We start from the raw sequence: 55054 nt of genomic DNA, 5'->3' as shown, positions 1-55054 counted from the left end.
GACAGCACCATCGGCGATCAGTTGCTGAAGGGAACGCTGCTGCTCGCGACAGTCGTTCTCGTCAACATCCTTTGGCTTGCTGCCGGCTCGCTGCTCGCGCGCCCCATGGACAACCCCCGGGCAAGGCGTGTCTTGAACATGTCCTTCGCGGGCTTGCTGATCCTTTCCGTAGCCGTGCCGTGGGTGCTGTCACCACCCGGCAAGCCTTGAATTGAGATTTCCGGCACGCCCGTTTGACGATGGCCGCTCCCGTCACTCCTCTTGATGCTCCGCTGCACGACGAAAGGAGAACGCGAATGCCGCAGGAGATCAGACCACAGCCAGGCGTCTTCCCCGGTTCGCATATGCCGGTCAGCAGCCTCAACGCCCGCCTCGATGCGTGGCAACAGGGGATCACCTTGCCGATTCCAGCGCCACCGCAACCCGCGCGGGACCAACCGCCGGCGGCGCCCGGCACCGCGGCCGACGCTGCGGAAGCGCCGCAGAACCAGGACTAGACGATCGAACGTCGGCTTCTGTTTCGGCACGCGGCTTGTGCCGTTGCTAACCTTGCGCCTCGACCACAGCCACCACTGGACACGGGAACAATTTTGTTCTCTATATGTTCTCAATCGATGATCGCTGCTGGAATCGGAGGCGCCCATGCGGGCCCGAGCCGTCTCTCATTCACCCGCCCCTGCCACCCCGTCGCGCACCGGCCGGGGGCGCGATCTGCTGAAGGAGGTGCCGCAGGTCGGCCCGGCGGATCCGCTCGCCCTTGTCGGCCATCGCATCGACCCGGAGCGGCGGCGCGGACGCGGGGCCGTCGGCAACCCCGTGGCGCGCTACGAGCCGACTCACCGGGAGGATGTCGACGACGGCTGGGAGGGCCTTGCCGAGCTGCCGCCGTTCAAGACGGAGGTGCAGACGGAGAAGGCGCGCACCATCATCACGCGCAACGATTCGCCCGACATCTCCTTCGACCGCTCGGTGAACCCCTATCGCGGCTGCGAGCACGGCTGCGTCTACTGCTTCGCCCGGCCGACCCACGCCTATATGGGCCTGTCGCCGGGGCTCGACTTCGAATCGAAGCTCTTCGCCAAGCCGGATGCGCCGGCGTTGCTCGAGAAGGAACTATCCGCCTCCAGCTACGTGCCACGCACGCTCGCCATCGGCACCAATACCGATCCCTACCAGCCCATCGAGCGCAAGTTCCGCCTCATGCGCGGCATCCTGGAGGTGCTGGGCAGGACCGGCCATCCGGTCGGCATCGTGACCAAATCGGCCCTGGTGACGCGCGACATCGACCTCCTCGCGCCTATGGCGGCGCGGGGCCTCGCCAAGGTGGCGATCTCCGTCACCACGCTCGACGCCAAGCTCGCCCGCACGATGGAGCCGCGGGCGGCGACGCCGCAGCGCCGGCTCGACACCATCCGCCGGCTCAGCGAGGCTGGCATCCCCGTCACCGTGCTCGTTGCTCCCATCGTGCCGGCCGTCAACGATGCGGAGATCGAGAACATCCTCGCCGCGACGCATGCCGCAGGCGCGCGCGAGGCGGGCTACGTCATGCTGCGCCTGCCGCTCGAGGTGCGCGACATCGTGCGCGAGTGGCTGATGAGCGACTATCCCGACAAGGCCCGGCACGTGCTGTCGCTCATCCGCTCGACGCGCGGCGGCAAGGACTACGATTCCAGCTGGGGCCAGCGCATGGTGGGCTCCGGTCCCTATGCCTGGATGATCGGCCGGCGTTTCGAGATGGCCGCCGAGCGCCTCGGCTTCAACAAGCGCCGCACGCGGCTCAGGACGGACCTCTTCTCACCGCCCCGTCGCGGCGCCGAGCAGCTCAGCCTCTTCTGAAAGGATAGCCCGATGACCGCGACCGTTCCTGCGCGCGTCAACCTCATCACGCTCGGCGTCACGGACCGCGCTGCCAGCCAGCGCTTCTACGAGAAGCTCGGCTGGCGGCCGAAGGCGCGGGCCCACGAGGCGTCGATCACCTTTCTCGCCCTCGACAATGTTGCGCTCGCCCTGTGGGACCGGGACAAGCTCGCCGAGGACGCGAAGCTCCCGCTGACGCCACCGGGCTTCGGCGGCTTCACTCTCGCCATCAACCTGCCGGACGAGAAGGCGCTCGACGCCGCGGTCGCCGCCGGCGGGCACCTGCTGAAGCCAGGCACCAAGGCGGACTGGGGCGGCTATTCGGGCTATTTCGCCGATCCCGACGGCCATCCGTGGGAGGTGGCCTTCAATCCCTTCATGCCGCTCGACGCGCGCGGGCTGATGGTGCTGCCGGACTGACGGCGGCTTTCGCAGCCCCCGCAGGCGAGCCTTCTCGAATCGAGCCTTGAGCCTGCGCGCCTGCGCGCCATGATGGCCGCATGAAGCGCATCGACGATACTGATTCGCCGGCAGGTTCCGACCTCGCGTCGGCATCCTTCCTGCGCGAGGGAGACTGCCGCCGGCGCGGCCTCTGGCCCGTTGCCGGCGTGGACGAGGTAGGCCGCGGCCCCCTTGCCGGCCCGGTCGTTGCGGCGGCTGTCGTGCTCGATCCCGACCGCATCCCCGAGGGGCTGACGGATTCGAAGAGGCTCACGCCCGCTCGGCGCGAGGTGCTCTATGCCTTCATCCTCGACAGCGCGGCCGTGTCGGTAGCGAGCGTGCCGGCCCGCATCATCGACAGCATCAACATCCGCCAGGCGACGCTGGCTGCCATGACGCGGGCCCTGCGCGGCCTGCCGGAGCGGCCGGTGCATGCCTTCATCGACGGCAACGACTGCCCGCCCGATGCCCCCTGTACGACGGAGGCGGTCATCAAGGGCGACCTCACCGTCGCCTCGATTGCGGCGGCGTCGATCGTTGCCAAGGTCACGCGCGACCGGCTGATGGCGCGGCTGTGCCGACAGTTCCCGGCCTATGGCTTTTCGTCCCACGCCGGCTACGGCACACCGGGGCATCTCGAGGCCATTGCCGCGCACGGGCCGTCGCCCTTCCACCGCATGAGCTTTGCGCCGATGCGGTTGGAATAAGCCGGGCGCCTCACAAGGAACCGCCCGGCCTCGCGTCAGAGCTGCGCGAGGAGGTGCGCCGCGCCGGAGACGTCCGCCTTGCCCGGCGCGTCCTCGACGTTGAGCTGCGTGACGACGCCGTCCTCGACGACCATCGAATAGCGCTGCGAGCGCGTCCCGAGGCCGAAACCCGAACCGTCGAAGGCGAGCCCGACCGCCTTGGCGAAATCGCCGTTGCCGTCGGCCAGAAACTCGATGACGCCTTCGGCGCCTGACGACTTGCTCCACGCATCCATGACGAAGACGTCATTGGCCGCCGTCACCGCGATGGCGTCGATGCCGCGGGCCTTGATCTCGTCGGCCTTGGCGAGGAAGCCCGGCAGATGGTTCTTGTGGCACGTGGGCGTGAAGGCGCCGGGCACGGCGAAAAGAACGACCTTGCGGCCCTTGAAGATGTCGTCCGTGGTGCGCGCGGCCGGCCCGTCGGGCGTCATGACGCGAAAGGTTACGGACGGCAGACGATCACCAACTGCAATGGCCATGACAACGCTCCTTCCAGGGAAAGTCAGCCGAGAGGCGGCCCCCTGAGTTAGCGTGCCTTGGCCACTGCGTCGAGCCTCGCAGCAACGGATATCGCGCCGGCCTTGCCGACGACCGTGAGCTTCGCGGCCGTTGGGCCCGCGACCGCCTTCGGCCGGTCGGCGACCGGGACGCGGGCAAGAGTGCGGCCGTCGTTCTGGCGCGTCAGCTCGGCCTTGTCGAAGTACCAGCCGCTCTCGCCCTCGACGAAGACGTCCTCCAGCCCGCCGCCCGCGATGCGGGCGACGACGGCGATGTCGTCCCCCTTGCGCTCGATGGCCGCAGTCTCGACCGCAAGGCCGGCGGCCTCCTCGCCCACTGCGACCTCCCGCGGGACGCGGGCGACGAACGGAGCAAGCGCCGCCGCGTCCTCAGCCGATTCGGTGAGTTCCCGCGCCACGTGGCCGCCCGTCGGGATGCAGAGTTTTTCGCACACCGCGTAATCGAGCTTGAGATCGAGCACGACGGGCGCGCCGGCATCCTGCGCCACGACGCGCAGCGGCAGCACGACATCGTCCTTGTAGCCGATCGACCAGCCGACGCCGTCGAAGAAGCGGCGGGGTGCCGGCCATTCCACCTCGACGCGGGCGACATTGCGCGAGCCCGACCAGTCGAAAACCGGCGGCACGCCGGAATCGCCTGGATCGCGCCAGTAGGTCTTGAAGCCCGGTTCGAGGGCGATGCTCAGGCCGGCCCGCCAGGCTCCGTCCGGCATGCGCCCGGCGGAGAGGAGCGCAATGGAGGAACGCTCGCCCTTCGCATTCGCCGAAGGCGCGGGTTCCGCGACGGCAGGGCCCGCCAGGCCTGCCGTGACGAACAACGCGGCGGACAGTGCCAGCGCGCCGCAGATGATCGCGGCCCGGCCGGCCGTCCCGTCCTTGAAGCATCCGATCGACATGGCGCCGGAATACCCTCCTGCCGCGCTCCTGGCGAGCCACGAAGCCGTGAAGCGCAACAAGGAGGCAGCAAAAAGCATTGAAAAGCTATGGGCTCGCCGTAGCATGTTGTTGAGAGAAGGAGAGCTGATGTCGCTCGAGCGAAAGTCGGCCGAGACCGGCAAGGATTATCTGGACGGCCAGTTGCTGCTCGCCATGCCGGGCATGCGGGACGAGCGGTTTGCGCGTTCGGTGATCTATGTGTGCGCCCATTCGGAAGAAGGCGCGATGGGCATCGTCGTCAACAAGCGCGCGACGGAGCTCAATTTTCCCGATCTCCTCGTCCAGCTCGACATCATCAATGCCGAGGAAGCGATCCGCCTGCCGCAGCGCGATCGGGTGCTCGTGCTGCGCGGCGGGCCGGTTGAGACGGGACGCGGCTTCGTGCTGCACTCGCCCGACTTCTTCATCGACAATTCGACCCTGCCCATCGACGACGAGATCTGCCTGACGGCGACGATCGACATCCTGCGTGCCATCGCCCGCGGCCAGGGCCCGCACAGCGCCCTTCTGGCGCTCGGCTACGCTGGCTGGGGCGCCGGGCAGCTCGAAAGCGAGATCCAGGCCAACGGCTGGCTGAACTGCCCGGCCGATCCGGAACTGATCTTCAACGTGCCGCTGGAAGCCAAATACGACCGCGCCCTACGCATGCTCGGCATCGATCCGGGGATGCTCTCCGGCGAGGCCGGGCACGCCTGAGGCGACCGCCCAAACGTCGTCGCCAGCTGAGCCTGGTCGCCCGCTCTCCGGCCGTGGCGAGAGCAACAACGCTGCTCTCCATCGTCTGACTGGAAATTACGCCGCCTCGTGCGCCGCGCCGACAAGCTTGCGCGCCTCGAGCGCGCTCATCGGCTCGCCGAAGGCATAGCCCTGGGCGTATTCGCAGCCGAGCTGCAGCAGCGCCACGGCATCCGATTCGTCCTCCACCCCCTCGGCGACGACGTCCATGCCGAGGTCGTGCGCCAGGGTGACGATGGAGCGCAGGATGACCGGACGCCCGCCGTTCGCCATCTGCCGCACGAAGGACTGGTCGATCTTGATGGTGTCGAAGGGGAAGCGCTGCAGGTAGGACAGCGCGGAATAGCCGGTGCCGAAATCGTCGAGCGACAGACCTGCCCCGAGGTCGCGGATGCGCGCCAGCATCTGCGCCGCATATTCCGGGTTCTCCATCACGAGGCTCTCCGTCAGCTCCAGCTTGAGCGAGCCCGGTTGGACGGCGAAGCGGGCGAGTACGGTCTTGACGTCGTGCAGGAGGTCGTGCCGCAGGAGCTGGCGGCTCGAGATGTTGACGCTGGCGAAGATCGGCGGCTCGACATCGAGCGCCCGCTGCCAGGCGGCGAGCTCGCGCGCCGTGCGCTCCAGCGCGAAGAGGCCGAGGTCGACGATGAGCCCCGTCTCCTCGGCGATGGGGATGAAATCGTGTGGCCCGAGACGACCGTGGCGCGGATGGTCCCAGCGCAAGAGGGCCTCGAAGCCGGCCACCGTCCGATCGTCCAGCCGCACGATGGGCTGGAAGAAGACCTTCATCTCGCCGCGGTCGAGCGCCCGGCGCAGGTCGCTCTCGATGGTGAGCTTGTCGGAACGCTCGGCGCGCATCGTCGGTCGGAACACCTCGATGCGATCCCCGCCCTGCTTCTTGGCGTGGATCATGGCGATCTCGGCATTCTTCAGCATCTCCTCGCCGCGCGCCTCGGCCTGCGGATCGTGCAGGGCGATGCCGATGGAGGCGGTGAGGAAGATCTCGCGCTCGGCGAAGGTCACGGGCGTCGTGACCGCCCGGCGGATCATGCCGGCAAACGAGATGATGCGATCGGGCTCGCGCTCGGAGACGAGGATGATGGCGAGCTCGTCGCCGGAGATGCGGGCGAGCGTGTCCTGCGGGCGCAGAAGGCGCCCGAGTCGCCGCGAGATGGTGAGCAGGATGGAATCGCCGGCCGAGAGGCCGACCGATTCGTTGACCTGCTTGAAGCGGTCGAGGTCGACGACAATCACCGTCGGACGGATGCTGTCGTCGCCCTGGGCATAGACGAGCGCCGCCTCGAGCCGGTCGTAGAACAATTCGCGATTGGGCAGGCCGGTGAGATTGTCGTGCACGGCATCGTGCAGCAGCCGCTCCTCGGCCGTGCGCGCATCCGTCACGTCCGCCAGGGTGCCGACGACGCGGATGACCTCGCCGTCGGAGCCGACGACGGGCCGCGCCTTGAGGTTGAACCAGTGGTACTGGCCGCTCGCCGAGCGCAGGCGGAAATCCTGCACCACCCGGCCGCGCCGCTGCTCCAGCACCGCATCGAGGGTGGCGCGATAACGGTCGCGGTCGAAGGCGTGCATCACGTCGAGCCAGGCGGACGCCGGGCCTTCGAGGGACCCGCGCTTCAGTCCCAGCTGAAGCTCGACCTCCGGGCTGACATAGATCTTGTCGGCCATCACGTCCCAATCGAAGACGATGTCGCCGGCCCCGGCGAGCGCCAGTGCCTTGCGCTCCGTGTCGCTGACGAGGCCCTGCGCGATGGCGCCGCCCGAGAAGGCGTGCTGCATCACCGTGAAGCCGATGAGCATGACGATGAGCACCAGCCCGCCGATGAGCGCCGGCGGCACGAGGTCGCGCGAGATCTGGCCGAGCACGGTGAAGGCCGCCGCCGTCACCCAGACCAGCAGCAGCAGCCAGGTGGGGATGAGCATCACCGCCCGGTCGTAGCGGTGGCTGGCGAGATGGATGACGAGCGCGAAACCGATGGCCGCCACCGCCGCGATGGAAATGCGCGCAACGCCGGCCGCGACCGGCGCATCGAAGACGGCGAGCCCCACGAGCGCGGCGAGGAAGACGAGCCAGCCGGCCGTCACGTGGCTGTAGCGCACGTGCCAGCGGTTGAGGTTGAGATAAGCGAAGAGGAAGACGAGCAGCGTCGCGGCGAGCACGGCCTCCGCCGCCGCGCGATAGATGCGGTCCGCCGAGGAGGTCGCCGGGAAGATCTGCTGCAGGAAGCCGAAATCGATGCAGGCATAGGCGAGCACCGCCCAGGCGAGCGCCGCCGCCGCGGGGAAGATCACCGCCCCCTTCACCACGAAGACGATGGTGAGGAACAGGGCGAGTAGCCCCGCGATGCCGATGATGATGCCCTTGTAGAGGGTGAGGCCGTTGATCTTCTTCTTGTAGGCCTCCGGCTCCCACAGATAGAGCTGCGGCAGGTTCGGTGTGCGCAGCTCGGCGACGAAGGTGACGGTCGTGCCGGGGTCGAGCGTCAGCGTGAAGATGTCGGCGTCGGAGCTCTCCTCGCGCTCGGGACGGATGCCTTGGCTTGCCGTGATGGCGGTGATGCGGGAGGCGCCGAGATCGGGCCAGATGACACCGGAGCCGACGAGGCGGTAGTGAGGTGCGACGAGCAGCCGGTCGATCTGCTCGTCCGTGTCGTTGGTGAGCGCAAAGACCATCCAGTCCGGCCGCGTGCCGCCGTCGCGCGCCTTCACCGCGATGCGGCGGACGATGCCGTCCGGCCCCGGCGCGATGGGGATCTGGATAAGATCGCCTTCCGACTTGTAGAATTCGACCGCGGGCATCAGGTCGATGGCCTGGGCATCGAGCGTGACGCGCACCGACTCCACCGCCCCCGCCGGCACCGCCAGGGCGGCAAGGGCGACGAGGGCCGACAGGAGAAGCGTCAGTCTACGCAGGAAATGCAACGCAGGTATCTCGCGGATGAGCGCATCGGAAGGCCGCCCAGTCGTATCGGGCCGGCCGGACGAGGGCAAGAGGCGCGGCACGAGGCGAGACAGGCCTCGCGGGGCCGCCCCCTGCAAGGCGGCGCCCCGACGCCGCCCGCCCTCCGGCCGGCCTCTGTCGCACTCACGAGACGATATCATCACTCAACAGGGCATAGAGGAGATGGTCCTGCCACGTGCCCGCAATGCACAGGTAGCGGCGGGCGTAGCCTTCACGGCTGAATCCGACCTTTTCGAGGAGACGGATGGAGGCCGTGTTGGACGGCAGGCAGGCCGCCTCCACACGGCGCAGGGCGAGATTGCGGAAGGCGAAGCCGACGGCGGCCCGCACCGCTCGCGTCATGTGCCCCTGGCCGGCATGGCGCTCGCCGATCCAGTAGCCGAGCGTGCAGGTCTGGGCGACGCCGCGCCGCACGAAGCCGAGCGTCAGCCCCCCCAACAGAACGTCGTCGGCCTGTCGGAAGATGAGGAAGGGATAGGCCGTATCGCTGGCAATCTCCTGGGCGTAGCGACGCACCCGGCGGCGGAAGGCGCTGCGCGTCAGGTCGTCGGCCGGCCACAGCGGCTCCCATGGCTCGAGGAAGCGGCGGCTTTCCGCCCTCAGGGTGGCCCACTGGGAAAAATCGGCCATCTGCGGTGCCCTGAGGTACAGCCCGTCGCCACGTACGGCCGGCAGGGCCTCGTTGTGGGGCGTGAAGCGGAACAGCACCATAGCGTTCACTTTCCGGCGAGCATCGCCTGAACGGCGGCAGACGCCGGCAGATCCGCGACCGGCCCGAGCCCCACGACGACGGGATGGCATTCTAGCAGGCTGCGACCGGCGGCACGTATGTCATCAACCGTCAGGGCGTCGAGCCGGGCGACGACTTCCTCGCGCGGGACGATGCGCCTGAAGGCCAGCATCTGCCGTGCCAATTGATCCGCCCGGCCCATGGCCGATTCGCTCGTCGTGAGCAGCGCCACCTTCATCTGCGCCCGCGCGCGGGCAAGTTCCTCCGGCGTTGCGGCGAGCGCTGCATCGCGCAGGCAGGCGAGCGCCACCGGCACGAGCTCGGCGACATCCTCCGGCGCCGTGCCGGCCGCAAGGCCGAAGACACCCGTGTCCAGGAAGGGCCAGTGAAAGGCATCGACCGCATAGGCGAGGCCGCGCTCCTCGCGCACCTCCTGGAAGAGACGCGAGGACATGCCCCCGCCGAGCAGATTGGCGAAGACCTGCAGGGCATAATGTCCGTCGTCGCCAAGCGCCCTGCCCGGCCAGCCGAGCATGAGCTGCACCTGCTCAATGGCGCGCTCGACCCGCAAGTCGCCGGGCGTGAAGCGGGCCGGTTCCGTCACGGAGCCCAGGCCGCCGCTGATGCCGGCAAAATGCCGCTCGACACCCGCGACGAGGCGAGCATGGTCAACGCTCCCCGCCGCGGCGACGACCATGCGGGAGGCGCGATATTCCCGCGCAAGATAGCCGACGAGCCGTTCGCGGGTGAAGCCGCGCACGCTCTCGGCGGTACCAAGGATGGGACGACCGAGCGGCTGGCCGGAGAACGCACAGCTCATGAACAGGTCGTTGACGAGATCCTCCGGCGTGTCCTCGACGGCGCTGATCTCCTGCAGGATCACCGACTTCTCGCGGGCGATCTCTTCGGGCGCAAAGCGAGAGCGGGTCAGGATGTCGGCGAGAATGTCGAGCGCAAGATCAAGGTCCTCCGGCAAGAGGCGGACAGTGTAAGAGGTGTGCTCGATGCCTGTCTCGGCATTGAAATCGCCGCCCGCCGCCTCGACGGCCTCGGCGATGGTGCGGGCCGAGCGTCTCTCGGTGCCCTTGAAGGCCATGTGCTCGATGAAATGCGAGAGGCCATGCTCCTGCGGCCGCTCGTTGCGCGCTCCCACGCCGACCCACACGCCGACCGCTACCGTGGCGACGTGCGGCATGCGCTCGCTCACCACTGTCAGGCCGCTGGCAAGCGTCGAAACCCCCAGTGTGTTCTCCCCGGCCGCTGCGGCGGCTGCCTTCATGCGGCGGCTCCCCGCGCGGCGCGGGCCCGCGCACGCACGAATGTCTCGACGGCGGCGATGTCGTTGGCGACCACGTCGAACCGCTCCGGCCGACTGTAGAGGTCGGCCAGACGGGGCGGCAGCGGCGGGCGCACGCCGCTCGCAGCCTCGACCGCATCCGGGAACTTGGCCGGGTGCGCCGTCGCCAGAACGACCATCGGCGTCCCGGCATCCTCCTTCAACGCCCGCCGGGCCGCCACCATGCCGACGGCGGTATGCGGATCGAGGAGATAGCCGGCCTCGAGCCATGTCGTGCCGATCTCGGCCGCGACCTCGGCCTCGTCCGCCCGCCCGGCAAAGAAATCGCGGCGGATCGCGGCGAGCAGCGGCTCTTCGACGGTAAAGGCACCAGACTGGGCGAGCGCCGTCATCATGCGCCGGACAGCGGCAACATCGCGCCCGCCGGCCTCGAACAGCAGGCGCTCGAAATTCGATGACACCTGGATGTCCATCGACGGAGAGGTGGTGGCCGCCACCTCGGCGGTCTCGTAGCGGCCGGTGGCGAAGGTGCGCACGAGGATGTCGTTGACGTTGGTGGCGACACCGAGCCGACCCACCGGCAGGCCCATCCGCTTCGCCACATAGCCGGCGAGGATATCGCCGAAATTGCCCGTCGGCACGGTGAAGGAGACGGGCCGGTGCGGCGCGCCGAGCGAGACGGCGGCGGTGAAGTAATAGACCACCTGCGCCGCGATGCGGGCCCAGTTGATGGAATTGACGCCGGACAGCGCCAGTTCGTCGCGGAAACGGTGATTGTTGAACAGGCCCTTGAGGATGCCCTGACAGTCGTCGAACGTGCCCTCGAGCGCGATGGCGTGCACGTTGGGCGAGGCGACGGTGGTCATCTGGCGGCGCTGCACTTCCGACACCCGCCCGTGCGGATAGAGGATGAAGACGTCGACCTGGTCGAGCCCGGCGAAGGCCTCGATGGCCGCCGAGCCGGTGTCGCCGGAGGTCGCCCCGACGATGGTCGCCCGGGCGCCACGCTGCTTCAGCACGTGGTCCATGAGCCGCGCGAGCAGCTGCATGGCGACGTCCTTGAAGGCGAGCGTCGGCCCGTGGAACAGCTCGAGCACGAAGAGATTGTCGCCCACCTGGTTCAGCGGGCACACCGCCGGATGGCGGAAGGTGGCATAGGCCTCGGCGATCATCGCCGAAAGGGCATCGGCCGGCACGTCGCCATCGACGAGGGCGCCGACGATCTCGTTCGCCGCGGCGGCATAGGACCTGCCGGCCAAGGCGGCGATCGCCTCGCGCGTCAGCTGCGGCCAGGTCTCGGGCACATAGAGCCCGCCATCCCGGGCAAGGCCCGCCAGAAGCGCTTCGTTGAAGGCAATCGCGGGCGCCTCCCCGCGGGTCGAGACGTGCAGCACCGAACCTATCTCCTCATGGGACGGCGGACAGTAAGCCCCGAAGGATGGCGAGACAAGGACGACGCTTGCGGGGCTGGAACCGGGCAGTCCTTCTCCCCTCCCCCTTGCGGGGAGGGGAATGCCGCGCACTCTCCGCACGTCCCGCCTTAGCTCTACGTCCCCTTCAGCCGCTTTGTGGCGAAAACGGCGAAGACGCCGAGAAGCCCGATGGCCAGACCGAGCCATGTCAGGGCATATTCGAGGTGGTTGTTGGGGAAGCTCACGCGCGTCAGCCCGCCGCGCGGCAGGCCGCCGGGATTGGATGCCCCGTCCGCCTCGACGATGAAGGGAGCGACGCGCGCGAGGCCGAAGGCGGCGGCGATCGCGGCCGGATCGCGCGTGAACCACTCGCCCTTGGCCGGGTCGTCGGCGGGCAGGAACCAGCCCCGCTCCTGCGGCGCGCGCATGACGCCGCTCACCACCACCTCGCCCTCGACCTGGCCGGGGGCGCGGGTCGCCGGATCGCGGTTCTCGAGGGGCACGAAGCCGCGGTTCACCACGACGATCGAGCCGTCCGGGCGGGCGAGCGGGGTGAGCACGTAGTAGCCGGCGAAAACGCGGCCGCGCTCGTCGCGCGGGGTGTTGCCGTGGACGAGCACCTCCCTGTCGTGCAGGAAGCGGCCCTCCACCGTGACGCGGCGGTATTCGTCCTCGTCCGCCCGCCAGGCCGGCCAGTCCGCCTCCGGCGGGACAGGGACCGGCGCCGCATCGATGCGGGCCTCGATGCGGGCGAGCAGCGCCTCCTTCCAGCCCATGCGCGAGAACTGCCACGCGCTCAGCGACAGGAGCACCGCGAGCACGAGGAGCGTCAGGACACCGGGAAGGATGAGGCCGCGCCAGCGTGCCGCCACGATCATTTCTCCAGCCGGCCCTCCTCGGCCTTGTGATGATACTGCAGGGCGATGAGCACGCCCTTGAGCGGGCGCAGCATGCCGAGGCAGACGACGAGCGCCAGTGGCAGCGACACGACGAGATGGACCCAGAACGGCGGCTCGTAGGCGAGTTCCAGCCACAGCGCGAAGCCGCAGACGATGAAGCCGCCGACGAGCATCACGAAGACGGCTGGCCCGTCCGCCGAATCGGCGAAGGAAAAGTCGAGCCCGCAGGCGTTGCACTTCGGCGCGACTGTGAGGAAGCCACTGAACATGCGCCCCTGCCCGCACCGGGGGCAACGACCGGCAAGGCCCGTCGGGACGGGCGACTGCGGCGCGTGGTCTTCGTGGGCCATGTCTCATCCTCCATGATCCGCGCCTTTCGGCGCGCAGACGCCCTTCTAACGTAAAAGGGGCGGCTGCGGCCGCCCCTTGGTGTCGCATCACCGGCTGCGTGCACCGCCGGCGGGTCAGTGGGCCGCAGGCGTACCCGCACCCCAGACGTAGATGGCGGCGAAGAGGAAAAGCCATACCACGTCGACGAAGTGCCAGTACCAGGCGGCGAATTCGAAGCCCAGATGCTGCTTCGGCGTGAAATGGCCGAGGTAGACGCGCAGCAGGCAGACACCAAGGAAGATGGTGCCGACGATGACGTGGAAGCCGTGGAAGCCGGTCGCCATGAAGAAGGTGGCGCCGTAGATGTTGCCCGAGAAGTCGAACGCGGCGTGCGAATACTCGTAGGCCTGCACGATCGAGAAGAGCACGCCGAGGGCCACCGTCAGCCACAGGGCCTGCTTCACGCCGGCGCGGTCGTTGTGCAGCAGTGCATGGTGCGCCCAGGTCACCGTCGTGCCCGAGGTGAGCAGGATCAGTGTGTTGAGCAGCGGCAGGTGCCAGGGATCGAACGTCTCGATGCCCTGCGGCGGCCAGTGCCCGCCGGTGAACTCCGCACGCTGGAACTGGATGGCCTCGCCGGGAAACAGGCTGACGTCGAAATAGGCCCAGAACCAAGCGTAGAAGAACATCACCTCCGAGGCGATGAACAGCAGCATGCCGTAGCGGTGGTGCAGCTGCACGACGCGGGTGTGGTCGCCCCGCTCCGCCTCGCGCACCACGTCGGTCCACCAGCTGAGCATGGTGTAGAGCACGCCGATGAGGCCGGCGCCGAAGACGTAGGGCCCCGCCTTGAGGCCTGCCATCGACAGGTCCTTCATCAGCATGATGGCGCCGCAGGCCATAACGAAGGCGCTGACCGAACCGAGGAGCGGCCAGGGACTCGGATCGACGAGATGGTAGTCGTGATTCTTGGCGTGAGCTTCGGCCATTTGTGTTGTCTCCGGGTCCCTCGGTCCTTGCTCGCGTGGGCAGGTTAAGCGTTCAGAGGCTTGGCTTGTCCACCGCCTGGCTGGCCGCCGTCACCGGCGCGCCACCCTTGGCGGGAAAGACGGTGTAGGAGAGCGTGAGCGTGCGGATGTCCGCGATGTCACGCTCGTTGACGATATCGGGATCGACATAGAAGACGACGGGCGCTTCCACGGTCTCACCCGGCTGAAGCGTCTGCTCGGTGAAGCAGAAGCACTGGATCTTGTTGAAATAGGCCCCGGCCAGTTCCGGCTGGACGTTGAAGGTGGCGATGCCGGTGGTCGGACGGTCGCTCGTGTTGGTGAACTTGTACATCACCGTCTTCGTCTCGCCGAGCTTGACGGTGACCTCGCGCGCCTCGGGCGTGAAGCGCCAGGAGATGCCCGGCGCGACATTCGAATCGAAGCGCACCGTGACCTCCCGCTCGGAACGGCGCGCCGACGGCCCGTCACTGATCTGGGGCGTGCCGCCATAGCCGGTGACGCGGCAGAAGAGATCGTAGAGCGGCACGGACGCATAGGCGAGGCCGACCATGCCGACGACGACGCCGGCGCAGATGACGGCCGTGCGGCGCACGGCCGCCTTCACCTTCGGATCCTGTCCGTTGCTGCTCATGCCCCAGCCCTCACATCGGCCTGTTCATGACGTTCTCGCCGAGTCGCGCGATCGTCATCGCGTAGAACAGGATGACGAGCAGCCCGAGAACGACGGCGATCGCGATGTTGCGTCCGCGGCGGCGCCTCGCCTCGTCGGGCGACATCCTCGGCGGGCCCCCTTCCACGGCGCGCTCCTTGTCGTCGGTGCGGTCCTTGTCCCTCATCAGCGCCCCCACCCGGCGAAAAGGCTGCCGAAACCGAGCGCCTGCTCGGCGAGCAGCGTCGCGAAAAGAAGGAAGAGATAGAGGATGGAAAAGGCGAAGAGCTGCTGCGCCGCCTTGACGGCCGCCTCGCCCTCGCGCCGGCGCAGCACGCGCCAGGCGAGCGCCACCATGCCGAGCCCGGTGACGCCGGCGACCGTCGCATAGATCGCGCCGCCGAAGCCAAGCACCACCGGTGCAAGCCCCACCGGGGCGAGCAGCAGCGTGTAGAGCATGATCTGCCGGCGCGTCGCGTCGGGACCGGCGACGTTCGGCATCATGGGCACGCCGGCGCGGGCATAGTCGCCTGCCTTGACGAGGGCGAGCGCCCAGAAGTGCGGCGGCGTCCACAGGAAGATGATGGCGAACAGCACGAGCCCGTCGAGGCTGACGTGGCCGGTCACCGCCGCCTCGCCGATCATGGGCGGGAAGGCCCCGGCCGCACCGCCGATAACGATGTTCTGCGGCGTCGCCCGCTTCAGCCACATCGTGTAGACGACCGCATAGAAGAAGATGGTGAAGGCGAGGAAGGCCGCCGCGAACCAGTTCGAGGCGAGACCGAGCACCAGCACCGAGCCAACCGACAGCGTCATGCCGAAGGCGAGCGCCTCGCCCGGCGCGATGCGGCCCGCCGGGATGGGGCGCCTGGCGGTGCGCGTCATCACCGCATCGATGTCGGCGTCCCACCACATGTTGAGGCAGCCGGAGGCGCCGGCGCCGATGGCGATGGCGAGCAGCGAGGCGAAGCCGAGCACCGGGTTGACGTGACCGGGCGCGATCACCATGCCGACGAGGGCAGTGAAGACGACGAGCGACATAACCCGCGGCTTGAGGAGCGCGATGTAGTCGCCGACGCTGCCTCCGGAGACCGACACCTGCGCCGCACCGGCCGCCTCGCGGCGGCCCGTCTCGGCCAGTCGGTCGCTGATCATCGCCATAACGCCCTACCCGTTCGGTTCGTCACTCAACGGCACCGTCGGTGCCTTCGCTTCTCGGCGAGGGGCCGCCCTGTACGGCCTCCGGCGGAGAAGCGGCGGCCGGGACCTGCCCGGCCGCACGCCTGTTTCATGCCGGACAATCAGTGGCCGGTGCTCGTGATCTTCGGCAGAGTCTCGTACTGATGGAATGGAGGCGGCGAGGACAGCGTCCATTCCAGCGTCGTCGCGCCCGCGCCCCACGGGTTGTCGCCGGCCTGCTGCTTGCGGACGAAGGCGAGCGCCACGCCGTAGAAGAAGATCAGGAGGCCGACGGCGAAGATGTAGGAGCCGATCGAGGAGATCAGGTTCCAGTGGGCATAGGCGTCCGGATAGTCCGCATAGCGGCGCGGCATGCCGGCGAGGCCCGAGAAGTGCATGGGGAAGAACAGGAGGTTCGCGCCGATGAACGACACCCAGAAGTGGAGCTTGCCGATCCAGTCCGGGATCACGTAGCCCGACATCTTCGGGAACCAGTAGTACCAGCCCGCGAAGAGGGCGAAGACCGCGCCGAGCGACAGCACATAGTGGAAATGGGCCACCACATAGTAGGTGTCATGCAGCGCGCGGTCGACGCCGGCGTTGGCAAGAACGACACCCGTCACGCCGCCGACCGTGAACAGGAAGATGAAGCCGATCGCCCAGATCATCGGCGAGGTGAAGCGAATGGAGCCCCCCCACATCGTCGCGATCCAGGAGAAGATCTTCACGCCCGTCGGCACCGCGATGACCATCGTCGCGAAGACGAAGTAGCGCTGCGTGTCGAGCGACAGGCCAGCCGTGTACATGTGGTGCGCCCACACGATGAAGCCGACGACGCCGATCGCCACCATCGCATAGGCCATGCCGAGATATCCGAAGATCGGCTTCTTGGCGAAGGTCGACACGATATGGCTGATGATGCCGAAGGCCGGCAGGATCATGATGTACACTTCGGGGTGGCCGAAGAACCAGAACAGATGCTGGTACAGAATCGGGTCACCGCCGCCGGCCGGATCGAAGAAGGTCGTGCCGAAGTTGCGGTCCGTCAGCAGCATGGTGATGGCGCCCGCCAGCACCGGCAGGGCCAGCAGCAGCAGGAAGGCTGTCACCAGCACGCCCCAGGCGAAGAGCGGCATCTTGTGCAGCGTCATGCCCGGCGCGCGCATGTTGAGGATCGTGGTGATGAAGTTGATGGCGCCGAGAATCGAGGCAGCGCCGGCGAGGTGCAGCGACAGGATGCCGAAATCGAGCGCCGGGCCCGGATGACCCTGCACTGCGAGCGGCGGATAGACCGTCCAGCCGCCGCCGAAGCCCGTCGAGCCGGGCGCCCCCTCCATGAACAGCGATACGATCAGCAGGCAGAAGGCCGCGACCGTGAGCCAGAAGGAGATGTTGTTCATGCGCGGGAAGGCCATGTCCGGCGCGCCGATCATCAGCGGGACGAACCAGTTGCCGAACCCGCCGATGAGCGCCGGCATCACCATGAAGAACACCATGATGAGGCCGTGGCCGGTGACGAAGACGTTGAACGTCTGCGGGTTGGAGAAGAACTGCATGCCCGGCTCCTGGAGCTCGAGCCGCATACCGATGGACAGGGCTCCGCCGACCAGACCCGCAAAGAGCGAGAAGATCAGATAGAGCGTGCCGATGTCCTTGTGGTTTGTTGAATTCATCCAGCGCTGCCAGCCCCGCGGCAGGTCATGGGCATGATCGTGGGCGTGGTCGTGCGCTTGATGGGATGTTGCCGGCGAAGCCATTTGCTCAGCTCCTCGTCAGGCCATTGCTTCTTGTTGTCGGCCGGAATGGGCCGGGACGGTTCGACGGATCACTCGGCCGCGAGAGCGCGGCTCGCCACCGTCACAGGGCGGGCATCGGTTGCGGCGAACCTCTGCCGGGCCTCCACGAGCCAGGCGGCATACTGCTCCTCGCTCACCACGCGGATGGCGATGGGCATGAAGGCGTGGTTCTGCCCGCACAGCTCGGAGCACTGGCCGTAGTACATGCCCTCCTGCTCGGCGCGGAACCAGGTCTCGTTGAGGCGGCCCGGCACGGCGTCGACCTTGATGCCGAAGGACGGCATGGCAAAGGCATGGATGACGTCTGCCGAAGTGACCTGCACCAGCACGTTCTTGTTCACCGGCACGACCACCTCGTTATCGGTGGCGAGCAGCCGCGGCTGGCCCGGCTTCAACTGGTCTTCCGGCACCATGTTGGCGTCGAAGGTGAAGCTCTCGCCCTCGTTGCCGGGATATTCATAGGACCAGTACCAGGCGTGGCCCGTCGCCTTGATGACGACATCGGCCTGCGGCGGCACGAGCTGAAGCTTGAGCAGCCGGAAGGACGGCACGGCGATGACGATGAGGATGAGGACCGGCACCACGGTCCAGACCACCTCGATCAGCGTGTTGTGCGTCGTCTTGGAGGGGGTCGGGTTCGCCTTCTCGTTGAAGCGCACCATCACGTAGATGAGCAGCGCCAGGACGAAGAGCACGACCGCGCCGATGAGCCACAGGAGACCGTTGTGGAACCAGTCGATGTAGCGGGCGACCTCGGTCACCGGCGTCTGGAAGGTCATCTGCCAGGGCGAGGGCTGGCCCGTGCCCGCAAGCGCCGGCTGCGCCAGCGCGGCGGAGGCGAGCGTCAGCGCAAACATGGGCCGAAAACGAAGAAAATCGATCCGCATCGGTCGTCCGGAGCTCCCGTGATCGGCGGGGCGCGGTTCCCGGTCTCTCGCCTCGACGAACCGTCCGCCATCGTTCCGTAGGTACGCAAAACGACAGGCGGCGCTTGGCGCACCCCCTGTCTTTGATCCAGAGCAAAGACCACAACCCGGCGTGCGGCGCAACGGTGTCGTTAAAATCATTCCATGCGGCATAAACGCGCGAGCCACGTTCTCCCCGCATTTTCGCGCCGCTTTCGCCAAAGTGCCCCCGCGCGCCGTCTGTGCAGGTCAGCCGTTCTTGACAGCTGCGGGCAAGGCGTGTTCGGAACATCCTCCAGCGATTATCGCAGGCGCGGCCGCTGGCTGCGCGAATCGTTCGCATGCGGCCGCAATATCCGGCCCGAACCGTTTCGAGAGAAAGCCACGCGAATGTTGCGCCGTTCACCCGCCCCGCGTTTCCTGCCCCGCGCCGCAGCCATGGCCGTCGTGCTCGCGGGCACCCTTCTGGGCGAGCCGGCAGCCCTTGCCCAGGGCGCCGTCAAGGATACGACCGGCCACTGGCAGACGCGCTGCGAGACGCCGCCCGGCGCGCAAAAGGAACAATGTGCCATCGTGCAGAGCGTCGCGGCCGAGGATCGGCCCAACGTGACGCTGGTGGTCATCGTCCTCAAGACAGCCGATGGCCAGAGCCGGCTGCTGCGGGTGGTGGCGCCGCTGGGCGTGCTGCTGCCGGCAGGCCTCGGCCTCAAGATCGACGAGACAGATATCGGCCGGGCCGGGTTCGTGCGCTGCCTCAACACGGGCTGTATCGCCGAGGTGGTGATGGACGACAACCTGCTCGGCCAGTTGCGCGGCGGCAAGACGGCGACCTTCGTCGTCTTCCAGACGCCGGAGGAGGGCATCGGCATCCCGGTGTCGCTCGAAGGCTTCGGCGCCGGCTTCGACAAGCTGCCCTGAACGGGAGCAGCAGCACGGACACATGAATCAAAGACGGGTGGAAGCGATGCGCTCTTCGGTTTTGCTGGTCTCCCTCGCGGGTCTGCTTGCGGCATGCAGTTCAACCTCCGGAGACGGCGGCGCGGCCCAGGGCGGCGGCTCCTCGCTCGGCAATCTCCTGCGCTATGGCAGCACCACCTTGCCAGAGCGGCGCGAAGCCCCGCCGGACGAGGTGATCTGCCCCTATGTCTTCGTGTCGGACGGCGGCGCGGCCGTGCGCGCGGGCGGTGAGAGCAATGCAGGCTTGCGCTACCAGCTCACCATTTCCGAGACCGCGCGCGAGTGCACGGCCTTGCCGGGCGGCGGCATGACCATCAAGGTCGGCGTGCAGGGCCTCGCCCTCCTCGGCCCGGCCGGCGCGCCGGGCACCTTCTCATCCCCCTTCCATGTGACGATTCGCGAAGGCAACCGCGTCTATGCCTCGCGCACGCGCACTGTGTCCGCCACCGTGACGCGCGGCGAGACGCAGGGCGAGTTCCTGTTCGTGGAGGAAGGCTTCACCCTGCCACCCGACGCCACGGGCGACAATGTCATCATCGAGGTCGGCTTCGGCCGCGGCCCGGCCCAGGCGGCCCCGACGCGCGGCGCGCGCCGGCGCTGATCGCCGGAGGCGGAGCACGCCCTGTCGCGGGGCCGCACGGCGCCCGTTGACAGGACGGGCGTCCCGCTTCATGACTGGCAGGTCAACGTCGATGATCCCCGCGGGAGAGTTCGCCGCGTGCTTGGCACGTGCGCGACGCCGAAGGCGCAACCGCCCCGGACACGCTCAGGCCCAAGGACCGCGCGGGAGCTGACACTCTGGAGAGCGGGCCTGCCCAGCGGCAGGCCCCACCGAAGGGGGTAACCCGGCCTTGCCGGGGAAATCTCTCAGGTTCCCGGACAGAGGGGGCGCGAGCGGGCATTTGCCCGATCGCGAACCCTGTCGCGCGAGGAACCGTCGATGGCGTCTTCATCCCCGGGCTCAGGCCCGCTCCGGCATACGCCGCTGCACAGCCGGCACGTGGAACTCGGCGCCCGCATGGTGCCCTTCGCCGGCTATGACATGCCGGTGCAATATGCCAAGGGCATCATCGCCGAGCATCAGCACACGCGCAAAGCTGCCGGGCTGTTCGACGTGTCGCACATGGGCCAGATCGCCCTCGCGGGGCCTGACCATGAAAGCGTCGCGCGCGCCCTCGAGGCCCTCGTGCCGGCCGACATCCTCGGCCTGGCGCCCGGCCAGCAGCGCTACACCCAGCTTCTCAACGACCAGGGCGGCATCATCGACGATCTGATGGTGACGCGGCCGGCCGACGGCGATGGCCGCCTGCTCCTCGTCGTTAACGCCGCCTGCAAGGATGCCGACATCCGCCACATCCGGCACCACCTGCCCGATGGGATACGGCTCGAGGTCTTCGATGACCGTGCCCTGCTCGCCCTGCAGGGCCCGGAGGCCGAGGCCGTGCTTGCCCGCCATGCGCCGGAGGCGGAGAGCCTCGCCTTCATGAGCGCCGCCGCGATGAAGGTGGCGGGCATCGCCTGCCATGTCTCGCGCTCCGGCTATACGGGCGAGGACGGCTACGAGATCTCGGTGCCGGCCGACCGAGCCGGCGCGCTGTGGGACCTGCTCGTCGCCGAGCCCGAGGTCGCGCCCGTCGGGCTCGGCGCGCGCGATTCGCTGCGCCTCGAAGCAGGGCTGTGCCTCTACGGCCATGACATCAACGAGGAGACGTCGCCGGTCGAAGCGGCGCTCGCCTGGTCGATCCAGCGGCGCCGGCGGCAGGAGGGTGGCTTCCCCGGTTCGCACCGCATCATGGAGGAATTGGCGCACGGGCCGCTGCGCAAGCGCGTCGGCCTCCTGCCCGAGGGCCGCATGCCGGCCCGCGAGGGCACCGAGATCAAGGACGCGGCGGGTGAACTCGTCGGCGAGGTGACGTCCGGTGGCTTCGGGCCCACACTCGGCGCCCCCGTCGCCATGGGCTATGTGGCGAGCGACTTCGCGCGCGACGGCACGGCGCTCACCCTCCTCGTCCGCGGCAAGGAGATTCCGGCACGGGTCGTGCCGATGCCCTTCGTGGCGCACCGCTACAAGCGCTGACTTGAGACGTGGCTCGCAGGGGCCGCACCGGCTTTCAGGGAAACGAGACATGACCACCTACTACACGAAGGACCACGAATATATCCGCGTCGAGGGCGACACCGGCACGGTGGGCATTTCCGACTATGCCCAGAGCCAGCTGGGCGATGTGGTCTTCGTCGAGCTGCCCAGTGTCGGCAAGGCGCTGACGAAGGGGGCCGAGGCAGCCGTCGTTGAGAGCGTCAAGGCGGCGAGCGAGGTCTATGCGCCGGTCTCCGGCGAGGTCGTTGCCGTCAACGGTGCCATCGAGGAAACGCCCGCCACCGTCAATGAGGACCCGCTCGGCAACGGCTGGTTCGTCAAGATCAAGCTGAGCGATGCCGGCGAGCTCGACGGGCTGATGACCGAACAGCAGTACGACGACTATCTGAAGTCGATTTCCTGACCCGAAACGGGCGATTGGGACGAAGCCGGATGCGCTATCTACCGCTAACCGACGCCGACCGCCGCGAAATGCTCGCGCGCATCGGCGTCGCCACCGTCGATGAGCTCTTCACCGACATTCCCGAGCGCATGCGCATGGCGGCCCCGGCCGACCTGCCGCGCGCCAAGGGCGAGATGGAGGTGGAGCGCCACCTCGGCGCCATGGCGGCACGCAACGTGTCGGCCTCGTCCGTGCCCTTCTTCATCGGGGCCGGCGCCTACAAGCACCATGTGCCGGCAACGGTGGACCATCTCATCCAGCGCTCGGAATTCCTGACGAGCTACACGCCCTACCAACCGGAGATCGCGCAGGGCACGCTGCAGTATCTCTTCGAGTTCCAGACGCAGGTCGCCATGCTGACCGGCATGGAGGTGGCCAATGCCTCCATGTACGACGGCTCGACCGCCGCGGCAGAAGCCGTGCTGATGGCCCACCGCGTGACGCGGCGGCGCAAGGCCGTGCTCTCCGGCGGCATTCACCCGCATTATGCCGAGGTGATGACGACGCTGTCCGACCTCGCCGGTGACGAGGTGGTGCGCCTCCCGCCGGACGTCACCGCCACCGAGGACCTTCTCGCCGCCATCGACGACAGCGTCTCCTGCGTCGTCGTGCAGACGCCGGACGTCTTCGGCAACCTGCGCGACATCAGGGCCGTCGCCGACAAGGCGCATGCCCACGGCGCGCTCCTCGTCGCCGTCTTCACCGAGGCCGTGTCGCTCGGGCTCGTCGAGGCGCCCGGCGCCATGGGCGCCGACATCGTCGCCGGCGAGGGCCAGTCGATCGGCAACGCCCTGTCCTTCGGCGGGCCCTACGTCGGCCTCTTCGCCACGCGGCAGAAGTTCGTGCGCCAGATGCCGGGCCGCCTCGCCGGCGAGACGGTGGACGCGGACGGGCGGCGCGGCTTCGTGCTGACGCTCTCGACGCGCGAGCAGCACATCCGCCGCGACAAGGCGACGTCGAACATCTGCACCAACTCGGGTCTGTGCTGCCTCGCCTTCACCATCCACATGTCGCTGCTCGGCGAAGCCGGGCTGACGCGCCTGGCCCGCGTCAACCACGCCAATGCGGTGAAGCTCGCCGAGGCGCTCGCCGCCGTGCCGGGCGTGAAGGTGCTCAACGAGACCTTCTTCAACGAGTTCACGCTGCGGCTGCCCAAGCCAGCCGCCGCCGTGGTCGAGGCGATGGCCGACCACCACGTGCTCGCCGGCGTGCCGGTGCCGCGCCTCCTGCCCGGTGCCGGCCTCGACGACCTCCTCCTCGTCGCCTCCACCGAAGTGAACACCGACGCCGACCGGGCCGCCTTCGTCGCCGCCCTTACGGAGGTGCTGTGATGCTGAACCGCCAGGGACGCCCCACCACGCCGGGCGCGGGTGCTGAGAGCGACCACCCGACCTTCACCGGCAACCGCGCCCTCCAGCAGGAGGAGCCGCTGATCTTCGAGTTCGGCCGCACGGACGTGACCGGAGTCGATCTCGAGGAACCGGCGCCCGTGGCCGACCGCCTCGGCGGCCTCGCCCGAAAGGAGGCCATCGGCCTGCCCGGCCTCTCCGAGCCGGAGGCGATGCGCCACTACGTGCGCCTGTCGCAGAAGAACTACGGCATCGACACCGGTCTCTTCCCGCTCGGCTCGTGCACCATGAAGCACAATCCGCGCCTCAACGAGCGGATGGCGCGGCTGCCGGGCTTTGCCGACATCCACCCGCTGCAGCCAGCCTCCACCGTGCAGGGGGCGCTGGCGCTCATGGATGAACTCGCCCACTGGCTCAAGGAACTGACCGGCATGCCGGCCGTGACGCTGTCGCCCAAGGCCGGCGCGCATGGCGAACTCGCCGGCATGGCGGCGATCAAGGCGGCCATCGCGGCCCGGGGCGAGACGGCCACGCGCAAGGTCGTGCTGGTGCCCGATTCGGCCCACGGCACCAATCCCGCCACCGCCGCGCTCATCGGCTTCACGGTGAAGGCGGTGCCGGCGCGAGAGGACGGCACGGTCGATCCGGCCGAGGTGGCGAAGCTCGCGGGGCCCGACACCGCCGCCATCATGCTGACGAACCCGAACACCTGCGGGCTCTTCGAGCGCGACGTCGTCGAGATCGCTCGCGTCATCCACGAGGCGGGCGGCTATTTCTACTGCGACGGGGCGAACTTCAACGCCATCGTCGGCAAGGCGCGGCCCGGCGACCTCGGCGTCGATGCCATGCACATCAACCTGCACAAGACCTTCTCGACGCCGCACGGCGGCGGCGGGCCGGGCGCGGGGCCGGTGGTGCTGTCGGACCGGCTCGCGGCCTTCGCCCCCCTGCCCTATGTGAGGCTCGACGACGGGCGCTTCTCGCTCGTCGAGCACGCGGCGGCGTCGGACCAGTCACCGCTCGGGCGGCTCACGGCCTTCCACGGCCAGATGGGCATGTTCGTGCGCGCGCTCGCCTTCATGCTCTCGCACGGGGCGGACGGGCTGAAGCAGGCCTCGGAAGATGCGGTGCTCAACGCCAACTATGTGCGCGCATGCCTCGCGGACCTGATGTCGCTGCCCTTCGGCAATCGGGCCTGCATGCACGAGGTGCTGTTCGACGACGCCTGGCTCAAGGGCACGGGTGTCACGACGCTCGACTTCGCCAAGGCGATGATCGACGAGGGCTACCACCCGATGACGGTCTATTTCCCGCTCGTCGTGCACGGGGCCATGCTGATCGAGCCGACGGAGAGCGAATCGAAGGCCTCCCTCGACCTCTTCATCGCCACGCTGCGCGACCTCGCCTTCGCCGTGCGCGACGGGGACACGGCACGCTTCACCGGGGCCCCCTATCACGCCCCGCGCCGGCGCCTCGACGAGACCCGTGCGGCGCGCCAGCCGGTGCTGCGCTGGACGGCGCCCGCGCCGGTCGCGGAAGCGGCGGAGTAGGCCGTCGGCGGCCTGTCACCTCGCCCCTGAGCCGGGCGTCTTCTCCCCTCCCCCTTGCGGGGAGGGGCGAGGGGGCAGGGTCGTGACGCAGAACACGGCCTCCTGCATGCTGCGCCCCCACCCCTACCCCTCCCCGCAAGGGGGGAGTGAAATCGCGGGCTCAGTTCCCGTTCACCGTGCCGCTGACATAGCCACGCATGGGGCCGAGACCGGTCGGCACGCGCACGTCGAGCGTGGCGCGCCCGCCGGTCATGGTGCCGCTCGCCCCGTTGCGAGTGACCCCCTCGGCTCGCACCCGCCCGCCGAGGCGCACGCAGGTGCTCGTACCGGCGATCTGCACGAAGCCCGGGCCGTGGACGGCGCAATGGCCGACCGAATCCCCACGTGACGGCGGGGGCAGCTGCATGCGCTCGTCGGCAGTGGCGGCAGCCGAGAGCCCCGCGGCGAAGGTTGTGCCCGTGACGAGCAGTACCGCGATGCGGCGAGCCGTGCGTGCCATGACCGTCTCCCGAGCGATGGAGGGGCCATCAATCCACAGGGCGGCGGCGCGATCAAGGCATGCCCTATCCCGCGTGACGTTTCTTCCCATAGCTGCATCGATCAGAGCATGGCCCCAAAAGGAACGGCCGCCCGAAGGCGGCCGCTCGATCGTTGATCCGTCCCGAGGGCTCAGTTGAGTTTGCCCTTCACCTCACCGAGCCCCTTGGCGAAGATGTCTTCGGCCAGCTTGCCCTTGACCGTATCGCGCAGGATCTGCTCGGCCGCCTTGACGGCAGCGTCGGCCGCAGCGGCACGGACTTCGGCAGCAGCCTGGGCCTCGGCCTGGGCGATCTTGGCCTCCGCGGCGGCGGTGCGGCGGGCGACGAACTCGGCGACCCGCTCATGCGCCTCCTTGGCCACGCGTTCCGCTTCCTCACGGGCGCTCGTCACGATAGCCGCCGCCTCGGCTTCGGCCGCCTGACGCTTGGCCTCGTACTCCTTGAGCAGGGCCTCGGCCTCGCCGCGCAGGCGAGCCGCTTCCTCGAGCTCGGCCTTGATACGGTGGCCCCGCTCGTCGAGCGCCTTGCCGGCGATCTTGTGTGCGCCGGCGCGCAACACGATCGCGAAGAAGATGACGAAGGCGACGGCGACCCAGAAGGTGGTGTTTTGGAGCATCAGACCGCCCTCACTGCGCCATGGCCTTGCCGACGGCCGTTGCCACCGCGTCCCTCGCCGGGGCCTGACCCGTCAGGCGCTCGACGATAGCCGCCGCGGCATCGCTGGCGATGGCCTCGACATTGCCCATGGCCTTCTCCTTGCCCGCAGTGATGCGGGCCTCGGCATCGGCCAGGTTGCGCGCCAGCTCCGCCTCCAGCGCAGCGCGCTTTTCCGCCGTCTCGGCCGCGAGCTTGTCGCGCGTCTCCTGCGCCAAAGCCTGGGCCCGGCCGCGCGCCTCTGCCAACGCCTTCTCGTAGGCCTCGCCGGCCTCCTCGGCTCGAGCCTTCGATTCAGCGGCGATCCTGAGGTCACCGGCGATCCGGCTGCGGCGATCCTCCAGGATGCCGGAGAGCCGCGGCACGATCACCCGCGACATCAGCAGATAGAGGACGGCGAAGGTGATCGCCAGCCAGAGGAGCTGTGAGCCGAAGGTATTGACGTCGAAAGGCGGGAAGTTCGCACCTTCGCCCTCGATGCCTGGCACTTCGGCATGCGCGGTGATCGGTTGAGCCATGGCGGTTCAGTCTCTCAAGCGAAGGGCGCACGAGGCGCCCTTCCAACCCGTTGATCGGCAGGTCGGCTCAGCCGCGTTACGCGACGAAGAGCAGGACCAGCGCGACGACGAGCGCGAAGATGCCGAGACCTTCGGCGAGAGCGGCACCGATGAAGGTGCGGCCGAACTGCGAATCGGCGGCCGACGGGTTGCGCAGGGCGCCCGACAGGTAGTTGCCGAAAATGTTACCCACGCCCATGGCGGCAAGCCCCATGCCAAGGCAGGCGAGGCCAGCGCCGATGTACTTCGCAGCAACGGGATCCATCACAAGGTCTCCTGAGGTTCGTATGAGGCTGGTTTCAAGACTACCGACGCGCCCTGTCAGTGCCCCGGGTGCAACGCGTCGTGAAGGTAGATGCAGGTCAGGATCGTGAAGACATAGGCCTGCAGGAAGGCGACGAGGAACTCGAAAGCCGTGAGCGCCACCGCCATCGCGAGCGGCAGCGCCGCCCCCGCAACGCCGAGAACGCCCGTCATGCCGCCGCTGGCGGCCAGACCACCGAGGGCGACGATGAACCCGGCGAAGACCTTGAGCGCCACGTGGCCGGCGAGCATGTTCGCGAACAGACGCAGCGACAGCGAGATAGGGCGCGACAGGAAGGAGATGAGCTCGATCACCACCATGAATGGCAGCAGCCAAGCAGGCACGCCCGAGGGCACGAAGAGCCCGAGGAAGTGGGTGCCGTGCTTGACGAAACCGTAGACGATCACGGTGCCGATGACGAGGATCGCCAGGGCAAAGGTGACAATGACATGGCTCGTCACCGTGAAGAAGCCCGGGATCATGCCAAGCATGTTGCAGGTCAGCACGAACATGAAGAGCGAGAAAACGAAGGGAAAGAACTTCATCCCCTTCTCGCCCGCCGATTGCCGCAGCGTGTTGGCGACAAACTCGTAGAGCATCTCGGCCGCCGCTTGGGCACGGCCCGGCACCAGCGAGCGGCCCGCCGTCGCGGCCGTGAAGCCGAGCGTAATCAGCGCCACCGCGCCGACCATGAAGAGCGCCGAGTTCGTGAAGGCGATCTCCTGCCCGCCGATATTGCCGAGGGGGATGAGATTCTTGATCTCGAACTGCTCGATCGGGTTCGCAGCCATCGCCGACCTTCTGTCCCTGCGCGGATCGCCCGGCGGCGGACGCCGACGGGCCTTGGAAACGTCACTTCTGTCCGCTCTTCCCGCCCCATCCGGGGAACGCGCCGGAGGCGCGCGCCAGATTGAGCATGCCGGCGCAGAAGCCGAGCAGGAGGCAGACAATCAGACCCCACGGTGCCGTGCCGGCCAGACGATCGATGATCCAACCGAGCAGTCCGCCGGCGATCACGCCCGACACGAACTCGGCGGACAGGCGGAAGGCCTGCCCGAGTGCGCTCTGGTTCGACATCGACCCCGACGCAGGCTCCACATCCTTCGGCTGATGGGCGGCAACGCGCCGGAGCCCTTCATCCAGATGCCTGAGCCTTGCCGAAAGATCGGCCGGTCCACCGTCGGCCGGCTTTCCGGCACCATCCTTCCGCTCGTCGGGTTTCGCCACGCGATCCTCCCGTGCGGTTGAAAGTGCACCGAAAATCCGGCCTGGAAGCCGGGCGCACCATATTGTCGTGCCCCACCCCTGTCAAGAATGCGGCAGAAACAATCAATTATTTGATATTCAAGGAAAATTCCGATCCAGACGGCCATTTGCCACCACTCATGAACAATCGGCGCGCCAATTGCCGGGTCAAACCGCCTCCAGAATTTGCTCGGCGGCCGCAAGATCGACGGACACGAGCTGCGAGACGCCGCGCTCGGCCATGGTCACGCCGAAGAGCCGGTTCATGCGCGCCATGGTGATGGGATTGTGAGTGATGACGAGGAAGCGCGTCTGCGTCTGACGCACCATATCCTGCAGGAGATCGCAGTAGCGCTCGACATTGGCGTCGTCGAGCGGGGCATCGACCTCGTCGAGCACGCAGATGGGCGAGGGATTGGTGAGGAAGACGGCGAAGATGAGCGCCGTCGCGGTGAGGGCCTGCTCGCCGCCCGAAAGCAGCGTCATCACCTGCGGCTTCTTGCCGGGGGGGCGTGCGAAGATCTCGAGCCCGGCCTCCAGCGGATCGTCGGAATCGACAAGTGACAATTCGGCCGAACCGCCGCCGAACAGCGTCGTGAACAGGCGCTGGAAATGGCCGTTGACCACGTCGAAAGCGGCAAGCAGGCGCTCCCGCCCCTCCTTGTTGAGGCTGGCAATGGCCTGGCGCAGGCGGCGGATGGCCTCGGTCAGGTCGTCGCGTTCCTTGACGAGCGCCTCGCGCTTGCCTTCCGCCTCCTCGAGCTCGATGTCGGCACGCAGGTTGACGGCACCGAGCCGCTCCCGGTCGGCCTTGAGCTGGGCGACGCGCCCTTCGACGTCACCGGCCGGCGGCAGGGCGGCATCGGCGACGACGCCCGCTAGCTCGTGCAGCCCCGCGGGAGTCGAATCGAGGGCCTCGCCAATGTGACGCACGACATCGGCCAGGCGCGCCCGCGCCGCCTCGAGCCGCGCTTCCGTTCCGGCCCGCGCCTCGCGCACCGCCGACAGCTGTTCCAGCGCCGCCCGGGCCGCCCTGTCGGCCTCGGCGAGCTTCGTCTCGCCCTCGGCCAGCTGATCGCCCGCCTCGCGCCGGCGCTCCTCCGCCGCCTCGATCTCGGCCACGAGCGCGCGGCGGCGCAACTCGAAATCTTCGGGCGCCTCCGCCAGTGTAGCCTGCTCGATCACCGTCTCCGCGATCCGGTGCTCGATCTCGCCGATGGCGGACAGCGCGCGCGTGCGCCGCTCCTTCCAGGCCCGGACCTCGGCGGCGATGGCCTCGCGCCGGCGGGCACGCAGCTCGGCCTCGCGCTGCAGCGTCTGGGCGGCGGCGCGGGCCTCGGCGGCGGCGCTGCGCCGCTCGGCGACCCGGGTGCGCGCCTCCAGCACGTCCTTCTCGACCGCAGCGACATCGCCGCTACGCGCCAAGGCCTCCCGCGCCTCCGCGATCCGGCGGCGCGCCTCCTCCTCGTCGGCGACGATGCGGCTCAGCGCCTCGTCGAGGGCGGAGCGGCGGGTCGCAACCTGTGCCGCCCGGCGCTCGGCGGCGGCGAGCTGCTCGCGCGCGCCATCGAGAGCGCGCCGTGCACTGCGCGCCGCTTCGAGCGCATCTCCCTCGCGCTGGGCCGCCTCGCGAATCGCCGCCTGGGCGCGGTCGAGCCCGGCGCGGTGCGCCTCCGCCTCCTCGCGCGCCGCAGCGGCGGCGGCGACAAGGTCGTTGAGCCGGTTGCGCTCGGCGAGGCGGCGCGCGGCTGCGGTTGGCGCACCGGCTTCGGCGACGAGGCCGTCCCAGCGCCAGACCGCGCCGTCGGACGAGACGAGCGTCTGGCCCGGCTTCAGCTCCCGGCTGAGGCGCTCGCCATCCGCTTCCGCGACGAGACCAATCTGGGACAGGCGCCGCGCAAGCTCGGGCACGCCCCGCACATACATTGCAAGGGGCCGCGTCCCCGCCGGCAGGGCCGGATCGTCCGGGGCAGCAACAAGGCTCGTCCAGCGGGAGGGTGCGGCCGGATCCGTCGACAGGTCGAGGTCGTCGCCGAGCGCGGCGCCGAGCGCCGCCTCGAACCCCTTGTCGACGGCGAGCGCATCGACAACCGGGGCAAAGGTGCCTTCGGCGGGCGCGGCGAAGAGCTTGGCGAGCGTCGCCGCCTCCGCCTCCAGCCGGTCGGCCTGGCGGCCTGCCTCGCTCGCGGGACCGCGCAGGCGGGCCTCGGCCTCGCGCGCGGCGGCCAGGGTCTCGCGCGCCTCGGCGGCGGCGATTTCCGTCTCCTCCAGCCGCTCCTCGGCGATCGCGAGCTCCTCGGCGAGACGGGCGATCGCCTCCGGCTCGGTGCCCTCGGTGTCGAGCGCGGCGCGCTCGGCCTCGATACGCCGGCGCTCGCCGGCCAGGCGCTCGGCCCGGGCGGCTTCCTCGCGCTCGGCCCGTTCGAGGCCGGCACGATGGGCGTTGAGGTCCGACACCTGCTGCTGCAGGGCAGCGAGCGCCGCCTCGGCCTCGACGAGGTCGCTATCGAGATCGACGAGCGCGGCCTGCGCCTCCTCGACGAGGACGGCACCGTCCTCGCCCTCCGCGGCGAGGGCCGCATCCTCCTCGCCGAGGCGCTCGGCGGAGGCGGCGGCATCGGCGGCGAGCGCCGTCTCGCGCGCAAGGTCACGGTCGAGCTCGGCCTTGCGGCGCACCAGTTCGGCGGCGCGGTCCCTGGCCCGGCGCTCCTCGTTGTCGAGCTCGGTGCGGGCGTTGACGAGACGCTGCAGCGCGGCGCCCGCCGCGGCGGCAGCCTCGCGCAGCTTCGGCATCTCGTGCCCGGCGATGGCCTGGAGCCGCGCCGTCTCGGCCTGCACGCGCGTCGCCTCGGCGACGTCGCGCACCTGAGCCTCCAGCTCCCGCTCGGCGGCGGCCGCCTGGTCACGCGCCTCGCGATAGGCGATCAGCGCCAGCATCGCCTCGAGCTTGCGGATGTCGGCCGAGAGCGCGCGATAGCGCTGCGCCTGCCGGCCCTGGCGGCGCAGGCCGTCGATCTGCCCACCGATCTCGCCAAGCACGTCCTCGAGACGCTGCAGGTTGTCCTCCGCCGCGCGCAAGCGCAACTCGGCCTCGTGGCGCCGGGTGTGCAGGCCGGCGATGCCAGCGGCATCCTCGAGAATGCGGCGGCGCGCCTGGGGCTTGGCCGCGATCAGCTCACCGATCTGGCCCTGGCGCACCATGGCCGGCGAACGGGCGCCGGTTGCCGCATCGGCAAAGAGGAGCTGCACGTCACGGGCACGCACCTCGCGGCCGTTGATGCGATAGGTCGATCCCGACTCGCGCACGATCTTGCGCGACACCTCGAGCGTATCCGCGTCATTGAAGGCGGCCGGCGCGATGCGCTCGCCATTGTCGATGGTAAGCGTGACCTCGGCGCTGTTGCGCGCCGGCCGGTTGCCGGAGCCGGCGAAGATGACGTCATCCATGCCCGAGGCGCGCATGGACTTGTGCGAACTCTCGCCCATCACCCAACGCAGGGCCTCGACGAGGTTCGACTTGCCGCAGCCGTTCGGGCCGACGACGCCCGTCAGCCCCGGCTCGATATGGAAGTCGGCCGGCTCGACGAAGGACTTGAAGCCCACGATCCTGAGGCGCGTGAGCTTCATGGGGGGGAACCTGCGGAAACGTGTAGGCCGGTGGCGCGCAGGCGCGCGGCCGGCGCGGCCCGATCAGCCGCCAACAAGAGGCGTGAGGATCTTGTCGAGTTCCTCAACAGTCAGCGCCCCCGACTGCTTCTGGCCATTGATGAAGAAGGTCGGCGTGGCGTTGACGCCAAAGGTCTCGACCCCGCGGTTCTTCACCGCGTTCACGGCATCATAGACCTTCTGGTCCTTCAAGCAGGCCTCGAAACTTTCCTGTGTGAAACCCGCCTGCTTCATGAGCTGCAGCAGCGCGTCGAGCGGCTTGTCGGAGAAGGCCCACACCTGCTGCTTGTCGAACAGCATGTCGGTGACGGGGTAGTATTTGTCGTTGCCGGCGCAGCGGGCCAGCATGAAGCCGGCGGTGGCCAGCGGATCGAGCGGGAACTCGCGCAGGATGAAGCGCACCTTGCCCGTATCAATGTATTTCGCCTTCAGGGTCGGGAAGGTGTTGGCATGGAAGGTGGCGCAGTGCGAGCAGGTCACCGACGCATATTCGATGATGGTGACCGGCGCGTCCGCCTTGCCGAGGGTGACATCGCCGAGCGGACCGGCGACGTCGAGGTCGCTCGGGCTGAAGGACTGGGCGAGTGCCGGCAGGGCGACCAGCCCGCCGAGGGCGGTGACAACGGCGCCAGCCGCCAGGTTCAGGATCACACGACGCCTGGTCGTCATCTCGTCAGTCTCCCGAATGAACGCGCCGGCGAAGATGCCCGGCCGAAAGGTCGCGACACCATAAGGACGGCGGCGAATGTGGCAAGAGATACGTGGCCGCCCGGCTTTCACGCCTTTGTGTCCCGCCCCTGCGACAGGACGGCGCAGCCGAGCCGCTCCAGCGCCGCGCGCAGCTTGTCGTCCGCGACGTCGCCGATATCGCGGGCGACGCTCGCCCGAGTCGCCTCGTCGACGGCCGGCGCGGGCTGGCGCGGCGCCGGACGCGCGATCGGCCCTTGGCGCAGGGCGAGGCGGCCGACGCAGCGCCAGCCGAAATGAGCGTTGACACGCTCGACCACGACGGGGGCCATGTGCTGCAGGTCGAGCGCGAAGCTCGAGGCGACGCGCACCACCAGCGTCGCCGGCTCGGAGCGCTCGTCGGGCGCCATGTGACGGTGGCGGCGCGGCCATTCGAGCCGCATCGGCTCGGTGAAGCGGGCAAGGCGCTCGCCAACGATCTCCGGCCAGGCGAGGACGATGTCCGAGGAGGCGAAGCCTTGCGCGGCAAGCGCCGGAGCAATGCAGCGCTCGACGAGGTCGGACAGGTGCTTGGGAGCCGCCATGGAATCTGATGCCGATGCTTGCGCCGCGCGGGCGGCCGGTTATGAGTGGGCCATGGTATCCGTCCTCGACGCGCCCTCCAAGACCGACAGCACCGAAAGCGCCGCCGCGCTGCTGGCGTGGTACGACCGCCACCGGCGCGCCCTGCCCTGGCGGGCCCTGCCCGGCGAGACGCCGGACCCTTACCGGGTGTGGCTGTCGGAGATCATGCTGCAGCAGACGACAGTGACGGCCGTGAAGCCCTATTATGAGCGCTTCCTTGCCCGCTTCCCAACCGTCGAGGCGCTGGCGCAGGCGCCGCAGGAGGCGGTGATGCAGGCCTGGGCGGGCCTCGGCTATTATTCGCGCGCCCGCAACCTGCATGCCTGCGCCAAGATGGTCGTCGCCGTGCACGGCGGGCGCTTTCCCGCCGAGGAGAAGGCGCTTCTTTCCCTGCCGGGCATCGGCGCCTATACGGCCGGGGCGATCGCGGCGATCGCCTTCGGCAAGGTCGCGGTCGCCGTCGACGGCAATGTCGAGCGCGTCATGAGCCGCCTCCACGCCGTCACGGAGCCGCTGCCCAGCGCCAAGCCGCTCATCCGGGAGCTGACGCTGGCGATGGTGCCGCAGCGCCGGCCGGGCGACTTCGCCCAGGCGCTGATGGACCTCGGCGCCACCATCTGCACGCCGAAGAAGCCGGCCTGCGTCCTCTGCCCCCTCGCCTTGCCATGTCGCGCCCGCGCCGCGGCGTTGGCCGAGACCTTCCCGCGCAAGGAGACGAAAACCACCGGGCGGCTGCGCCGCGGCGCGGCCTTCGTCGCGCTGCGTGCGGACGGCCGCGTGCTCCTGCGCACGCGGCCGCCGAAGGGCCTGCTCGGCGGCATGGCTGAAGTGCCGGTGAGCGACTGGCGGCACGATTACGCAATCAGCGAGGCGCTGCGGGACGCGCCGCTGGCGGGCCCCTGGCGCCGGGCACCGGGCACGGTGCGGCACGTCTTCACGCATTTCCCGCTGGAGCTCGCCGTTTTCACGGCGACGTTCGGCATCGATACCGCGCCGCCCGCCGGCGGGCGCTGGGTGCCCCGGCACGATCTTGCCGGCGAGGCGCTGCCCAATGTCATGCGCAAGGTGCTGGAGAAGGCGCTGGGGGGCTGAGCGCCGTCATCGGCGCGGAGTACGTGGCGTGGCGATGGACATAAGGCGAGCCTTCGGCTCGGCTTCGCGCGATGGACCCCGGCTCGCCTTCCGCTTCGCTCCATGCGTTCGGGGAACGAGGTTCCTCTAGGGAACGAGGTTCCTCTCAAAGCACGCCCTTGTTTTCCGGCCCGCATGCGCGAAGCGCAGGCGAGAGCCGGGAACCAGCGCAAGAAGCCGATGCCCGTGAGGGCATCGCCGCGTCTTCCGTCACTCCGCCTGCGGCGCGTAGGTGCCGAAGCTCCACAGATTCCCCTCGAGGTCGCGGGCCGTGTATTCGCGCGAGCCGTAAGGCTGGTCCTTGATGTCGAGGACGATCTCGGCGCCGGCTGCCTTCGCGCGGGCATAATGGGCGTCGGCATCGTCGACGACGACATAGATGCCCTGGTTGACGGCGCCAAGCTCGGCCGGCGTGCGCATGCCGAGGGCGTCGTCCTTCATCTCGCCGAGCATGATGAAGCCGCCGTCGTAGGACAGCTCGGCATGGGCGACCTTGCCGACCTCATCCTCATAGACCGCATGGCGGGCCAAGCCGAAGGCCTCGCACAGCCAGCCGATAGCCTTCTGCGCATCGCGATAGCGCAGGAAGGGGATGATGCGTGCCTTGCCCTGCCGTTCCGTCGTCATGGCCACCTCCGCAAGCTCGTTGAAGTGCTATCGTGGAGCGCCACGATGGCAAAGGCGTGGCTCGTCAGCCGCGCGCCGGCCAGACCTCGCGGTCGATGTCGAGATCCGGGAAGCGGCTCGAATCGAAGACGGGGTTGTCGATGCCCTCGGCAATCTGCCGGTCGTAGTCCCGCATGACGCGCAGGCCGGTGCGGAACAGGAGCGCGACGGCGACGAGGTTGACGACGGCGAGCAGGCCCATGGTGATGTCGGCGAAGGCGAAGACGGTGCTGAGATCCTGCACCGATCCCCAGAAGACGAGCGCCATCACCATGATGCGGAAGACGGTAAAGACGGTGATATCGTTGCCGGAGAAGAAGTCGATGCTCGTCTCGCCGAGGTAGTAGTTATAGATGATCGAGGTGAAGACGAAGAGCATCAGGGCGATGCTGACGTAGATCCGCCCCCATTCGCCGACGAAACCCGCCACCGCCTGCTGGGTGAGCGCAACGCCCGCCGGCTCCCCGCCCGGCGCAAAAGCCGGCGACAGGAGGATGATGAAAGCGGTGCAGCTGCAGATGACGATGGTGTCGATGAAGACGCTGAACGCCTGCACGATGCCCTGTGAGGCAGGGTGCGGCACATGGGCGACGGCCGCAACGTTCGGCGCGCTGCCGAGCCCCGCCTCGTTCGAGAAGAGGCCGCGCTTGACGCCGAGGAGGATGGCCGCCCCCATGCCCCCGCCGATGGCTGGCTCGAGGCCGAAGGCGCTCTTGACGATGAGCGCGAAGACGGCAGGCACTTCGCCGAGATGGGTCACGACCACGAAGAGCGCGAGCAGGATGTAGCCGCCGGCCATCACCGGCACCAGCACGTCGGCTACCTGGGCGATGCGCTTGACGCCGCCGAAGATGATGATGCCGAGCACCACGGTCAGCGCCGCCCCCGTCCAGTGCGGGGCGATGCCGAACGAATCGGCCAGGGAGGTGGCGACCGTGTAGGACTGCACTGCGTTGAAGCCGAAGCCGAAGGTGACGAGCAGCAGCACCGAGAAGACCATGGCGAGCCAGCGCTGCCGGAGGCCGCGGGCGATGTAGAAGGCCGGCCCGCCGCGATAGCTGCCGTCAGGCTCGGGCTGTTTGTAGAGCTGGGCGAGCGTGCACTCGAAATAGCTCGTCGCCATGCCGATGAGCGCGACGATCCACATCCAGAAGATGGCGCCGGGCCCGCCGAGCGTGATGGCCACCGCCACGCCCGCGATATTGCCAGCGCCGACCCGCCCGGCAACGCTCAGCATCAGTGCCTGGAAGGAACTGAGATGCCCCGGCTGCCGGCGCACCGCCTCGCCGAGCACGCCGAACATGCGCCCGAAATAGCGGAACTGCACGAAGCGCGAGCCGACGCTGAAGACAAGGCCGAGGGCAATCAGGCCGACGACGAGAACCTTCCCCCACAGAAGGTCGTCGAGAAAAGCGAGCATTCCCATTCTCCTCCCTGTGATGGCGGCTGCAGCTGCCGCCCTACTGCCAGGCGTCCGGACACCCTGTTGTTGGACCTCTTCTTGGCGGCAGCCGAACGATGAGGCCGGGGAGTGCGCGGCGGGGGGTGGAATGTCAACGGGCAGGATGTGCCGGGCGTCTCGCCGCCCCGGCAACGGGTGCCTCAGGCGGCCTCCGCCATGGCCGCCCTGAGCGCGCTGCGGAAGGTGTCGATGACAACGAGTTCGCCGTTCTGCTCGGCGTGCCAGAAGGTCCAGCCGTTGCAGGACGGCAGCCCCTGCACGAGGGCGCCGATCTTGTGGATGGAGCCGACGGCCGGCGGGACGCTCAGCGTGCCATCGGCGCGCACCGTCGCCCGCCAGCGGCGCCGCGCATCCGTCAGCACGGTGCCGGGCGCAACGAGACCGGCCTCGACGGCTGCGAGGAAAGGCACGCGCGGCTCGGTGCGCTTGGCCGGGGCGGTGGCAAAAGCCGCGGCATCGACGGGCTGCGCCGCGGCGATCCGTGCCTCGGCGGCGGCGGCATAGGCCGGCTCGCGTTCGATGCCGATGAAATGGCGACCGAGCTTCTTGGCCACGGCCCCGGTCGTGCCGGAGCCGAAGAAGGGGTCGAGCACCACGTCGCCCGGGTTGGTAGCGGCGAGCAGCACGCGCGCGAGCAGGGCCTCGGGCTTCTGCGTCGGGTGCAACTTGCGTCCGTCGGCGTCCTTCAGGCGCTCCTCGCCGGTGCACAGCGGGATGAACCAGTCCGAGCGCATCTGCGTGTCTTCGTTGCCCGCCTTCAGAGCCTCGTAGTGGAAGGTGTAGTTCTTTGCCTCGGGCCCGCGCGCCGCCCAGATCAGAGTCTCGTGCGCATTGGTAAAGCGGCGGCCGCGGAAGTTCGGCATCGGGTTGGCCTTGCGCCACACGACGTCGTTGAGGATCCAGAAGCCGATGTCCTGCAGCGCCGTGCCGACGCGGAAGATGTTGTGGTAGGAGCCGATGACGAAAAGCGTCGCGTTTTTCTTCATCACGCGCCGGCACTGAGCGAGCCAGGCACGTGTGAAGGCGTCGTATTCGGCGAAGCTCCCGAACTTGTCCCAGTCGTCGTCAACGGCATCGACGAGGCTGTTGTCGGGACGCGTCAGCGCCCCCTCGAGCTGGAGGTTGTAGGGCGGATCCGCGAAGACGAGGTCGACGCTCTCGTCCGGCAGGCTGTACAGCCCGGCGAGACAATCGTCGAGGATGATCCGGTCGAGGGGCACGCCTGCCCTGTTCACCCGACCCGACGGCGCGGGCGCCCCGGTACGCGAGACCTTGATCCGGGGCGCGGCGCCGACGGCACCGGTACGCGAAATACCCATGTCGTCTTTACCGGTTACGCTACTGACGAACCGGATCATGCAGACGATCGGTAAAGGCGAGGTTGAACGTGGTTAATGGTGCAATGTGTCGTTTTGGGGCTGCAATTTTTGCCCAATCGGAAAGACAGTCGGCTGCCGCTGGTGGGCAGCCGGCAGGGGGCATGAACGCGTGATCCACCGGCGCGCCGCGTGGATGCGGGCCCAGGGACCCACCGATAAGCCAGTGCCTACTGCCGGACCGGCTCCAGCCCCTTGAACGGTGCCATGCCGGCGCGCGCGAGGGCATCGACGCGCTCGTTCTCCGGGTGGCCGGCGTGGCCCCGCACCCAGTGCCAGGTGACGTCGTGGCGCTGGCGGGCCGTGTCGAGACGGCGCCAGAGATCCTCGTTCTTCACCGGCTTCCTGTCGGCCGTCTTCCAGCCGCGGGCCTTCCAGCCGTGCATCCACTGGGTGATGCCGTGGCGCACATATTGCGAATCGGTGAAGAGGTCGACCGCGCAGGGGCGCTTGAGGGCCTCGAGCGCCATGATGGCCGCCATCAGCTCCATGCGGTTGTTGGTCGTTTCGGGCTCGCCGCCCGACAATTCCTTCTCTTTGCCCTGATAGACGAGGAGCGCGCCCCAGCCGCCGGGGCCAGGGTTGCCCGAGCAGGCACCGTCCGTATAGATCGCCACCCTGTCCCTGGTCATCGGGCGAGGCCGTATTCGGCCGCGCTCGCGACACGGCGGTGGAACGAGAGCTTGCGGTCGTATTCGAGCGGGTCCTTCGGCTTCACCAGCGCCCCGGGGGGGACGTCGAGCCAGTCGACGAGCCGCGTCAGCATGAAGCGCAGGGCGGCGCCCCGGCACAAGACGGGAAGCGCCGCGACCTCGACGTCATCGAGCCGGCGCACGCGCTCATAGGCCGTGAGCATCGCCTGGCCCTTCGTCAGGTTGAACGAGCCGTCCGCCTCGAAGCACCAGGCGTTGAGGCAGATGGCGAGGTCGTAGGCGAAGGCGTCCGTGCAGGCGAAGTAGAAGTCGATGAGGCCGGACAGCCGGCCGGCGATGAAGAACACGTTGTCCGGAAACAGATCGGCATGGATGACGCCGCCCGGCAGGCCTACCGGCCAGGTGCGTTCCAGATCGTCGAGGGCTGCAAGCGTGCGCGCGGCAAGGCCGGGCGAGACCGTGTCGGCTCGCCCGTCCGCCTGCATGAATAGCGGCCGCCAGGCGGGCAGCGACAGCGCATTCTCGCGCCGCATCGCGAAATCGGCGCCGGCCAGATGCAGGCGCGCCAGCGCCTCGCCGACACCGTCGCAATGGCCGGCCGTCGGGCGCTTCACCCACATGCCGTCGAGGAAGGTGACGATGGCCGCGGGCCGCCCGGCGAGGCGGCCGAGCGCCTCCCTCTCCCGGTTCAGAACCGGCTGGGGGCAGGTGATGCCGCGCTGGGCGAGATGGCGCATGAGACCGATGAAGAACGGCAGGTCCTCCTCCTTCACCCGCTTCTCGTAGAGGGTGAGGATGTAGAAGCCGCGCTCGGTGTGCAGCAGGAAGTTGGAGTTCTCGACCCCCTCGGCGATGCCCTTGACGGCGAGCACCGCGCCGATGTCGTAGCGGGCGACGAAGGCGGCGAGTTCCTCGTCGGCAACCTCGGTATAGACTGCCACGCGCCTACTCCGCCGCTTCCCCGCGCAATTCGCGCGGCAGGGGGAAGAAGACGCTCTCGTCCGCCGTCGAGACGGTCTCGACGCTGACCGCATAGCGTTCGGCGAAGGCGTCGATGATCTCCTCCACCAGCACCTCCGGCGCAGAGGCGCCCGCAGTCAGCCCGAGGCGGCGGATGTTGCCGAAGATCGACCAGTCGATGTCGTCGGCGCGCAGCACGAGGCGTGCGGCCGGACAGCCAGCCCGCTCCGCCACCTCGCGCAGGCGTTGCGAGTTCGACGAGTTGGGCGAGCCCACCACGATCATCGCGTCCACCTGCGGGGCGACGCGCTTGACCGCCTCCTGGCGGTTGGTCGTCGCATAGCAGATGTCCTCCTTGTGTGGACCGACGATGGCGGGAAAGCGCGCCTTCAGCGTCTCGACGATCTCGCGCGTGTCGTCGACCGACAGCGTCGTCTGCGTCACATAAGCGAGCCCGCCGTCATCGGGGGCCGTGAAGGCTGCCACATCGGCCACCGTCTCGACGAGGGAAATCGCACCTTCGGGCAACTGACCCATGGTGCCGACGACCTCCGGATGGCCGGCATGGCCGACGAGCACCACATGGCGGCCGCGGCGAAAGTGCACCTCCGCCTCGCGGTGCACCTTGGTGACCAGGGGGCAGGTGGCGTCGATGGCGAAGAAATTGCGCCGCCCGGCATCCTCGGGCACCGCCTTGGGCACGCCGTGTGCCGAGAAGATGACGGGCGCGCTCGTCGGCGGGATCTCGTCGAGCTCGTCGACGAAGACGGCGCCCTTCCGGCGCAGGCTCTCCACGACGTATTTATTGTGGACGATCTCGTGGCGCACGTAGACCGGCGGTCCGTAGAGCGCAAGCGCCTTCTCGACGGCATCGATGGCGCGCACGACGCCCGCGCAGAAGCCGCGCGGGGCACAGATCAACACGCTCAGGGGTGGCTTTTCGGCAACGCTCATCGAAACACCGGTCACGATCGTGCGGGGGATGTGGCGGCAGGCGGGTACTCATGTCAAGAACGGCATCGCCGCTGCGACGACGCGCGACGGAAGCTGCAGCCCCCGACGATCCGACCGAGCCATGCCGTCCCCCATCCGCCTCGCCATCTTCGACATGGACGACGTGCTGTGCCACTACGACCGCGACCGGCGCCTCGCCGAGCTGTCGCGCCTGTCGGGGCGGAGCATCAACGAGATCCTGACGGATATCTGGGCGAGCGGCTTCGAGGACCGGGCCGACGCCGGGGCGATGGATGCCGAGACCTATCTTTCCGGTTTCGGCGAGCGCCTGGGCTATGCCATCACGCGCGACGAATGGGTGGAGGCGCGCCGCCTCGGCATGGTGCCGTTCCCCGACAGCCTGGCGCTGCTCGCCCGCGTGAAGGAGAAGGCGACCGTCGCGGTGCTTACCAACAACGGCTTCCTCACCGGCGAGGAGATCGACCGCCTGTTCCCGGGGCTGCGCCACCTCGTCGACGACCGGGTGTTCGTGTCGGCCCGCTTCGGCACGAAGAAGCCCGATCCTGAGATCTACCGGCGCCTGTGCGCCGAGTTCGGCGTCGCCCCTGAGGAGGCCTTCTTCACCGACGACAAGCCGTGGAACGTCGCGGGGGCGGTGAAGGCCGGCCTCGAGGGTCACGTCTTCGACGGTGCCGAGGGCCTGCGGCGCGCACTCAACCGCTTCGCTCTGGTGTGAGGCCATGCCGCCGGGCCTTGTGCCGGATACGCCTATGGCGTGACCAAATGGCCCGGCGAGGCTACTCACCTCTCCGACACGTCGCGGAGGGCGAGAGTAGAGCGGTTGGCTTCCGCGACCTGCGCTCGACCCGCGTCTGTTCGCCTCTCTCGGCTTGTATCCTCCGCCGACATTCCGCTTGCGCTCGGCATGTTCTAGTTGTTCATGAAGTGCGCTCCGGCGATGGTGCCTTGCGGATATTTGGCCAGACGCTGGCCGACCATTGCTCCAGGGCGTTTTGCCCGCATCGCCACGGCCGCGGGCCAGCCAAGAGTTTCCCATGGCCGACGCCGCCGAACATGCGAGTTTCCTGCCGCCGATCCTGACCTTCTGCGCCGCGGCCGTGATCGCCGTGCCGCTCTTTCGCAAGCTCGGGCTCGGCGCCGTGCTCGGCTATCTCATCGCCGGCATCGTCATCGGCCCATCGGTGATGGGCCTCGTCGGCGAGGCGGAGAACGTGCGCGGCGTCGCCGAGCTCGGCGTCGTGCTGCTGCTCTTCATCATCGGCCTCGAACTGAAGATATCGAACCTCTTCGCCATGCGACGCGACATCTTCGGCCTCGGGCTGGCGCAGATCGTCCTGACCTGTGCGCTGATCGCGACGGTTGCCGCCCTGCTCGGCCACAGCGCGCGCGGCATGATCGTCACAGGGCTTGCGCTGTCTCTGTCCGCAACGGCCATCGCGCTACAGGTGCTCGAGGAGCGGCGCGACCTCGCCACCCGCTATGGCCAGCGCACCTTCTCCATCCTGCTGTTCCAGGACCTGTCCATCGTCCCCATCCTCGCGCTCGTGCCGCTGCTCGCCAACACCGAGGCGCTCGGCAGCGGCCAGGCGCTGGCGGGCGCGGCCGGCGCCTGCGCGCGGGCCTTTGCCGCCGTCGCGCTGGTCGTGATCGTCGGCCGCTATCTGCTCAATCCGCTGTTCCGGCTGCTCGCCGCAAGCGGCGCCCGCGAGGTCATGACCGCCGCCGCGCTCCTCGTCGTGCTCGGCGCCGCCATGCTGATGGAACAGGTCGGCCTGTCCATGGCCATGGGCGCGTTCCTCGCCGGGGTGCTCCTTGCCGAGTCGAATTTCCGCCACCAGCTCGAGGCCGACATCGAGCCTTTCCGCGGCCTGCTGCTCGGCCTCTTCTTCATGAGCGTCGGCATGTCGCTCGATGCGAACTACGTGCGGCAGAACGCGCTGCTGCTCCTCGTCCTTGCGCCCGCGCTCGTCATCGGCAAGAGCCTCATCGCCGCCGCTCTCGCCCGCGGCTTCGGCTCCTCCTGGCCGGATGCGCTGCGCATCGGCGCCCTGCTCGCCCCGGCGGGCGAGTTCTCCTTCGTCCTTGTGCCGCTGGGCGGCGAGGTGGGGCTGCTGACGGGCGAGCGCGTGCAGGTCATCACGGCGCTCGCCGCCCTCACCATGCTGCTCGGGCCGCTGCTCGCCAAGTTCATCGAGAGCCAGCTCGCCCAGAGGCCGACGGGCGAGGAGCCGGCGCCGGACGACCTGCCCGCCGGCGAGGCCGGAGGCAGCGTCATCGTCATCGGCTTCGGCCGCTTCGGCCAAGTGGTCAACCAGGTGCTGCTCGCGAACGGGGCCGACGTGACGGTGATCGACCGCAACATCGACAGCATCCGCAGCGCAGCCCGCTTCGGCTTCAAGGTTTACTACGGCGACGGCACGCGCCTCGACGTGCTGCGTGCGGCGGGGGCAGGCTCGGCAGATGTCGTCTGCGTCTGCGTCGACGACGCGGCCGCCGCCCTGAAGATTGCGGAGATCGTCCATGCGGAGTTCCCGCGCGCCCGCACCTTCGTGCGCGCGATCGACCGGCCGCATGCTATCGCGCTCATGAACCGCGAGGTCGACTTCCAGCTTCGCGAGACCTTCGAATCGGCATTGCAATTCGGCCGCGCCACGCTCGAGGAGCTCGGGGTCGACGCGGAAGCGGCCCGGCTCGTGACCGAGGACGTGCGCCGGCGCGACATCGCCCGGCTCGTGCTGCAGCGGAGCGACGGCCTCCTCGGCGGGCAGGATCTGCTGCACGGCGTGAAGGTGAAGCCCGAGCCGCTGACGCCGCCGAAGCGCAAGGCGGCCGGCCTCAGCGCCGAGACGCGCGACCTCGTCGCCGACGCCGAGGCGCGTCCGTGAGCATCGATGGTGCGAAGACGGGCGACGCCGCACAGCGCGAGCGTGCCAGTCCCGGCCCGGCGTCCGCAGGCAGCGAAGCCGGAAAGTTCACGCAAGGCTCGACGCTGCGCCACGTCCTCGTGATGACGGCCGCCGGGGCTGTCGGGCTCGTCGCGGTCTTCGTCGTCGACTTCCTGTCGCTCCTCTACATCTCCTGGCTTGGGAAGCCTGCGCTCACCGCCGGCGTCGGCTTCGCCACCATCGTCCTCTTCTTCGCCACCTCCATCAACATCGGCCTCATGATCGCGGTCGGCGCCCTCGTGTCGCGCGCCCTCGGCGCGCGCGACCGGGAACGGGCGCGGCGGCTCGCGGCCTCGGCCATGGTGCAGACGGGTTTCGTCGCCGGCCTCGTCGGCCTCGGCGCCCTGCCCTTCCTCGAGCCCCTGCTCGCCCTGCTCGGCGCCGATGGCGAGGCACGGGAGGCGGCCATCCGCTTCCTCATGATCGCGCTGCCCGCCAATGTCTTCATGGGCCTCGGCATGGCACTCTCGGGCGTGCTGCGCGCCGTCGGCGACGCGCGCCGCTCGATGTATGTGACGTTGTCGGGCGGGCTCGTGACGGCGGTGGCCGACCCCGTCCTCATCCTCGGCCTCGGCTGGGGCGTTGAGGGCGCAGCGACTGCCACGGCGCTGTCGCGCCTCGTCTTCCTGGCGGCGGGGCTCCACGGGGCAGGTCATATCCACGGCCTCCTCGCGCGGCCGCGGCTCGCCCATGTCGTCGCCGACATCAGGCCGATGCTCGCCATCGCGCTGCCGGCCATCCTCGCCAATGTGGCGACGCCGGTGTCGAACGCCTTCGTCGCGAGCGTCATGGCGCGCTTCGGCGACGAGGCCATGGCGGCGGTGGCCATCGTCGACCGGCTGGTGCCGCTGTGCTTCGGCGTCGTCTTCGCCCTGTCCGGCGCCGTCGGGCCCATCCTCGGGCAGAACTGGGGCGCGCGGCGCTTCGACCGCATGCGCCGCATCCTGCGCGACGCCCTGTCCCTCGTCGTCGTCTATGTCGGCGCCATGGGGCTGACGCTCGCCCTCATCGGCGATGCCGTGCCCGTGCTCTTCAACGTCGCCGGCACGGAGACGGGGCGGCTCGTCGCCTTCTTCTGCGTCATCAGCGGCTTCCTGTGGCTGTTCAACGGCCTGTTGTTCGTGGCCAACGCCTCGTTCAACAATCTCGGCTTTCCGCTGATGTCGACCGGCTTCAACTGGGCCAAGGCGACCGCCGGCACGGTGCCCTTCGCCCTCGCCGGCGCCCATCTCGGCGGACCGGAAGGCATCCTCGTCGGCATCTCCCTCGGCGCGGTCGTCTTCGGCCTCGCCGGCATCCTCACCGCGTTCTGGACGATTGGGCTTCTTGCCCGGCGATAGCCACGGGCCAATGGCACGGCAGCGGTCGGCATGCAGGCCGGATCTCGGGGACGACGTCCGCGCGGGCGCAACCGGAAACTTTGGCGCAGATCAAACGGTTTGCCGCCACCGAAGGCGTAGTTGAGCGAGGGCCCCGGGGTACAGGCGCCATTTTCGCGAAATTGCCCGATGTTAACTTCGCACCACGAAGCTCGTCCCGCTTGGAAATTGTCTGAGGTGGACCTTTTCAGATGATGCACAGTTGCGAAGATGGTCGGGCAGAGGCCACGAAGCTGAATGTTTTTATCAAGTTCTACGGCCTTTTCTGGCGCAAACATGCCGTCGACTGGAACAGCCGGCAGCTTCTCGGCCAACCGCAGGGCTGGCTCGGCAAGGGAAACAAGAGGAGCAACATCGATCTCGAGACGATCCAGATGAATTTCTATCGGCAGAAGGGTGTCTACATCCTCTACAGCGAGGCCCTGCAGCCGGTCTATGCAGGCCAGGCGGGGCTTGCGCGCCGGAACACGACCGGCGGGCAGACCATCGGCGACCGGCTCGCCGCCCACAGCCGCGGCATCTATCGGAACGGCTGGTCGCTGTTCTCCTGGTTCGGCTTTCTCGATACGGAACGCTCTCCGCTCACACGCATGGCGGACGAGCAGCGGCTCAACCCGATCTGGATGCTGCCGGCCGGCCCGCCCTCCGCCCCCGACGCTGCGCTCAACACATTGCTCGCCTCCTTCGAGGCCATCCTGATCGAGGGCTTCACGCCGCGCTTTAACGCCCGCGGAGGCGACCTGCCGCACGCGGTCGTCGTCCACCAGTATGAGCCGGGCCGTCATAGTGCCGAGCAGGGCCAGCGCCGACGCGAGGCGGCGTCGCCCTTTCTCGAATGACTGCGAGGCGACGAGCCGCCACCTGCCGCCGCACCGCTCCTGCGGTCTATCGGGCGCGGGCGACAGCCTCTAGAGTCGGAGCTTGCAGCCACGCCCACGAGAGGCGACCGGGAGGAGCGCGCCATGTTCAACCTGTTCGAGATCATCCAGTCGGCCCAGGGCGGCACGGCCTTCGACAACATCGCCCGGCAGTTCGGCCTGTCCAACAAGGAGGTCGAGCGGGCCGTCGAGGCGCTCCTGCCGGCCTTCACGGTGGGCCTGCAGCGCACAAGCCAGGACCCGTCCGGCCTCATGGGCATGTTTGGCCTCATGAGCGGCGGGCGCTATCGCGCACCCTTCGAGGACGCGGCGCAGGCCTTCTCGCCCAAAGGCCGCAGCGAGGGCAACGATGTGCTGGCGCAGATCTTCGGCTCGCCGGATATCAGCCGTCAGGTCGCCGCGCAGGCGGCTGCCGTCAGCGGCGTGAGCCAGGAGATCATCAGGAAGATGCTGCCCATCCTCGCCGCCATGCTGATGGGCGGGCTGGCGAAGGGCGCCAGCAATCAGGGATTCGGCGGCATTCTCGAGCAGTTCGGCAGGATGTTCGGAGCGCCTGAGACCTCGGCCGACAGACGGCCGCCCTCCGGCAGCCCCGATCTCTTCGGGCAGTTGAGCGAGATGATCCAGCGCGGCGCGTTGCCCGGCATGCCGGGCTTCCCGCCGGCGGCGCAGCCTCAGCAGCGCGAGGAGCCGAGCGCTCCGCCCGAGCCACGCAACCCGTACGAAGAGCTGTTCCACGCCTTTCTCGGCGGCCTCGCCGGCAGGCCCGCGGGTGCCGCAGACACACGTGCCGAGCGGGCCGCGTCCGAACCGGAGCAGCCCGTCGCGCCGTTCGATCGCGAGACGATCGGCCGGATGTTCGAGGCCGGGCGCGACATCCAGGAGCAGCAGATCGCCACCATGCGCGCCATCCTCGACAGCTTCTCCCGGAACCGCGGGTGATCCCCGCGCCGGCGGGCGCCCCGGAGAGGACCGGAGCGCCCGCGGCCGGAGCCCGTCAGCAGCAGGCGCCGGCCGCCGGCGGCTGGATGGCGGCGGGCTTTATGGCGCTCCGGCGGGTACGGCCCTGCAGGCGCGACCAGGTGATGCGGTGGATCTGCGCCGTTACACGGGGGCCATTGGGGGCATCGCCCGTCATGGCATTGCCGTCTTCGGCGTTTCGCTCCGCCCGCTCGCGCACGAGCTTCACCAGAGCCGTGGTCCGTGCACGCGCACGTCGATGATAGGCCCTCTCGGCGAGAAGGGTTGTCGGATCCCGGTAGAAGGGCTCCGCCAGGGCGCTGTCGATATCCGTCCGCAAGAGGCCGATGTCCTTCAGCGTGCGGTCATCGAGCTCGGCGAGGCGGTAGACCGACCGGCGATGGAGAAGCGCCCGCGCGGCGGCCTTCACCCTGTCCCAGAGGCTCCGATCGGCGCGACGCGCGCCGGCGGTCCCGAGGGTCGGGGCACTCGTCGGGGCGAACGTCCCCTTCGGCGTCATCAGTTCGCTCATCGTCGTCCTCCAGCAGTGAATGCTCACGCTGCCGCTCCGCGGCCCATAAAAGAGACCCGTCGCGGATCCGCCCCTTCGAGGGCGGCCACCGACGCGGAACAGTCTGCGAATGCGTGAACTCGAGGAGACTATGACGCAATCCATCCAATCATTGAAACGAATGTTTATGATTGCAAACATCACAGGGTGTGATTGAATATCGTTCACCCGGATGGAGGAGCGACGCCATGGCCCATATGCTCGACATCGATCAGTTGCGCACCTTCGTCGCCATTGCCGATACTGGCTCCTTCACCAAGGCGGCCGACCTCGTGCACAAGACGCAGTCCGCCGTGTCGATGCAGATGAAGCGCCTGGAGGAACGGCTCGGGCGGGCCATCTTCGAGCGTGACGGGCGCTATTCGCGCCTGACCGAGGACGGGGACCGGCTGCTCGATTATGCCCGCCGCATCGTGCGGCTGAACATGGAGTGTCTCGCGAGCTTCGGCGACGTCGACCTTGCGGGCCGCGTGCGGCTCGGCGTGCCGGACGATTACGCCGACCGCTACCTGCCAGAGATCCTGGCGCGTTTCTCGCGCTCCAACCCGAAGGTGGAGGTGACGGTCGTCTGCGAGCCGACGCCGATGCTGGTCGAACGGGTCAATTCCGGCGACATCGACCTTGCCATCATCACCCACGTCGACGGCAAGAACTATTCGGCCGAGATCATCCGCGTCGAGCAATTGCTATGGGTGACGTCGGCGCGCCACTGCGTGCATGACGAGACGCCCGTCCCGCTCGCCCTCGGGCGACCGAACTGCAACTGGCGGCAGAGCGCGACCGAGGCGCTCGAAAAGGCCGGGCGGCCTTTCCGCGTGCTCTATTCCAGCTGGAACTCGACGGCCGTGGGGGCCGCGGTGCTCGCGGGCCTCGCCGTCTCCGTGCTGCCGGAGAGCGCGGTCAGGCCCGGCATGCGGGTGCTCGGCCCCTCGGACGGGATGCCGGCGCTGCCGGCGTGCAAGATCGGCCTTGTTCGCAACCATCATGACCCGACGGCGCTCGCCAATGCGCTCGGCGAACACATCATCCAGAGCCTCGACAACCTCAACGTCAACCGCCTGCAGGCGGCGGAATAGTGGCCGCTACTGCATCAGGCCGGAATGGGTGTCGGCGAAGATCCGCGACAGGCTGTCGCTGATCAGCGAGGCGTTGACGACGATGCCCAGCATCACGAAGAGCGCGATGAGGCCGTATTCGACCGCCGTCGAACCGCTCTCGTCCTTCAGAAACGCCTTCAGCATGACCGCCTCCATTTGCCCTGCAGCTTGGCGGGGCGGCCTCACCGGGAGGTTAACACCGGCATGGTCGGCGGGGCGGGCGTCACGGCAGGGTGAACCGGGGGTTAATCGTCGGGCGGGCGGACCGGGCGCGTCAGCACGGCAAGATTACCGGCGAGCACGAGCACGAGGCCGGCGAGCGCCGCGAGCGACCAGACATAGTCCTCGAGCAGTGTGGAGACGCCGAGCGCGACAACCGGAAACATCACCGTCGCGTAGCCCGCGCGCGCCGCGCCGATGCGGCCGAGGAGCGTCAGGTAGGCGAAGAAGGCCAGCACCGTGGCCGAGAGGCTGAGAAAGACGAGCGAGCCGAGATAGCGCGCCGTCCATTCCACGGTGAAGGTCGCCCCGGTCATCCCGGCGACAACGGCGGCCCAGGCCGTGCCGTAGAACATGCCCCAGGCCGAGGCGGGCAGGACCGCGATGCGCCGCTTCTGCAAACGGGCCGAGACCATGTTGCCGAGGCAGAAGCACAAGGTCGCCGCGGCGCTGAAGCCGAGGCCGGCGAGCACACCGGACGCGCCCTGCGCGGCGGCAAGGTCGGGCAGGAACATCAGGCCGACGCCGCCCGCCCCCATCAGCGCCGCGAGCGCCACCCGCCCCTCGATGGGCTGGCCGAGGAGGAGCGCGCCGAGGATGAGATTGATGATGGAGGTGAGCGAGAACACCACCGACACGAGACCCGACGTCAGCAGGCCCGCGCCGTAATAGGCGAGGATGAAATTGGTGGAGAACATCAGCACGCCCATCAGCGCGAAGCGGGCGTGGTCGGCGAGCGGATAGCGAAGGCGCATGCCGCGCGCGGCAGCCCAGGCCAGCATCACCGGCGCCGCGATGAGGAAGCGCCAGACGATCGATACTTCCGGCGCGACGACGCCGACCTGCAGTTTCATGGCATACCAGCTCGTGCCCCAGCAGAAGACGAGCAGGGCGTAGAGCGCGAGCGTGCCGCCCGCGAGGCCCTGGCGACCCGCCGGCACACTGGAAATGGTCGTTTCGCTGGAAGGCAAGGCCTGGCTCCATATGCGCCGCCCATGCTAGCGGCCTCCGCATGGCCCGACCAATGCGGAGGGCTGATGCAAGCCATGCGCGGCGCTGATGGTCGGGCCGCGGGAGAGGCCGTGGCGCCCTGCCCGGTCAGTAGGCGTATTCGGAGAAGACGGGATCGACCGAACCCTGCCAAGGCCCGTGGTAACGGACCAGGAGGTCCTCGGCGAGCGTGCGCCCTTCCCCGGCGATCCTGTCGAGCGGGTCGAGGAAATGCGTCTCGTCGCGCCCGTCCGCATTGAGCCGCCCGCGGCGGGCGAGACCGGTGCGGGCGATGGCCAGCACCTCGCGGCCAATTTCAGCGAGGCTGCGCCCGGCAATCGTCGCGGCAAGGCCGAGCCGCGGGGCCGCCTCGCGCAGCGCCTGCCGGTCCGCCGCGCTCCAGCCCTTCACGACGTCCCACGCGGCCGTCAGGCAGTCCTCGTCATAGAGCAGGCCGACCCAGAAGGCCGGCTCGGCGCAGAGCATGCCGGTCGGCCCGCCGTCGGAGCCGCGCATCTCGAGGAAGCGCTTGAGGCGCACCTCGGGAAAGAGCGTCGAGAGGTGGTTCGCCCAGTCCGACATCGTCGCCCGCTCGCCGGGCAGCTGCGGCAGTCGGCCGGCGAGAAGGTCGCGGAAGGAGGCGCCGGCGACGTCGTGGTAGGTATCGCCGCGCTTGACGAAATACATGGGCACGTCGAGCGCCCAGTCGACATAGCGCTCGAAGCCCATGCCATCCTCGAAGGCGAAGGGCAGCATGCCTGTGCGGTCGCGGTCGGTGTCGAGCCAGATATGCGAACGCATGGAGAGAAAGCCGTTGGGCCGACCCGCGGTGAATGGGGAATTGGCGAAGAGCGCGGTGGCAAGCGGCTGCAGCGCCAGCGCCACGCGCAGCTTCTTCACCATGTCCGCCTCGCTCCCGAAATCGAGATTCACCTGCACGGTGGCGGTGCGGAACATCATGTCGAGCCCGAGGCTGCCGACCTCGGGCATGTAGCGGCGCATGATGCCGTAGCGGCTCTTCGGCATCACGGGCGTTTCCTCCCGTGTCCACTTGGGGCTCATGCCGAGGGCGAGGAAGCCGATGCCAAGCGGGCGCGCGATCTCCTTGACCTGGGCGAGGTGGGCGTGCAGTTCGCAGCAGGTCTGGTGCACGGTCTCGAGCGGCGCGCCGGAGAGCTCGAACTGCCCGCCGGGCTCGAGCGAGATGGCACCGCCGCCGGTCACGTCGTAGAGGCCGATGGGGTGGTCGTCCTCCATGATCGGCTCCCAGCCGAGCAGGCCCTGCATGCCTTCCAGCAGCCGCCGCACACCGCGCTCGCCCTCGTAGGGCACCGGCGCCAGATCGGCGGTGTAGAAGGGAATCTTCTCGTGTTCCGTGCCGATCCGCCACGCGTCCTTGGGTTTGCAGCCGGCTTCCAGGTAGGCGACGAGATCGTCGCGCGAGCCGATGGGAGTTGTGTCGGACACGTCGCGAGCCATGCGCTGTCTTTCTCAAGAGACGCCGCGGCGAGGCGGCGCTGGGGTTCGAGGTCGGCTCTAGATAGGCTGCCCGTCCCGCCCCGACAATGCTCCCGCACAACAATCGTGGCGAGATCTGGGCGGAGCCATCTCACGCGGCTGCGACGTTCACTGTTTCGCTCACCAGCCAATCGACCACGCTGACAAGCGCGGCGTGCTTATCAAGCCCGCGGCCGACGCCGTCGAGGTAAAGCGCGAGTTGCCGGTCGGCGCTCGTGCCGCGGCTGACGATGGTGCGCGTGTGGGCGATCTCCGTCTCGCAGCCGAGGGCCGCGGCATCCTCCGCCACGCGCGCGATGACATCCTCCAGCACCTCGCCGAAGCTGCGGGCGCCGCCACCGGCCTCGTCGACGAGCGAGCCGTGCACGCCGTAGCGCTGCGCGCGCCAGCAGTTCTCCGCGGCGATGGCCCGGTCGGCTCCGGAGAGGCCCGCCATGACATTCACGTTGCGGTCGAGATGACGCACGAGGGCGCGATAGAGCGCGGCGATGGCGATGGCATCGTCGAGGCTGGTGCAGCAGTCGCTGACGCGCAGCTCCAGGGTGCCGAGCCGGGCCGCCGGCCGCACCACCCACCAGACGAAACTCTCGTTGGCGATGGCGCCAGCGGCGACGAGCGCATCGATGTAGCGGCGGTAGTCGGCGGCATCGGCGAACAGGTCCGGCAGCCAGGTGCGCGGTAATTCGCGATAGGCCGCTAGCCGATAGCCGAGCAGCCCGGTGCGCCGTCCCTGCCAGAACGGGGACGAGGTCGAGAGGCCAAGCAGCAGCGGCACGAAGGGCAACAGCCGGCCCATGAGGTTCACACGCCGCTCCGGGCAGGGCACCGCCACGTGAACATGCAGGCCGCACAGCATGTTGCGCGTGCCCAGCATCTGCAGGTCCCGCATCAGCCGGTCGTAGCGCTCGGCATCCGTGTGGCGCTGGTGAGCCCAGACGGCCGTGGGGTGCGTGCCGGCAGCCACGATGACGAGGCCGTGGTTGCGGGCGAGCGCGCCAAGTTCCTGCCTGAGCCCGGCGAGCGCGGCCCGGGCCTCGCCCATCGTGGTCGAGGGCGGCGTCGCGACCTCGATCTGGCTCTGCAGCATCTCCGTGCGCACCGCTTCGCCGATCCTGACCTTGCATTCGTCGAGGAAGGCGCGCGCCGACTTGCGCCGGGGGCGACGCGACAGCGCGTCGCACAGGAAATATTCCTCCTCGATGCCGAAGCCGTAGCCGCAATCCATCCACCCATCCTTCCGAGACCACCGAATCGCGCCATCATCGGTCCGGAATGGGGAAACACTCGGGAGCACGCTGCTGCCGCCCGCCACTGTCCCCACAAAACCGCCTCAGGCGCGCGGCCCCCAGTCGCCGATGCTGGCCTGAACGAGCGCGAGCGCCGCGACCGCAGCCGTGTCCGCCCTCAGGATCCGCGGCCCCAGCGACAGGATCAGCACGTTCTCGCGTTGCGCCATCAGCGCGCGTTCCTCCTCGCCGAAGCCCCCTTCCGGGCCGATGACGACGGCAAGCGGCCCGCGCCGAGCGCATGCGAGGGCCGCGAGCGGATCGGCAAGGGGCGCGGCCTCGTCGCAGAAGACGACGAGCCGTTCCGGCTCAAGGGCCGCGATGGCCGCGGCGAGCGGCTGGGCCTCGGTGATCTCGGGCAGTGTGAGAATGCCGCATTGCTCCGCGGCCTCGATGGCGTTGGCACGCATGCGCTCGATGTTGACGCGGCTCACCTGGGTGTGACGCGTAATCACCGGGCGGATGGCCGTGGCGCCCATCTCCACCGCCTTCTGGACCATGTAGTCGAGCCGGGCATGCTTCAGGGGCGCAAAGAGATAGTAGAGGTCGCCCGACGCCGGCTGGGGGCGCAGGCGGCCGACGATCGCGAGCGCCTCCGGCCGGCGCCGGCCGGCGAGGACCTTCGCATGCCACTCCCCTTCGCGCCCGTTGAAGACGAGGACGTCGGCGTTGGCGCCGAGCCTGAGCACGTTGCCGATGTAGTTGGCCTGAGCCTTGTCGAGCGGCACCATCCGCCCCTCGGCCAGCGGGCAATCGACGAACAGGCGCGGCGCACGTGCGGAAACGTCAGACAATTTTGATCTCCCCCGGCTGGATATGCCCCAGCAATACGTGATAAGTCGGCTTGAACGCCACCCGCGAGCAAAGCCGCCACAATTGCCTGTTATGGGCAAGCTGCCGGCGGCGGACCTGAAGACGCGGCAGCAATGTCCGCTCGTACTGCCGGGTGGCGGCTGAATGTGTCGCGGCGGGCGCCTATCCGGTCGGCCTGCCGTCAGCGGGAAGGAAGACAGTCATGGCACGCAGCTTTCGGGCGCGTCTCACGATGGGCGTGATGGCCGCCGCGGTGGTCGGTGCTCCACTCACGCTCGGCCTCGGCGCCTCTCCGGCAGCCGCGCAGGCCTCCGGCTGCGAGCAGATCACGAGCTTCCTCAACGAACGCAAGTCGATCGTCGAGCGCGTCAACAAGCTCGGCAAGCAGCCGAAGGCAGCGGATGCCTGCGCTCTGCTCGGCCGGCTGGCCAACAACGGCAACGAAACGATGAAGTGGGTCGAGGCCAACAAGGACTGGTGCCAGATCCCGCAGAACTTCATCGACGGGCTGAAGGCCGATCACGGCAACGTGACCAAGGTGCGCGGCCAGGCCTGCAGCGTCGCGGCCAAGCAGGCCCAGATGGAAAAGCAGGCGCGCGAGCAGGGGCTCCTCGGCGGCGGCGGTGGCGATATCCTCACCGGGCCGATGCGCATTCCCCAAGGCGCCCTATGACCGCTGCGCCGCAGCCGCTCGACCAGCCGGTCGCCGATGCTGCGACCGGCAATTGGGTGGACCGCTACGCGCCGGCTGCATCGAGACCCTACCTGCGCCTCGCGCGCATCGACCGGCCGATCGGCTGGTGGTTGCTGCTGCTGCCGTGCTGGTGGTCGCTCATGCTCGCGGCCATTGCGACGAACACCGTCCCGAGCCTCTGGTACGCCCTGCTTTTCCTCGTCGGGGCGGTGGCCATGCGCGGAGCCGGCTCGACCTACAACGACATCGTCGACCGCGACCTCGACGCCAAGGTGGCCCGCACGCGGATGCGCCCCTTGCCCTCCGGCCAGGTCAAGGTCGCGGCGGCGGTCGCCTTCCTCGCCCTGCAGGCGCTCGTCGGGCTCGCCGTGTTGCTGCAGTTCAACGGCTTCGCCATCCTCATCGGCTTCCTGTCGCTCGTCCCGGTTGCCTTCTACCCGTTCATGAAGCGCTTCATGTCGATGCCGCAGCTCGTGCTCGGCCTCGCCTTCGCTTGGGGCGGCCTGATCGGCTGGGCGGTGGTGACGGGCACGCTCGCGGCACCCGCCTATCTCGCCTATGCGGCGGCCATCGCCTGGACCGTGGGCTACGACACGATCTACGCCCTGCAGGATATCGAGGACGATCCGATCGCCGGCATCAAGTCCTCGGCACGGCTCTTCGGCAGCGAGGCGGCGACAGGCGTCGCAGTGTGCTATGCGGTGGCGGTGGTGCTGGTCGGGCTTGCGGCACATGTTGCGGGCGGCGGGCTCATCGCCTTCGTCGCGGTCGGCGCCTTTGCGCTGCACCTCGCCTGGCAGGTGCGGTCGATCGAGCTCGACAATCCGCATAAAGCCCTGCGGCTCTTCAAGTCGAACCGCGACGCCGGGCTGATCCTCGCCCTCGGCCTCGCCGCCGACGCCCTCATGCGCGTCGTTCTCTGAGCATTCTGTTAGTCGCGCGCCATCATGTCCCGGCCGTGGACCCGTACCGGGCGCACCAGCGGCTTGCCGGTCTTGCGCCGCACGAGGAAACGCGGCCGGCGGCCGTTCAACAGGCCGTGACGGCGGCGGATGCGGATCTGGCCGAGTTGCAGCCGCCCGATCTGCGGCCGCGGACAGACGATGACCCCATCCTCGCGCTCGAGCAGCAGCGGCAGACCCGAGGTCGCGGCGACGCTGCGCCAAACGGCGGCGATGTCGCCGTCATCCCACCGGCCGATGACGAGATCCCGCCGGCGGTCGTGGCCGACGAGGACGAGTTCGAACATCTCGGCATTACCCTCCTCCGGCACGAAGCGCACCGCCACCCCCGCGAAGACACCCGCGGCAGCGGGGAGGATCGCCCGGACGCCAGGAAGTCTCATCACGATATCGTTGAAGGAAATGGCTTCGCCGGCGGCGGGTT

57 protein-coding genes and 1 riboswitch (1 of these 58 running past the window's edge) are annotated in these 55054 nt (G+C 68.8%); of the genes, 21 read left to right on the top strand and 36 right to left on the bottom strand.

Features of this window, described 5'->3' with window-relative positions:
* From BOQ54_RS05880 to BOQ54_RS05860, 5 genes are all read left to right on the top strand, one after another.
* A protein-coding gene (locus BOQ54_RS05880; protein WP_071923503.1) for a LysE family translocator crosses the window boundary here: on the top strand, positions 1 to 210 show its final stretch. It extends 408 nt beyond the left edge of the window; only the last 210 of its 618 coding nucleotides appear in the window; its start codon lies off the left edge, out of view; the stop codon is at positions 208 to 210.
* Positions 211 to 296: 86 nt separating this feature from the next.
* Positions 297 to 497, top strand: a complete 201-nt coding sequence (locus tag BOQ54_RS05875; protein WP_063189546.1) for a hypothetical protein — start codon at positions 297 to 299, stop codon at positions 495 to 497.
* A gap of 145 nt (positions 498 to 642) precedes the next feature.
* Positions 643 to 1836 carry a PA0069 family radical SAM protein gene (locus BOQ54_RS05870; protein ID WP_245316308.1) on the top strand — a complete coding sequence of 398 codons (1194 nt, stop codon included), beginning with the start codon at positions 643 to 645 and terminating at the stop codon, positions 1834 to 1836.
* A gap of 12 nt (positions 1837 to 1848) precedes the next feature.
* Positions 1849 to 2277 carry a VOC family protein gene (locus tag BOQ54_RS05865; protein ID WP_071923502.1) on the top strand — a complete coding sequence of 143 codons (429 nt, stop codon included), beginning with the start codon at positions 1849 to 1851 and terminating at the stop codon, positions 2275 to 2277.
* An 80-nt stretch (positions 2278 to 2357) separates the two neighbouring features.
* Positions 2358 to 3005: a ribonuclease HII gene (locus BOQ54_RS05860; RefSeq protein ID WP_071923501.1), complete on the top strand. Its 648-nt coding sequence runs from the start codon at positions 2358 to 2360 to the stop codon at positions 3003 to 3005.
* 35 nt (positions 3006 to 3040) lie between these two features.
* On the opposite strand, the gene BOQ54_RS05855 is transcribed toward BOQ54_RS05860, so the two are convergent.
* Together BOQ54_RS05855 and BOQ54_RS05850 are read right to left on the bottom strand one after the other, a co-directional pair.
* Positions 3041 to 3526, bottom strand: a complete 486-nt coding sequence (locus BOQ54_RS05855) for a peroxiredoxin (protein ID WP_055459234.1) — start codon at positions 3524 to 3526, stop codon at positions 3041 to 3043.
* A 47-nt stretch (positions 3527 to 3573) separates the two neighbouring features.
* Complete coding sequence (locus tag BOQ54_RS05850; RefSeq protein ID WP_245316307.1) at positions 3574 to 4461, bottom strand: protein-disulfide reductase DsbD domain-containing protein; 888 nt, start codon at positions 4459 to 4461, stop codon at positions 3574 to 3576.
* A 127-nt stretch (positions 4462 to 4588) separates the two neighbouring features.
* Between BOQ54_RS05850 and BOQ54_RS05845 the strand changes: the two genes are divergently transcribed.
* Positions 4589 to 5197 carry a YqgE/AlgH family protein gene (locus BOQ54_RS05845; protein ID WP_055459236.1) on the top strand — a complete coding sequence of 203 codons (609 nt, stop codon included), beginning with the start codon at positions 4589 to 4591 and terminating at the stop codon, positions 5195 to 5197.
* A 96-nt stretch (positions 5198 to 5293) separates the two neighbouring features.
* Here BOQ54_RS05845 and BOQ54_RS05840 read toward each other — a convergent pair whose 3' ends face one another.
* From BOQ54_RS05840 to coxB, 12 genes are all read right to left on the bottom strand, one after another.
* Positions 5294 to 8167, bottom strand: coding sequence for an EAL domain-containing protein (locus BOQ54_RS05840; RefSeq protein ID WP_071924406.1), 2874 nt, complete (start codon positions 8165 to 8167; stop codon positions 5294 to 5296).
* A gap of 172 nt (positions 8168 to 8339) precedes the next feature.
* Positions 8340 to 8927, bottom strand: a complete 588-nt coding sequence (locus BOQ54_RS05835; protein ID WP_055459237.1) for a GNAT family N-acetyltransferase — start codon at positions 8925 to 8927, stop codon at positions 8340 to 8342.
* Positions 8928 to 8932: 5 nt separating this feature from the next.
* Complete coding sequence (locus BOQ54_RS05830; protein WP_071923500.1) at positions 8933 to 10225, bottom strand: M16 family metallopeptidase; 1293 nt, start codon at positions 10223 to 10225, stop codon at positions 8933 to 8935.
* Positions 10222 to 11637: a threonine synthase gene (gene thrC, locus BOQ54_RS05825; protein ID WP_071923499.1), complete on the bottom strand. Its 1416-nt coding sequence runs from the start codon at positions 11635 to 11637 to the stop codon at positions 10222 to 10224. The genes BOQ54_RS05830 and thrC overlap by 4 nt, the downstream gene beginning before the upstream one ends.
* A gap of 152 nt (positions 11638 to 11789) precedes the next feature.
* A complete protein-coding gene (locus BOQ54_RS05820; RefSeq protein ID WP_071923498.1) occupies positions 11790 to 12533 on the bottom strand; it encodes an SURF1 family protein in 744 nt (247 codons plus the stop codon).
* On the bottom strand, positions 12530 to 12904 hold the full coding sequence (locus tag BOQ54_RS05815) for a DUF983 domain-containing protein (RefSeq protein ID WP_063189531.1): 375 nt from the start codon (positions 12902 to 12904) through the stop codon (positions 12530 to 12532). The genes BOQ54_RS05820 and BOQ54_RS05815 overlap by 4 nt, the downstream gene beginning before the upstream one ends.
* Positions 12905 to 13018: 114 nt before the next feature.
* A complete protein-coding gene (locus BOQ54_RS05810; protein ID WP_055459242.1) occupies positions 13019 to 13873 on the bottom strand; it encodes a cytochrome c oxidase subunit 3 in 855 nt (284 codons plus the stop codon).
* A gap of 52 nt (positions 13874 to 13925) precedes the next feature.
* Complete coding sequence (locus BOQ54_RS05805; protein WP_055459243.1) at positions 13926 to 14525, bottom strand: cytochrome c oxidase assembly protein; 600 nt, start codon at positions 14523 to 14525, stop codon at positions 13926 to 13928.
* 10 nt (positions 14526 to 14535) lie between these two features.
* Positions 14536 to 14730, bottom strand: coding sequence for a hypothetical protein (locus BOQ54_RS05800; RefSeq protein ID WP_055459383.1), 195 nt, complete (start codon positions 14728 to 14730; stop codon positions 14536 to 14538).
* Positions 14730 to 15704: a heme o synthase gene (locus tag BOQ54_RS05795; protein ID WP_063189529.1), complete on the bottom strand. Its 975-nt coding sequence runs from the start codon at positions 15702 to 15704 to the stop codon at positions 14730 to 14732. Before BOQ54_RS05795 ends, BOQ54_RS05800 begins: the two co-directional genes overlap by 1 nt.
* Before the next feature lie 140 nt (positions 15705 to 15844).
* Positions 15845 to 17479: a cytochrome c oxidase subunit I gene (gene ctaD / locus BOQ54_RS05790; RefSeq protein ID WP_071923497.1), complete on the bottom strand. Its 1635-nt coding sequence runs from the start codon at positions 17477 to 17479 to the stop codon at positions 15845 to 15847.
* 68 nt (positions 17480 to 17547) lie between these two features.
* On the bottom strand, positions 17548 to 18375 hold the full coding sequence (gene coxB / locus BOQ54_RS05785) for a cytochrome c oxidase subunit II (protein ID WP_063189833.1): 828 nt from the start codon (positions 18373 to 18375) through the stop codon (positions 17548 to 17550).
* Positions 18376 to 18813: 438 nt separating this feature from the next.
* Here coxB and BOQ54_RS05780 point away from each other — a divergent pair, with 438 nt between their 5' ends.
* From BOQ54_RS05780 to gcvPB, 6 genes are all read left to right on the top strand, one after another.
* A complete protein-coding gene (locus BOQ54_RS05780; RefSeq protein ID WP_063189525.1) occupies positions 18814 to 19341 on the top strand; it encodes an invasion associated locus B family protein in 528 nt (175 codons plus the stop codon).
* A gap of 46 nt (positions 19342 to 19387) precedes the next feature.
* The gene (locus BOQ54_RS05775; RefSeq protein WP_055459247.1) at positions 19388 to 19981 is read left to right on the top strand and encodes a hypothetical protein; all 594 of its coding nucleotides are present in this window, start codon (positions 19388 to 19390) and stop codon (positions 19979 to 19981) included.
* A gap of 91 nt (positions 19982 to 20072) precedes the next feature.
* Positions 20073 to 20172, top strand: a riboswitch (glycine riboswitch).
* A 148-nt stretch (positions 20173 to 20320) separates the two neighbouring features.
* The gene (gene gcvT, locus BOQ54_RS05770; protein WP_055459248.1) at positions 20321 to 21457 is read left to right on the top strand and encodes a glycine cleavage system aminomethyltransferase GcvT; all 1137 of its coding nucleotides are present in this window, start codon (positions 20321 to 20323) and stop codon (positions 21455 to 21457) included.
* A gap of 49 nt (positions 21458 to 21506) precedes the next feature.
* Positions 21507 to 21881 (top strand): glycine cleavage system protein GcvH, encoded by a 375-nt coding sequence (gene gcvH / locus BOQ54_RS05765; protein ID WP_055459249.1) that lies wholly within the window; start codon positions 21507 to 21509, stop codon positions 21879 to 21881.
* Positions 21882 to 21910: 29 nt separating this feature from the next.
* Complete coding sequence (gene gcvPA, locus BOQ54_RS05760) at positions 21911 to 23251, top strand: aminomethyl-transferring glycine dehydrogenase subunit GcvPA (protein WP_071923496.1); 1341 nt, start codon at positions 21911 to 21913, stop codon at positions 23249 to 23251.
* Positions 23251 to 24819: an aminomethyl-transferring glycine dehydrogenase subunit GcvPB gene (gene gcvPB / locus BOQ54_RS05755; protein WP_071923495.1), complete on the top strand. Its 1569-nt coding sequence runs from the start codon at positions 23251 to 23253 to the stop codon at positions 24817 to 24819. The genes gcvPA and gcvPB overlap by 1 nt, the downstream gene beginning before the upstream one ends.
* Before the next feature lie 160 nt (positions 24820 to 24979).
* On the opposite strand, the gene BOQ54_RS05750 is transcribed toward gcvPB, so the two are convergent.
* From BOQ54_RS05750 to BOQ54_RS05710, 9 genes are all read right to left on the bottom strand, one after another.
* Positions 24980 to 25318 carry a porin gene (locus BOQ54_RS05750; protein ID WP_055459252.1) on the bottom strand — a complete coding sequence of 113 codons (339 nt, stop codon included), beginning with the start codon at positions 25316 to 25318 and terminating at the stop codon, positions 24980 to 24982.
* Positions 25319 to 25488: 170 nt separating this feature from the next.
* The gene (locus BOQ54_RS05745) at positions 25489 to 25974 is read right to left on the bottom strand and encodes an ATP F0F1 synthase subunit B (protein ID WP_055459253.1); all 486 of its coding nucleotides are present in this window, start codon (positions 25972 to 25974) and stop codon (positions 25489 to 25491) included.
* A 10-nt stretch (positions 25975 to 25984) separates the two neighbouring features.
* Positions 25985 to 26530: an ATP synthase subunit B gene (locus BOQ54_RS05740; protein WP_055459254.1), complete on the bottom strand. Its 546-nt coding sequence runs from the start codon at positions 26528 to 26530 to the stop codon at positions 25985 to 25987.
* 76 nt (positions 26531 to 26606) lie between these two features.
* Positions 26607 to 26834 carry a F0F1 ATP synthase subunit C gene (locus BOQ54_RS05735; protein ID WP_019403690.1) on the bottom strand — a complete coding sequence of 76 codons (228 nt, stop codon included), beginning with the start codon at positions 26832 to 26834 and terminating at the stop codon, positions 26607 to 26609.
* 56 nt (positions 26835 to 26890) lie between these two features.
* On the bottom strand, positions 26891 to 27664 hold the full coding sequence (locus BOQ54_RS05730; protein WP_055459255.1) for a F0F1 ATP synthase subunit A: 774 nt from the start codon (positions 27662 to 27664) through the stop codon (positions 26891 to 26893).
* 61 nt (positions 27665 to 27725) lie between these two features.
* Positions 27726 to 28100 carry an AtpZ/AtpI family protein gene (locus tag BOQ54_RS05725; protein ID WP_055459256.1) on the bottom strand — a complete coding sequence of 125 codons (375 nt, stop codon included), beginning with the start codon at positions 28098 to 28100 and terminating at the stop codon, positions 27726 to 27728.
* A 186-nt stretch (positions 28101 to 28286) separates the two neighbouring features.
* Positions 28287 to 31745, bottom strand: a complete 3459-nt coding sequence (locus BOQ54_RS05720) for a chromosome segregation SMC family protein (protein ID WP_071923494.1) — start codon at positions 31743 to 31745, stop codon at positions 28287 to 28289.
* 63 nt (positions 31746 to 31808) lie between these two features.
* Positions 31809 to 32453 carry a DsbA family protein gene (locus BOQ54_RS05715; protein WP_055459258.1) on the bottom strand — a complete coding sequence of 215 codons (645 nt, stop codon included), beginning with the start codon at positions 32451 to 32453 and terminating at the stop codon, positions 31809 to 31811.
* Positions 32454 to 32560: 107 nt separating this feature from the next.
* A complete protein-coding gene (locus BOQ54_RS05710; RefSeq protein WP_063189512.1) occupies positions 32561 to 33055 on the bottom strand; it encodes a DUF721 domain-containing protein in 495 nt (164 codons plus the stop codon).
* Positions 33056 to 33107: 52 nt separating this feature from the next.
* Between BOQ54_RS05710 and mutY the strand changes: the two genes are divergently transcribed.
* Positions 33108 to 34187 (top strand): A/G-specific adenine glycosylase, encoded by a 1080-nt coding sequence (mutY, locus tag BOQ54_RS05705; RefSeq protein ID WP_071924405.1) that lies wholly within the window; start codon positions 33108 to 33110, stop codon positions 34185 to 34187.
* 249 nt (positions 34188 to 34436) lie between these two features.
* Here mutY and BOQ54_RS05700 read toward each other — a convergent pair whose 3' ends face one another.
* From BOQ54_RS05700 to ispH, 6 genes are all read right to left on the bottom strand, one after another.
* Entirely contained in the window at positions 34437 to 34853 is a 417-nt protein-coding gene (locus tag BOQ54_RS05700; protein WP_055459261.1) for a VOC family protein, read from the bottom strand.
* A 64-nt stretch (positions 34854 to 34917) separates the two neighbouring features.
* Positions 34918 to 36312 (bottom strand): alanine/glycine:cation symporter family protein, encoded by a 1395-nt coding sequence (locus tag BOQ54_RS05695; RefSeq protein ID WP_055459262.1) that lies wholly within the window; start codon positions 36310 to 36312, stop codon positions 34918 to 34920.
* A 182-nt stretch (positions 36313 to 36494) separates the two neighbouring features.
* On the bottom strand, positions 36495 to 37673 hold the full coding sequence (locus BOQ54_RS05690) for a site-specific DNA-methyltransferase (RefSeq protein ID WP_071923493.1): 1179 nt from the start codon (positions 37671 to 37673) through the stop codon (positions 36495 to 36497).
* A gap of 227 nt (positions 37674 to 37900) precedes the next feature.
* Complete coding sequence (rnhA, locus tag BOQ54_RS05685) at positions 37901 to 38362, bottom strand: ribonuclease HI (RefSeq protein WP_055459264.1); 462 nt, start codon at positions 38360 to 38362, stop codon at positions 37901 to 37903.
* A complete protein-coding gene (locus BOQ54_RS05680) occupies positions 38359 to 39324 on the bottom strand; it encodes a homoserine kinase (RefSeq protein ID WP_071923492.1) in 966 nt (321 codons plus the stop codon). The genes rnhA and BOQ54_RS05680 overlap by 4 nt, the downstream gene beginning before the upstream one ends.
* 4 nt (positions 39325 to 39328) lie before the next feature.
* Complete coding sequence (gene ispH / locus BOQ54_RS05675) at positions 39329 to 40297, bottom strand: 4-hydroxy-3-methylbut-2-enyl diphosphate reductase (protein ID WP_055459266.1); 969 nt, start codon at positions 40295 to 40297, stop codon at positions 39329 to 39331.
* Between the two features lie 121 nt (positions 40298 to 40418).
* On the opposite strand from ispH, the gene BOQ54_RS05670 reads away from it, so the two are divergent.
* The 5 genes from BOQ54_RS05670 to BOQ54_RS05650 all read left to right on the top strand — a co-directional run bounded on the left by BOQ54_RS05670 (position 40419) and on the right by BOQ54_RS05650 (position 46462).
* A complete protein-coding gene (locus BOQ54_RS05670) occupies positions 40419 to 41033 on the top strand; it encodes an HAD family hydrolase (RefSeq protein ID WP_063189504.1) in 615 nt (204 codons plus the stop codon).
* Between the two features lie 319 nt (positions 41034 to 41352).
* Entirely contained in the window at positions 41353 to 43203 is a 1851-nt protein-coding gene (locus tag BOQ54_RS05665; protein ID WP_071923491.1) for a monovalent cation:proton antiporter-2 (CPA2) family protein, read from the top strand.
* A complete protein-coding gene (locus BOQ54_RS05660) occupies positions 43200 to 44603 on the top strand; it encodes an MATE family efflux transporter (protein ID WP_071923490.1) in 1404 nt (467 codons plus the stop codon). Before BOQ54_RS05665 ends, BOQ54_RS05660 begins: the two co-directional genes overlap by 4 nt.
* A gap of 230 nt (positions 44604 to 44833) precedes the next feature.
* Positions 44834 to 45481, top strand: a complete 648-nt coding sequence (locus BOQ54_RS05655) for a GIY-YIG nuclease family protein (RefSeq protein WP_071923489.1) — start codon at positions 44834 to 44836, stop codon at positions 45479 to 45481.
* A gap of 123 nt (positions 45482 to 45604) precedes the next feature.
* Positions 45605 to 46462 carry a DUF937 domain-containing protein gene (locus BOQ54_RS05650; RefSeq protein ID WP_055459271.1) on the top strand — a complete coding sequence of 286 codons (858 nt, stop codon included), beginning with the start codon at positions 45605 to 45607 and terminating at the stop codon, positions 46460 to 46462.
* Between the two features lie 55 nt (positions 46463 to 46517).
* Here BOQ54_RS05650 and BOQ54_RS05645 read toward each other — a convergent pair whose 3' ends face one another.
* Positions 46518 to 47012 carry a DUF1127 domain-containing protein gene (locus BOQ54_RS05645; RefSeq protein ID WP_071923488.1) on the bottom strand — a complete coding sequence of 165 codons (495 nt, stop codon included), beginning with the start codon at positions 47010 to 47012 and terminating at the stop codon, positions 46518 to 46520.
* A 227-nt stretch (positions 47013 to 47239) separates the two neighbouring features.
* On the opposite strand from BOQ54_RS05645, the gene BOQ54_RS05640 reads away from it, so the two are divergent.
* Positions 47240 to 48127, top strand: coding sequence for a LysR substrate-binding domain-containing protein (locus BOQ54_RS05640; RefSeq protein ID WP_055459273.1), 888 nt, complete (start codon positions 47240 to 47242; stop codon positions 48125 to 48127).
* A 6-nt stretch (positions 48128 to 48133) separates the two neighbouring features.
* On the opposite strand, the gene BOQ54_RS05635 is transcribed toward BOQ54_RS05640, so the two are convergent.
* The 5 genes from BOQ54_RS05635 to BOQ54_RS05615 all read right to left on the bottom strand — a co-directional run bounded on the left by BOQ54_RS05635 (position 48134) and on the right by BOQ54_RS05615 (position 52955).
* Positions 48134 to 48292: a Flp family type IVb pilin gene (locus BOQ54_RS05635; protein ID WP_245280522.1), complete on the bottom strand. Its 159-nt coding sequence runs from the start codon at positions 48290 to 48292 to the stop codon at positions 48134 to 48136.
* A gap of 101 nt (positions 48293 to 48393) precedes the next feature.
* On the bottom strand, positions 48394 to 49338 hold the full coding sequence (locus tag BOQ54_RS05630) for a DMT family transporter (protein ID WP_245280523.1): 945 nt from the start codon (positions 49336 to 49338) through the stop codon (positions 48394 to 48396).
* Positions 49339 to 49465: 127 nt separating this feature from the next.
* Positions 49466 to 50836 carry a glutamate--cysteine ligase gene (locus BOQ54_RS05625; RefSeq protein WP_071923486.1) on the bottom strand — a complete coding sequence of 457 codons (1371 nt, stop codon included), beginning with the start codon at positions 50834 to 50836 and terminating at the stop codon, positions 49466 to 49468.
* A gap of 130 nt (positions 50837 to 50966) precedes the next feature.
* Positions 50967 to 52100 carry a carboxylate-amine ligase gene (locus BOQ54_RS05620; RefSeq protein ID WP_055459276.1) on the bottom strand — a complete coding sequence of 378 codons (1134 nt, stop codon included), beginning with the start codon at positions 52098 to 52100 and terminating at the stop codon, positions 50967 to 50969.
* Positions 52101 to 52205: 105 nt separating this feature from the next.
* Positions 52206 to 52955: a 16S rRNA (uracil(1498)-N(3))-methyltransferase gene (locus BOQ54_RS05615; RefSeq protein ID WP_063189481.1), complete on the bottom strand. Its 750-nt coding sequence runs from the start codon at positions 52953 to 52955 to the stop codon at positions 52206 to 52208.
* Between the two features lie 221 nt (positions 52956 to 53176).
* Between BOQ54_RS05615 and BOQ54_RS05610 the strand changes: the two genes are divergently transcribed.
* Both BOQ54_RS05610 and ubiA read left to right on the top strand, forming a co-directional pair.
* Entirely contained in the window at positions 53177 to 53647 is a 471-nt protein-coding gene (locus BOQ54_RS05610; RefSeq protein ID WP_063189479.1) for a hypothetical protein, read from the top strand.
* Entirely contained in the window at positions 53644 to 54591 is a 948-nt protein-coding gene (ubiA, locus tag BOQ54_RS05605) for a 4-hydroxybenzoate octaprenyltransferase (protein ID WP_071923485.1), read from the top strand. The genes BOQ54_RS05610 and ubiA overlap by 4 nt, the downstream gene beginning before the upstream one ends.
* An 8-nt stretch (positions 54592 to 54599) precedes the next feature.
* Here the strand turns inward: ubiA and BOQ54_RS05600 are convergent, their stop codons facing one another.
* On the bottom strand, positions 54600 to 55013 hold the full coding sequence (locus tag BOQ54_RS05600; RefSeq protein WP_071924404.1) for a DUF6101 family protein: 414 nt from the start codon (positions 55011 to 55013) through the stop codon (positions 54600 to 54602).
* Positions 55014 to 55054 lie beyond the last annotated feature (41 nt).

This window comes from Chelatococcus daeguensis, from assembly GCF_001887265.1.
Lineage (GTDB): Bacteria > Pseudomonadota > Alphaproteobacteria > Rhizobiales > Beijerinckiaceae > Chelatococcus_A > Chelatococcus_A sambhunathii.
Note: the sequence above shows the minus strand (reverse complement) of the source record. Positions and strands in the feature narration are given on the sequence as shown.

Bases quoted from the DNA above. Each gene is read 5' to 3' on its own strand.
- BOQ54_RS05740 (WP_055459254.1), bottom strand. From the start codon at position 26,530: ATGGCTCAACCGATCACCGCGCATGCCGAAGTGCCAGGCATCGAGGGC.
- BOQ54_RS05695 (WP_055459262.1), bottom strand. From the start codon at position 36,312: ATGCTCGCTTTTCTCGACGACCTTCTGTGGGGGAAGGTTCTCGTCGTC.
- BOQ54_RS05780 (WP_063189525.1), top strand. From the start codon at position 18,814: ATGTTGCGCCGTTCACCCGCCCCGCGTTTCCTGCCCCGCGCCGCAGCC.
- BOQ54_RS05805 (WP_055459243.1), bottom strand. From the start codon at position 14,525: ATGAGCAGCAACGGACAGGATCCGAAGGTGAAGGCGGCCGTGCGCCGC.
- BOQ54_RS05735 (WP_019403690.1), bottom strand. From the start codon at position 26,834: ATGGATCCCGTTGCTGCGAAGTACATCGGCGCTGGCCTCGCCTGCCTT.
- BOQ54_RS05845 (WP_055459236.1), top strand. From the start codon at position 4,589: ATGTCGCTCGAGCGAAAGTCGGCCGAGACCGGCAAGGATTATCTGGAC.
- BOQ54_RS05650 (WP_055459271.1), top strand. From the start codon at position 45,605: ATGTTCAACCTGTTCGAGATCATCCAGTCGGCCCAGGGCGGCACGGCC.
- BOQ54_RS05665 (WP_071923491.1), top strand. From the start codon at position 41,353: ATGGCCGACGCCGCCGAACATGCGAGTTTCCTGCCGCCGATCCTGACC.
- BOQ54_RS05690 (WP_071923493.1), bottom strand. From the start codon at position 37,673: ATGGGTATTTCGCGTACCGGTGCCGTCGGCGCCGCGCCCCGGATCAAG.
- gcvPA (WP_071923496.1), top strand. From the start codon at position 21,911: ATGCGCTATCTACCGCTAACCGACGCCGACCGCCGCGAAATGCTCGCG.
- BOQ54_RS05850 (WP_245316307.1), bottom strand. From the start codon at position 4,461: ATGTCGATCGGATGCTTCAAGGACGGGACGGCCGGCCGGGCCGCGATC.
- BOQ54_RS05670 (WP_063189504.1), top strand. From the start codon at position 40,419: ATGCCGTCCCCCATCCGCCTCGCCATCTTCGACATGGACGACGTGCTG.
- BOQ54_RS05620 (WP_055459276.1), bottom strand. From the start codon at position 52,100: ATGGATTGCGGCTACGGCTTCGGCATCGAGGAGGAATATTTCCTGTGC.
- BOQ54_RS05800 (WP_055459383.1), bottom strand. From the start codon at position 14,730: ATGAGGGACAAGGACCGCACCGACGACAAGGAGCGCGCCGTGGAAGGG.
- BOQ54_RS05745 (WP_055459253.1), bottom strand. From the start codon at position 25,974: ATGCTCCAAAACACCACCTTCTGGGTCGCCGTCGCCTTCGTCATCTTC.
- BOQ54_RS05610 (WP_063189479.1), top strand. From the start codon at position 53,177: ATGGCACGCAGCTTTCGGGCGCGTCTCACGATGGGCGTGATGGCCGCC.
- BOQ54_RS05870 (WP_245316308.1), top strand. From the start codon at position 643: ATGCGGGCCCGAGCCGTCTCTCATTCACCCGCCCCTGCCACCCCGTCG.
- BOQ54_RS05860 (WP_071923501.1), top strand. From the start codon at position 2,358: ATGAAGCGCATCGACGATACTGATTCGCCGGCAGGTTCCGACCTCGCG.
- BOQ54_RS05750 (WP_055459252.1), bottom strand. From the start codon at position 25,318: ATGGCACGCACGGCTCGCCGCATCGCGGTACTGCTCGTCACGGGCACA.
- ispH (WP_055459266.1), bottom strand. From the start codon at position 40,297: ATGAGCGTTGCCGAAAAGCCACCCCTGAGCGTGTTGATCTGTGCCCCG.
- BOQ54_RS05625 (WP_071923486.1), bottom strand. From the start codon at position 50,836: ATGGCTCGCGACGTGTCCGACACAACTCCCATCGGCTCGCGCGACGAT.
- BOQ54_RS05730 (WP_055459255.1), bottom strand. From the start codon at position 27,664: ATGGCTGCGAACCCGATCGAGCAGTTCGAGATCAAGAATCTCATCCCC.
- ctaD (WP_071923497.1), bottom strand. From the start codon at position 17,479: ATGGCTTCGCCGGCAACATCCCATCAAGCGCACGACCACGCCCACGAT.
- BOQ54_RS05815 (WP_063189531.1), bottom strand. From the start codon at position 12,904: ATGGCCCACGAAGACCACGCGCCGCAGTCGCCCGTCCCGACGGGCCTT.
- BOQ54_RS05810 (WP_055459242.1), bottom strand. From the start codon at position 13,873: ATGGCCGAAGCTCACGCCAAGAATCACGACTACCATCTCGTCGATCCG.
- BOQ54_RS05720 (WP_071923494.1), bottom strand. From the start codon at position 31,745: ATGAAGCTCACGCGCCTCAGGATCGTGGGCTTCAAGTCCTTCGTCGAG.
- gcvH (WP_055459249.1), top strand. From the start codon at position 21,507: ATGACCACCTACTACACGAAGGACCACGAATATATCCGCGTCGAGGGC.
- BOQ54_RS05645 (WP_071923488.1), bottom strand. From the start codon at position 47,012: ATGAGCGAACTGATGACGCCGAAGGGGACGTTCGCCCCGACGAGTGCC.
- BOQ54_RS05835 (WP_055459237.1), bottom strand. From the start codon at position 8,927: ATGGTGCTGTTCCGCTTCACGCCCCACAACGAGGCCCTGCCGGCCGTA.
- BOQ54_RS05775 (WP_055459247.1), top strand. From the start codon at position 19,388: ATGCGCTCTTCGGTTTTGCTGGTCTCCCTCGCGGGTCTGCTTGCGGCA.
- rnhA (WP_055459264.1), bottom strand. From the start codon at position 38,362: ATGACCAGGGACAGGGTGGCGATCTATACGGACGGTGCCTGCTCGGGC.
- BOQ54_RS05655 (WP_071923489.1), top strand. From the start codon at position 44,834: ATGATGCACAGTTGCGAAGATGGTCGGGCAGAGGCCACGAAGCTGAAT.
- gcvT (WP_055459248.1), top strand. From the start codon at position 20,321: ATGGCGTCTTCATCCCCGGGCTCAGGCCCGCTCCGGCATACGCCGCTG.
- BOQ54_RS05600 (WP_071924404.1), bottom strand. From the start codon at position 55,013: ATGAGACTTCCTGGCGTCCGGGCGATCCTCCCCGCTGCCGCGGGTGTC.
- BOQ54_RS05875 (WP_063189546.1), top strand. From the start codon at position 297: ATGCCGCAGGAGATCAGACCACAGCCAGGCGTCTTCCCCGGTTCGCAT.
- BOQ54_RS05820 (WP_071923498.1), bottom strand. From the start codon at position 12,533: ATGATCGTGGCGGCACGCTGGCGCGGCCTCATCCTTCCCGGTGTCCTG.
- BOQ54_RS05830 (WP_071923500.1), bottom strand. From the start codon at position 10,225: ATGAAGGCAGCCGCCGCAGCGGCCGGGGAGAACACACTGGGGGTTTCG.
- BOQ54_RS05855 (WP_055459234.1), bottom strand. From the start codon at position 3,526: ATGGCCATTGCAGTTGGTGATCGTCTGCCGTCCGTAACCTTTCGCGTC.
- mutY (WP_071924405.1), top strand. From the start codon at position 33,108: ATGGTATCCGTCCTCGACGCGCCCTCCAAGACCGACAGCACCGAAAGC.
- BOQ54_RS05635 (WP_245280522.1), bottom strand. From the start codon at position 48,292: ATGCTGAAGGCGTTTCTGAAGGACGAGAGCGGTTCGACGGCGGTCGAA.
- BOQ54_RS05710 (WP_063189512.1), bottom strand. From the start codon at position 33,055: ATGGCGGCTCCCAAGCACCTGTCCGACCTCGTCGAGCGCTGCATTGCT.
- BOQ54_RS05795 (WP_063189529.1), bottom strand. From the start codon at position 15,704: ATGGCGATGATCAGCGACCGACTGGCCGAGACGGGCCGCCGCGAGGCG.
- BOQ54_RS05700 (WP_055459261.1), bottom strand. From the start codon at position 34,853: ATGACGACGGAACGGCAGGGCAAGGCACGCATCATCCCCTTCCTGCGC.
- BOQ54_RS05715 (WP_055459258.1), bottom strand. From the start codon at position 32,453: ATGACGACCAGGCGTCGTGTGATCCTGAACCTGGCGGCTGGCGCCGTT.
- ubiA (WP_071923485.1), top strand. From the start codon at position 53,644: ATGACCGCTGCGCCGCAGCCGCTCGACCAGCCGGTCGCCGATGCTGCG.
- coxB (WP_063189833.1), bottom strand. From the start codon at position 18,375: ATGTTTGCGCTGACGCTCGCCTCCGCCGCGCTGGCGCAGCCGGCGCTT.
- gcvPB (WP_071923495.1), top strand. From the start codon at position 23,251: ATGCTGAACCGCCAGGGACGCCCCACCACGCCGGGCGCGGGTGCTGAG.
- BOQ54_RS05865 (WP_071923502.1), top strand. From the start codon at position 1,849: ATGACCGCGACCGTTCCTGCGCGCGTCAACCTCATCACGCTCGGCGTC.
- BOQ54_RS05640 (WP_055459273.1), top strand. From the start codon at position 47,240: ATGGCCCATATGCTCGACATCGATCAGTTGCGCACCTTCGTCGCCATT.